Genomic DNA, 57,671 nt, shown 5'->3' with positions numbered 1-57,671 from the left:
CGACTGGTTCGCGCCGACCGCCTGCCTCGGCATGCTGCTCTCCGGCTCCGCGCTGCCCGAATGCGACGAGGCCGGGCGGCCGATCGGCGACGACGGCTTCCTGCTGCTGCTCAACGCGGGCCACGAACCGGTGGTGTTCACCCTGCCCGCGGCGGCGCCGGCCCCCGGCTGGGAGCCCCTGGTCGACACCGCCGCCGTACACCCCGACGAACCGTCCCCGGCCGGCACCGTCGTGCTGGGCGGGCGCTCGCTGCGGCTGCTGCGCGCGCCCGCCCCCGCCACGTAGCCGGGGCTCAGCTCCCGGCGTGCCCGAGCTCGACGTTCTCCAGCACGCCGATCGCGTCCGGCACCAGCACCGCCGCCGAGTAGTAGGTGCTCACCAGGTAGGAGGCGATCGCCTTCTCGTCGATGCCCATGAAGCGGACGTTCAGACCCGGCTCCACCTCGTCCGGGATGCCGATCTGGGTCAGGCCGACCACGCCCTGGTTGTCCTCGCCGACGCGCATCGCGATGAACGCGCTGGTCTGCTGGTCGGACACCGGGATCTTGTTGCACGGGAAGATCGGCACCCCGCGCCAGGTCGGCCGCTGCTTGCCGAGGACGTCGACGGTGGACGGGTAGACGCCGACCCGGTTGCACTCCCGCTCGAAGGCCGCGATCGCGCGCGGGTGGGCGAACAGGTAGTCGGTGTCGCGGCGCATGCTCAGCAGCTCGTCCAGGTCGTCCGGGGTGGGCGCCCCGGCGCGGGTCTGGATCCGCTGGTCGAAGTCGGTGTTGCCGAGCAGCCCGAACTCCGGGTTGTTGATGATCTCGTGCTCCTGCCGCTCCCGCAGGGCCTCGATGGTCAGCCGCAGCTGCTCCTCGGTCTGGTTCATCGGCTGGTTGTAGAGGTCCGCGACCCGGCTGTGCACCTTGAGCACGGTCTGCGCGACGCTCAGCTCGTACTCGCGCGGCCGCAGCTCGTAGTCCACGAAGGCGCCGGGCAGCTCGTACTCGCCCTGCCGGCCGGCCGCGAGGTCGATCTCCGCCTCGCCGTGCTCGTTCTGCGCCTGCGCGGCGTCGGCGGCGAAGCCCAGCAGCTGCTCGCGCAGCGACTCGGAACGGCCGATCAGCTCCTGGAGCACCGGCCAGGACAGCGCCATCGCGACCCCGGAGGTGCTCGCCTTCACGGTGTACGGCCAGCTGCCGCCGCCCTCGGTGATCGCCTCGTCGCCGACGTGGTCGCCGTCGGCGAGCGTGCCGAGCACCGTCACCTCGCCGTACTTGCCGGTGCCGATCCGGTCCACCTTGCCGTGCGCGATCAGGAACACCTCCTCGATCGGCGCCCCCTCCTGCACCAGCACCTCGCCCTGCGCGAAGTCCCGCTGCACGAACCGGCGGGCCAGCTCGGCCAGCACCTCCTCGTCCTCGAAGCCGCGCAGCGCCGGGACCTCGGCCAGCGAGGGGGCGACCACCGTCACCGCGGCGCCGGTCTTGGCGAAGCTCACCCGGCCGCGCCCGGGCGCGTAGCTCAGCCGCCGGTTGACCCGGTAGGTACCCGCGCTGACCTGCACCCACGGCAGCATCTTCAGCAGCCAGCGGGAGGTGATCTCCTGCATCTGCGGCTTCGACTTGGTCGTCGTCGCCAGGTTCCTCGCCGCGGTCGTGCTGAGGCTGAGCTGGGCCCGTACCTGCACGATTGCCGAGCCGGGGCCGGGGGTGGGCTCGGTTTCGACCGTCATCTGTGCACTCCTGTCACTCACGCACCACTGGACATCCGTACAGGACGTGTCATCGGCTCATCGGCAGGCGCCCGCAAGAGGCGCACGGCGCACTCCTACCTGCACGAATGGCGGCGCACGCCCCCTAATTCGCGCCCGCACCGCCCGTCCGAGTGGCCGGTTCTCGCCGGGCGCCACCGACAGGGGCGAAAAACCGGATGAGAAATGACGGCCCGTCTGCCTACCCTCACCGCGATGGCCGAGAACAGACAAGACCCCGAGAACCCGACCCCGGGAAGCCCCCAGAGCGACGGAACCGGCCCCGCCGGGCCCGGGCCGCGGCACTCCACGGTCCGCTCCCTGCTGCGCCTGTGGCCGTACGCGCGCGCCGTCCGCGGCCGGCTGGCCGTCTCGGTGACGGCCGCCACCCTCGGCATGCTCAGCACCCTCGCCGTCCCGGTGGTCCTCGGCCTGATCGTGGACGGCCCGCTCGCCGAGCACGACCTGGCCGGCCTCTGGCCGCTGGTCGGCCTGCTGCTGGTCCTCGGAATGGTCGAGTCCGCGCTGTTCTACACCCGCCGGGTGGTGCTGGCCCGCCCGCTGGCCGGGCTGGAGACGGCGATGCGCGGGGACCTCTTCGCCAAGCTCCAACGGCTGCCGGTCTCCTTCCACGACCGCTGGGGCTCCGGCCAGCTGCTCTCCCGGGCCACCGCCGACATGTACACCATGCGGCTGTTCCTGGCCTTCCCGCTGGTCTTCCTGATCGTCAACTCGGTGATGTTCCTGGCCGGCACCGTGGTGATGTTCACCCAGGACTGGCGGCTCGCGCTGATCGCCCTGGTGCCCGTCGTCCCGCTGTTCGTGCTCACCCGGCGGTTCGAGTCCGGCTTCTCCGGCGCCGCCCGGCTCGCCCAGGACCAGAACGGGGACATCGCCACCCTGGTCGAGGAGTCCGTCCTCGGCATCCGCATCCTCAAGGCCTTCGGCCGGCACCGGTCGATGACCGAGCGCTTCCGCGCCCAGGCCCAGGAGCTGCGGCGCACCGAACTGCGCAAGGCGCACCTGCTCGCCAACCTCTGGGCCGTCATCGTCGGCCTGCCGGAGATCGCGCTCGCCGGCGCCCTCGCCGTCGGCGCCTACCTGGTGGCCCACGACGACCTGAGCGCCGGCACCCTGGTCGCCTTCCTCTCCACCGCGCTCGCGCTGCGCTGGCCGGTCGAGTCGCTCGGCTGGCTGCTCGCCTACGCCAACGAGGCCGCCACCGCCACCGACCGCTTCTTCGAGGTGCTGGACGAACCGGACACCCCCGAGGCGGACGCCCCCGCCCCGGGCACCGCCGCCGCGCCCACCGCCCCGGACGGCATCCGCTTCACCGGCGTCCGCTTCCGCTACCCCGACGCCCCCGACGACAGCCCCGACCTGCTGGCCGGCGTCGACCTGCACATCCGCAGCGGCGAGACGATGGCCCTGGTCGGCGCCACCGGCAGCGGCAAGACCACCCTCACCGCCCTGCTCCCCCGGCTGTACGAGGCCACCGCCGGCACCATCACGCTGGACGGCCGGGACATCCGCGAACTGCCCCGGCCGCGGCTGCGCGAACTCGTCTCGGTCGCCTTCGAGGAGCCCACCCTGTTCTCCGCCACCGTCCGGGAGAACGTCCTGATGGGCGCCCCGGGCGCCGGCGACGAACAGCTGCGCACCGCCCTCGACACCGCCCAGGCCGGCTTCGTCGAGAAACTCCCGAACGGCCCGGACACCGAGGTCGGCGAGCAGGGCCTGAGCCTGTCCGGCGGCCAGCGCCAGCGCCTCGCGCTGGCCCGCGCGGTGGTCGGCGACCCGGCCTTCCTCGTCCTGGACGACCCGCTCTCCGCCCTGGACGTGCACACCGAGGCCCTCGTCGAGCGGGCCCTGCGCGAGGTCCTCGGCACCACCACCGCCCTGGTGGTCGCCCACCGCCCCAGCACCGTGCTGCTCGCCGACCGGGTCGCGGTGCTGGCGGACGGCCGGATCACGGCCGTCGGCACCCACCAGGAACTGCTGCGCGACTGCGCGCACTACCGGGAACTGATGTCGGGCGAGGCCGCCCTGATACCCGACGGCCCCCTCGCACCGGAAGGAGCGCGCGCATGACCACCACCGCCGAACCCGTACGGGCCGAACCCGTCGCGCCGGCCGAGGAGGAGCTCCCCCCGCCGCCCGCCGACGAGGAGGACATCCCCGTCCCACCCGGCGCGCCCCGGGCGCTGCTGCGCTCGCTGCTGCGCACCCACCGGGCCCGGATCACCGTCGCGATGGTGGTGATCCTGGTCCAGCAGGCCGCGCTCCAGTCCGGCCCGCTGCTGGTCGCGGTGGCGATGGACCGCGGCATCCCGGCGCTGCGCGAGCACGACTCCGGCCCGCTGATCGCCGTGGTCGCGGCCTACCTGTTCTGCGCGCTGCTCAGCCCGGTGCTGCAGTGGGTCTTCATCAAGATCAGCGCCCGGGTCAACCAGGACATCGTGCTGGAGCTGCGCGGCCGGATCTTCCGGCACGCCCAGCGGCTCAGCCTGGACTTCCACGAGCGCTACACCTCGGGCCGGATCATCTCCCGCGCCACCAGCGACATCGACGCGCTGCGCGAGCTGCTCTCCGAGGGCCTCCAGGAGCTGCTGACGGTCCTGCTGTCGGTCTGCTACATCTCGGTGCTGCTGGTGGTGCTGGACTGGCGGCTCGGCCTGGTCTCGCTGGCGTCCTTCCTGCCGCTGGCCCTGATCGCCCACTCCTTCCGCCGCCGCTCGCGCCGGGTCTACCGGCGCTCGCGCACCTCGGCCGCCTCGCTGATCGTCCGCTTCACCGAGACCATGAACGGCATCCGCCCGGTGCAGGCCTTCCGCCGGGAGAAGGCCAACGACGCCGCCTTCGCCGTGGTCAACCGGCAGTCCGCCACCGCCACCGCGGACGGCCTGCTGGAGATCGCCCGCTACGTCGGCCTCTCCCGCCTCACCGCCAACCTGTGGTTCGCCGGCGTGGTGCTGCTCGGCGCCTACCTGGTCGTCGACGACGCGCTGGAGCTGGGCGTGCTCACCGCCTTCGCGCTCTACCTGCGCCGGCTCTTCGACCCGGTCGACCAGCTGGCGATGTTCCTGAACAGCTACCAGTCGGCCGCCGCCGCCCTGGAGAAGATCGCCGGCCTGCTCGCCCACGAGCCGACCGTCGCCGAGCCGGCCGAACCCGCCGAGCTGCCGGAGGCCTCCGGCCAGGGCCGCGCGGTCGCCTTCGAGGGCACCCGCTTCGCCTACCGGACGGGCAAGGAGGTGCTGCCGGCCTTCGACCTGCTGATCCCCGCCGGGCAGACGGTCGCGGTGGTCGGCGCGACGGGCGCGGGCAAGTCCACGGTCGCCAAGCTGCTGGCCCGCTTCTACGACCCGACCGACGGCCGGATCCGGCTGGACGGCGTGGACCTGCGCGACCTGGCCACCCCCGAACTGCGGCGCGGCGTCGTGATGGTGACCCAGGAGTCCTTCCTGTTCTCCGGCACCGTCGCCGAGAACATCGCGGTCGGCCGCCCCGGCGCCACCCGGGAGGAGGTCGAGCAGGCCGCCCGGGACATCGGCGCGTACGAGTTCATCGCCGCCCTGCCGGACGGCTTCGACACCGACGTGCGCAAGCGCGGCGGCCGGATCTCGGCCGGCCAGCGCCAGCTGGTGGCCTTCGCCCGCGCACTGCTGGCCGACCCGGCGGTGCTGATCCTGGACGAGGCGACCAGCTCGCTGGACGTCCCCGGGGAGCAGGCCGTGCAGCGGGCCATGCGCACCGTGCTGGCCGGCCGGACGGCCGTGATCATCGCCCACCGGCTCTCCACCGTGGAGATCGCCGACCGTGTCCTGGTGATGGACCAGGGCCGGATCGTGGAGGATGGCTCCCCACAGGAGCTGATCGACGGCTCCGGCCGTTTCGCCGCCCTCCACCGGGCCTGGCGGGACAGCCTGGTCTAGGGCCCCGGCCCGGACCCCACGAATGTGCCCGTCCGGGTGCGCCGTCACGCACCCGGCCGGGCATTCCCCATTTCCCGCACGGAGGTACGCGGGCGGCCGCCCACCCGGTTCACCACCGGTGGACGGCCGCCCGCGGCCTCAGCGCAGCAGCCCCGCGTCCATCCCGGCCGACTCGGCCGGCAGCGCGACCAGCCCCAGCTCGGCCGGCGAGGCCAGCCGCGGGTGCGCGGGCAGCACCCGGACGGTGTAGCCGAACGGGCCGGTCCGGCAGAGCTCCAGCGAGCCCTCATAGCGGATCCGGCCGTCCAGATCGGGCCCGCCGACCGGCTTGAGGGCGAGCAGGCAGGCGTCCGAGATCCGGTCCCGCTCGTCCACCCGGCCGGAGACCGCCTGCACCTCGACGTCGCCCGGCCGCAGCGTCCCGAGCGCGACCTGCACCCGCAGCTCCAGCGAACTGCCCAGCTCCTGCGCCTCGGTCGGGCAGTCCGCCTCGACGTGCTCGACCCGGACGGCCGGCCAGGCCTCCCGGACCGTCGCCTTCCAGAGCGCCAGCTCGCGCGCGCCGTGGCCGTGCTGCCCGGCCAGCTCCCGCTGGGCCTGCGCCGCCGGGGCGTACAGCCGCTCGACGTACTCCCGGACCATCCGCCCGGCCAGCACCTTGGGCCCGAGGGTGACCAGGGTGTGCCGGACCATGGCGATCCACTGCTGCGGCAGCCCGTCCGCGTCCCGGTCGTAGAACCGGGCGGCGACCTGGTTCTCGATCAGGTCGTAGAGCGCGGCCGCCTCGATGTCGTCGCGCCGCTCGGCCTCGCCGCTGTCCGGGTCGAGCGCCCCGCCGCTCTCGTCGGCCGTGGGGATCGCCCAGCCGTTGCGGCCGTCGAACCACTCGTCCCACCAGCCGTCCAGGACGGACAGGTTGAGGCAGCCGTTGAGCGCCGCCTTCATCCCGGAGGTGCCGCAGGCCTCCAGCGGGCGCAGCGGGTTGTTCAGCCAGACGTCGCAGCCCGGGTAGAGGCGCTGGGCCATCGCCATGTCGTAGTCCGGCAGGAAGACGATCCGGTGCCGCACCGCCGGGTCGTCGGCGAAGGCGACCATCTGCTGGATCAGCCGCTTGCCGCCGTCGTCCGCCGGGTGGGCCTTGCCGGCGACCACGATCTGCACCGGCCTGGTGGGGTGCAGCAGCAGCGCGCGCAGCCGCTCCTGGTCGCGCAGCATCAGGGTGAGCCGCTTGTACGAGGGCACCCGGCGGGCGAAGCCGATGGTGAGCACGTCGGGGTCGAGCACCGAGGAGACCCAGCCGAGCTCGGCCTCGCCGGCCCCGCGCCGGCGCCAGGAGGCGTGCAGCCGGCGGCGGGCCTCCTCCACCAGCTGGGCCCGCAGGGCGCGCCGCAGTTGCCAGACCTCGGTGTTGCCGATCCGCTCCAGACCCGTCCAGCGCTTGCTCTCGCCGGTGGTCATCGCCTCCTCGGCGCGCTCGGCGCCGATCTCGGCGGCGCCGAGCCGGACCACCGCCGGGTCGATCCAGGTGGCGGCGTGCACGCCGTTGGTGACCGAGGTGATCGGCACCTCGGCCGGGTCGAAGCCGGGCCACAGGCCGTTGAACATCGAGCGGCTGACCTCGCCGTGCAGGGTGGAGACCCCGTTGGCGCGCTGGGCCAGCCGCAGGCCCATGGCGGCCATGTTGAAGAGCTTCGGGTCCCCGTCCTGCCAGCTCTCGGCGCCGAGCGCGAGCACCTGCTCGACCGGCACGCCGGGCAGCGCGGCGTCGCCGCCGAAGTGGCGGGCGACCAGCTCGCGGTCGAAGCGGTCGATGCCGGCCGGGACGGGCGTGTGGGTGGTGAAGAGGGTGCCGGCCCGGACGGCCTCCAGGGCGGCGGCGAAGTCGAGGCCGGTCCGGTCGTCGGCGACCAGTTCGCGGATGCGCTCCACGCCGAGGAAGCCGGCGTGGCCCTCGTTGGTGTGGAAGACGTCGGGGGCGGGGTGCCCGGTGAGCCGGCAGTAGGCGCGCACCGCCCGGACGCCGCCGATGCCGAGCAGCATCTCCTGGAGCAGCCGGTGCTCGCTGCCGCCGCCGTACAGCCGGTCGGTGACGTCCCGCTCGGCGGGCGAGTTGGCCTCGATGTCGGAGTCGAGCAGCAGCAGCGGGACCCGCCCGACCTGGGCCTTCCAGATGTGGGCGGCCAGGGTGCGGCCGCCGGGCAGGGCCAGGTCGACCCGGCCGGGGGTGCCGTCGGCCTCCCGCAGCAGGCTGACCGCGAGTTCGTCCGGGTCGAGCAGCGGATAGCGCTCCTGCTGCCAGCCGTCCCGGCTCAGGGACTGGCGGAAGTAGCCGTGCCGGTAGAACAGGCCGACGCCGACGACCGGCACGCCGAGGTCGCTGGCGGCCTTGAGGTGGTCGCCGGCCAGGATGCCGAGCCCACCGGAGTACTGGGGCAGCGCGGCGGCGATGCCGTACTCGGGCGAGAAGTAGGCGATCGCGGCGGGCAGCGGGGCGGCATCGGACTGCTGCCGGGTCTGGTACCAGCGGGGGCCGGTCAGGTACTCGCGCAGGTCGTCGGCGAGGTCGCCGAGTCTGCGCAGGAAGCGCCGGTCGGCGGCGAGCGCGGCCAGCCGGGCGGCCGGGACCTCCCCGAGCAGCCGCACCGGGTCCTCGCCGGTCGCGGCCCAGACCTCCGGGTCCACGGACCGGAAGAGGTCCCTGGTCTCGGGGTGCCAGGACCAGCGCAGGTTGAGGGCCAGCTCGTGCAGCGGCTGGAGTTGTTCGGGCAGGACGGTGCGGACGGTGAATCTGCGGATTGCCTTCACGGCGTGAAGCGTAGCCGTGGCGGTCGGCCGGACAGTGCGTCAAGTGGACTATTGGGCATCCGTTCGGGCTATTGATGAGATCGCATTCGGCGCATTGGACTGCACGGGGGGCGCGCGAGGCGCACATTTCGGGGGCCCGCGCTACCAATACGTGAACTCTTCGGTACGGCTTCATTTCCGATGGCGCATCCACCCGGGAGAAGGCCCGAAACTACTGTCGTACCGCTGCAAAAACCTTGTCGCCGGTGCGAGGATGACCGAAGGTCGTTGATGCAGTGGGGAGTACGACGACGGGTGGCGTCCCCCGCGAAGCAGCACGTCCGAATCCTTTTCGTGTTGTCCGTTCCCGTCCTTCTTAGCCCATTCGGCGCTCACCGCGCACGGACGCGTGTCCTCCCTACCGGCCCGCTCGTTCACGGGTGGACCGGGTCGGCCGGGGCGCGCCCGGCGGAGGCGTGCGCCGGGACGCACACGGGCTCCGGGGCGTCCCACCGCCGGCTCGGCGGGCGCCGGGCAGGTTGCCGGGAACAGCGGCGCGGGCAGGCTTCCGGTCGCACGTCCTCCCCACCCAGCAGTCCTCCGGTACTCCCCCGGCCCGTACCCAGGCCCGCGGGGAGCTGCCGCCGATCTCGGGCAGGAGCTTGGCATGCACGGCGACACGCGGGACCAGTCCACACCGGTGGCCGAAGGCCTCGACGCAGCGGTCGCGGAATCCGCCGGACGGATGGATTCTGACACTCGGACAGATCCGGCGATGCCGGCGCCGAGGGCCTCCGGGGCGGTCCGTGCCGGATCCTCCGAATCCGAAGCCCCCTCGACGGCCCGGCACCCCGCGGCCGAGGAGGACCGGGCGGCGGCACCCCGCAGGCGCACCACCACCACGCGCCGCACCACCGCCACCACCCCGAAGACCGCAGCTCCGAAGACCGCAGCTCCGAAGGCCGCCACCGCGGAGGCCGCCGGGTCCGCCTCCGCGAAGGCCCCGGCCACCGGGGCAGCCGCCCGGAAGGCCCCCGCTCGCAAGCCCTCCGCCCGCAAGACGACAGAGAGCGACACCGTGATCGGCCGCATCCCCGTCCTGGACGTCAGTCCCCTCGTCGACGCCGGCCGCCGCCCGGCCAAGGCCGTCGTCGGCGAGACCTTCCTGGTCACCGCGACCGTCTTCCGCGAGGGCCACGACGCCGTCAACGCCAACGTGGTGCTGCGCGACCCGCGCGGCCGCAGCGGCCCGTGGACGCCGATGCGCGAGCTGGCCGAGGGCACCGACCGCTGGGGCGCGCACGTCACCCCGACCGCGCCCGGCCGCTGGTCGTACCTGGTGGAGGCGTGGAGCGACCCGGTCGCCACCTGGCGCCGGACCGCCGCGGTGAAGCTGCCCGCCGGGATCGACACCGCGCTGGTCCTGGAGGAGGGCGCCCGGCTGCTGGAGCAGGCCGCGGCCGGGGTGCCCAAGAAGGAGGGCCGCGCCGACGTGCTGGCCGCCGCCGACGCGCTGCGCGACCAGACCCTGCCGCCGCTGTCCCGGCTGGCCGCCGCGCTCGCCCCCGAGGTGCTCGACGCGCTGGTCCGCCACCCGCTGCGCGAGCTGCTCAGCGCCTCCCGCCCGATGCCGCTCCAGGTCGACCGCGAGCGCGCGCTGTTCGGCTCCTGGTACGAGTTCTTCCCCCGGTCGGAGGGCGCCGTGGTGGACCCGGCCGGCGTCGAGCCGCCGCGCCCGGGCAACCTGCGCAGCGCCGCCGAACGCCTGCCGGCCGTCGCCGCGATGGGCTTCGACGTGGTCTACCTGCCGCCGGTCCACCCGATCGGCCGAGCCTTCCGCAAGGGCCCGGACAACACCCTGACGGCCGGCCCGCACGACGTCGGCTCGCCCTGGGCGATCGGCTCCCCCGAGGGCGGCCACGACGCCGTCCACCCGGACCTCGGCACCATCGAGGACTTCGACCACTTCGTCGCCGAGGCCAAGGCGCTGCACCTGGAGGTGGCGCTGGACTTCGCCCTCCAGTGCTCCCCCGACCACCCCTGGGTGAACAAGCATCCGGAATGGTTCAGCCACCGCACCGACGGCACCATCGCGTACGCCGAGAATCCGCCGAAGAAGTACCAGGACATCTATCCGGTCAACTTCGACCAGGACATGGACGGAATCGTCAAGGAAACCATCCGGATCCTCCGGTTCTGGATGTCGCACGGCGTCCGGATCTTCCGGGTCGACAACCCGCACACCAAACCGGTGGTGTTCTGGGAGAAGGTGCTCGCCGACGTCGCCCGGACCGACCCCGACGTGGTGTTCCTGGCGGAGGCCTTCACCCGCCCCGCGATGATGCACACCCTGGCGAAGATCGGTTTCCACCAGTCGTACACGTACTTCACCTGGCGCACCACCAAACCGGAACTCACCGACTACCTCACCGAACTCAGCGGTGACGCCGCCGCCTACATGCGGCCCAACTTCTTCGCCAACACGCCGGACATCCTGCACGAGTACCTCCAGCACGGCGGCCGGGCCGCCTTCGCGATCCGCGCGGTGCTCGCCGCCACCCTCTCCCCCAGCTACGGCGTCTACGCCGGCTTCGAGCTGTACGAGAACGAGCCGGCCCACCCGGGCTCCGAGGAGTACCTCCACTCGGAGAAGTACGAACTGCGCCCGCGCGACTGGAGCCGCACCGACACCCTGGCCCCGCTGCTGACCGTGCTGAACCGGCTGCGCCGCCGCCACCCCGCCCTCCAGCAGCTGCGCGACCTGCGCTTCCACCCCACCGACAACGACCAGGTGCTCGCCTACTCCAAGACCGCGACCACCCCCGAGGGGCTCACCGACCAGGTCGTCACCGTGGTGAACCTCGACCCGCACCACGTCCAGGAGGCCACCGTCACGCTCGACGGCGACGGCCCGTACGCGGTGCACGACGAGCTCACCGGCGCCGTCTACACCTGGGGCCGGCACAACTACGTCCGGCTCGATCCCTCAGCCGAGCCGGCTCACCTCCTCACGGTTCGGAGGAACCCAGCGTGACAGTGAACGAGCCCGTCCCCGACACCTTCCCCGAGACCTCGAAGAAGAAGCTCGACCCGCAGTGGTTCAAGCGTGCGGTCTTCTACGAGGTGCTGGTGCGGTCCTTCCAGGACAGCAACGGCGACGGTGTCGGGGACCTCAAGGGGCTCACGGCCAAGCTCGACTACCTCCAGTGGCTCGGGATCGACTGCCTCTGGCTCCCCCCGTTCTTCGCCTCGCCGCTGCGCGACGGCGGGTACGACGTCTCCGACTACACCTCGGTGCTGCCGGAGTTCGGCGACCTCGCCGACTTCATGGAGTTCGTCGACGCCGCCCACGCCCGCGGCATGCGCATCGTGATCGACTTCGTCATGAATCACACCAGCGACCAGCACCCGTGGTTCCAGGCCTCCCGCTCCGACCCGGACGGGCCCTACGGCGACTTCTACATGTGGGCCGACGACGACAAGCAGTACCCGGACGCCCGGATCATCTTCGTCGACACCGAGACCTCCAACTGGACCTACGACCCGGTCCGCAAGCAGTACTTCTGGCACCGCTTCTTCTCGCACCAGCCGGACCTCAACTACGACAACCCCCGGGTCCAGGACGAGATGATCGCCGGGCTGCGGTTCTGGCTCGACCTCGGCATCGACGGCTTCCGGCTGGACGCGGTGCCGTACCTGTTCGCCCGCGAGGGCACCAACTGCGAGAACCTCCCGGAGACCCACGAGTTCCTCCAGCGGGTCCGCAAGGAGATCGACGCCAACTACCCGGACACCGTGCTGCTCGCCGAGGCCAACCAGTGGCCGGAGGACGTCGTCGACTACTTCGGCGACTTCGCCTCCGGCGGCGACGAGTGCCACATGGCGTTCCACTTCCCGGTGATGCCCCGGATCTTCATGGCGGTGCGCCGGGAGTCCCGCTACCCGGTGTCCGAGATCCTCGCCAAGACCCCGCAGATCCCCGGCGGCTGCCAGTGGGGCATCTTCCTGCGCAACCACGACGAGCTGACCCTGGAGATGGTCACCGACGAGGAGCGCGACTACATGTACGCGGAGTACGCCAAGGACCCGCGGATGCGCGCCAACGTGGGCATCCGCCGCCGGCTCGCCCCGCTGCTGGAGAACGACCGCAACCAGATCGAGCTGTTCACCGCGCTGCTGCTCTCCCTGCCCGGCTCGCCGGTCCTCTACTACGGGGACGAGATCGGCATGGGCGACAACATCTGGCTCGGCGACCGGGACGGCGTGCGCACCCCGATGCAGTGGACCCCGGACCGCAACGCGGGTTTCTCCTCCGCCGACCCGGGCAGGCTCAGTCTGCCGCCCATCATGGACCCGGTGTACGGCTATCAGGTGACCAACGTCGAGGCGCAGCAGAGCAGTTCGAGCTCCCTGCTGCACTGGACGCGTCGCATGATCGAGATCCGCAAGCTCAATCCGGCGTTCGGCCTCGGCAGCTACGCCGAACTGCCCTCCAGCAACCCCGCCGTGCTGGCCTTCGTGCGCGAGTACGAGGGGGACCTGGTCATGTGCGTGAACAACTTCTCGCGGTTCGCGCAGCCGACCGAGCTGGACCTGCGGCAGTACGGCGGGCGGTACCCGGTCGAGCTGATCGGCGGGGTGCGCTTCCCGTCGATCGGCGAGTGGCCCTACCTGCTCACCCTGGCCGGGCACGGCTTCTACTGGTTCCAGCTCCGGCAGCCCCCGCGCCTGAGCGGGACCAGGCGATCGAAGTAACGATCCGCCGCACGTGGCACAGCAGCCGTGAACAGCACCACCAGACCCTCCGGGGGCGCGAGTTGAACCCCCGCGCCCCCGGAGTTCTCTGCACCACCGCGTACGGAGAACAGCCCAACGGCCACCCACACGAAGGCGTGACACCCGAGCCGTGCTCGCGTGCCGCGACCGCCGCGCCGCCGCAATCCGGAAGACTGACGGACCCGGCCACGACCCGTCGGGCAGTCCGCGTGCTTCCGGGGAAAGGGAGCCATGTCCGAAACCTCCCGTTCTCAAGCCCACCTCCAGGACGACGCCCCCACCGGTCCCGCCACCCCCGCGGGCACCCGGGGCGCCGGGGCCCGGAGAACCGCCCTGGGCGTCAGCGAACTCGTCCAGGCGGCCCTGCCACTGATCGCCTCCTGGCTGCCCACCCAGCGCTGGTACGCCGGCAAGGGAAGGCCCATCACCGGCCTCACCCCGGTCGTCGGCACCCCGCTGCAGGTCGGCGACCCGGCCCTGCTGCACCTCCTGCTGCGGGTCGAACACGCCACCACGGCCGGCGCCCCGCACGGCGACATCTACCAGCTGCTGCTCGGCATCCGCTCCGGCGGGCTCGGGGACATCGGGCCCGCCGCCGTGCTCGGCCGGCTCAGCCAGGGCCCGTACGACGGCGCGACCCTCTACGACGCGGTGCACGACCCCGAACTCACCGGACGGCTGCTCGAACACCTGGCCACCGGGGACCGCTTCGGCGCGCTCTCCTTCCGCCGCACCCCCGGCTCCGGACTGCCCGCCAACCTCCCCGGCCGCGCCTCCACCGCCGAGCAGTCCAACAGCTCGGTCATCTACGGCACCTCGTACATCCTCAAGCTGTTCCGCCGCATCCACCCCGGCACCAACCCCGACCTCGAACTGTCGCTCGCGCTCTCCCGGGCCGGCTCCACCCGCATCCCCCGGGTCGCCGCCTGGTTCGAGAGCCGGATGGAACGCGCCGAACCCGCCACCCTCGGACTCCTGCAGCGCTACCTGCCGGACGCCGAGGACGGCTGGGAACTCGCCCTCGACCAGGTCGGCCGGCTCAAGGGGGACCGCTCCCCCGGCAACTTCGCCATCGAGGCGCACCGGCTCGGCCGGGCCACCGCCGAGGTGCACCGGGTCCTCGCCCGCTCGATGCCCGTCGCCCGGCTCGACCGCGCCCAGACCGGACGGCTGGCCGGCGCCATGGCCGACCGGCTGGACAGCGCCGTCGCCGCCGTCCCCGGCCTGCTGCGCTTCCGGGCCGCCCTGCGCACCGCCTTCCAGCAGCTCGCCGACGCCCACCCGGACGGCCTGCCGGTCCAGCGCATCCACGGCGACCTCCACCTCGGACAGGCCATGCGCACCCCGCACGGCTGGGTGCTGCTGGACTTCGAGGGCGAGCCCGCCAAGTCCGTCAACGAGCGCCGCGAACCGCAGCCCGCCCTGCGCGACGTCGCCGCGATGCTGCGCTCCTTCGACTACGCGGCCGCCCACCTGCTGGCCGGCGGCCCCGTCGACCCGGAACTGGCCCACCTGGCCGCCGCCTGGGCCCAGCGCAACCGCACCGCCTACGGCGCCGGCTACACCGCCGGCGGCGGCGCCGACCCGGCCGCCTCGCCGGAGCTGATGCGGGCGCTGGAGATCGACAAGGCGGTCTACGAGGTGGTGTACGAGGCCCGGCACCGGCCGAGCTGGCTGCCGATCCCGCTGGCCGCGATCAACCGGCTCGCCCTGTCCGTCTGACCGGCCCTTCCCGTACCCACGCCTTTTCCGCACCGCCCGATTCCCGCACCGCCCGTCTCCGCACTACGCGTCTCCCGTCCCACCCGTTTCCTGTCCCGACCGTTTCCTGTCCCGCCCGCAGGAGTTCGCCCACCCCGCCGCAGGAGGACCCCGCCGTGACGCCGATCGACCCGACCGGCCGCCCCACCCGCCCCGTACCGGCCACCTTCCTGGCCGGACCGCTCCCCGCCGAAGGCCACACCGGCCACGAGCACGGGGCGCACCGGGCGGCCGAGGAGGAGGGGGGCGCCGGCACCGGCTCGGAGCCCCCGGACGCCCTCCCGTCCCCGGCCGACCCACTCGCGGCCCCGCAGCCCCGGGGGGCCGAGCGCCCGGCCCCCACCGGGGCGCTGCGGCTGCCCGAGGCACCGCTGCCGCCGGCCGAGGTCGACCGGCTGGTGGGCGGGCAGCACCACGACCCGCACGCGCTGCTCGGCGCGCACCCGGTGCACGGCGGCACGGCGATCCGGGTGCTGCGCCCGTTCGCCGAGCGGGTGGTCGTCGAGACCGCCCACGGCCCGGCCGAACTCACCCACCAGCAGAGCGGGTTGTTCACCGGCCTGGTGGCCGGCGGCGAACCGCCGGAGTACACCCTGCTGGTGACGTACCCCGACGGCGAGCCGCTGCGCCAGCACGACGGCTACCGCACCCCGCCCACCCTCGGCGAACTCGACCTGCACCTGATCTCCGAGGGCCGGCACGAGCAGCTGTGGCGGGCGCTCGGCTCGCACGTGCGCACCGTCGACGGGGTGGCCGGCACCGCCTTCGCGGTCTGGGCGCCGAACGCCGTCGGGGTCCGGCTGATCGGCGGCTTCAACCACTGGAACGGCACCGGGCACCCGATGCGCTCGCTCGGCTCGTCCGGGATCTGGGAGCTGTTCGTCCCCGGCCTGGCCGAGGGCGCCACCTACAAGTACGAGGTGCACACCCGGCAGGGCTGGGTGCTGGACAAGGCCGACCCGCTGGCCCGGGCCGCCCAGTGCCCGCCCGGCACCGCCTCGGTGGTCACCTCCTCCGACTACGCCTGGCAGGACGCCGAGTGGATGGCCCGCCGGGCCCGCGCCGCGCACCACCGGGCCCCGATGTCGGTGTACGAGCTGCACCTGCCCTCCTGGCGCCCGGACCTCACCACCTACCGCGCCATCGCCGAGGAACTGCCGCGCTACCTCCAGGAGTTGAACTTCACCCACGTGGAGCTCATGCCGGTGATGGAGCACCCCTTCGGCGGCTCCTGGGGCTACCAGGTGTCCGGCTACTACGCCCCCACCGCCCGGCTCGGCGGCCCCGACGACTTCCGGTACCTGGTGGACACCCTGCACCGGCACGGCATCGGCGTGATCGTCGACTGGGTGCCCGCGCACTTCCCCAAGGACGACTTCGCGCTCGCCCGCTTCGACGGCGAGCCGCTGTACGAGCCCGCCGACCCGCTGCGCGCCGAGCACCCCGACTGGGGGACGCTGGAGTTCGACTACGGCCGCAAGGAGGTGCGCAACTTCCTCGTCGCCAACGCGGTGTACTGGTGCGAGGAGTTCCACGTCGACGGCCTGCGGGTGGACGCCGTCGCCTCGATGCTCTACCTCGACTACTCCCGCGAGGGCGGCGACTGGACCCCCAACCGGTTCGGCGGCCGGGAGAACCTGGACGCCGCCTCCTTCCTCCAGGAGATGAACGCCACCGTCTACCGGCGCTGCCCGGGCGCGGTGACCATCGCCGAGGAGTCCACCGCCTGGGACGGGGTCACCCGCCCCACCGACGCCGGCGGCCTCGGCTTCGGGCTGAAGTGGAACATGGGCTGGATGCACGACTCGCTGGTCTACATGTCCAAGGAGCCGGTGCACCGCAAGTACCACCACAACGAGATCACCTTCTCGATGGTGTACGCCTACTCCGAGAACTACGTCCTGCCGATCTCGCACGACGAGGTGGTGCACGGCAAGCGGGCGCTGGTCTCCAAGATGCCCGGCGACTGGTGGCAGCAGCGCGCCAACCACCGCGCCTACCTCGGCTTCATGTGGTCCCACCCGGGCAAGCAGCTGCTGTTCATGGGGCAGGAGTTCGCCCAGGGCGCGGAGTGGGACCACGAGCAGGGCCCGCAGTGGTGGGTGCTCGACGAGCGGTGGCCGGCCCACGAGGAGCACCTCGGGGTGCGCCGACTGGTCCGCGACCTCAACCGGCGCTACCTCGACACCCCGGCGCTGTGGGAGCTGGACACCGTCCCGGAGGGCTTCCGCTGGCTCGACGGCGGCGCCGCCGAGGACAACCTGCTCTCCTTCGTCCGGTACGCGGCCGACGGCTCGCCGCTGGTCGCGGTCTGCAACTTCTCGCCGGTCGTCCGGCACGGCCACCGGGTCGGGCTGCCCCGGCTGGCGGGCCGCGACCAGCTGTGGGAGGAGGCGCTGAACACCGACGCCGAGGAGTACGGCGGCAGCGGCGTCGGCAACTCCCACCCGGTCAAGGCCGAGCCGGTGGAGTGGGACGGCCAGCCCCGGTCCGCCGAACTGGTCCTCCCCCCGCTCTCCACCGTCTGGCTCCGCCCCGCACGCTGAGCGCCGGGCGCCTCCGGTGCCCCGGACGCCCCGGGTGCCCGCCCCGTCGGCGGGCACCCGGGGCGGGACCTCCGCCCCTTGCCCGAACCCCGTCGCTCTGCTCGCGGACACCCGTTCGGGGTGCGAAGGTATGGTCGATATGACCACTTTCCGAGACGACGGGACGGAGACAACCACGTGGCGCGCAGCGTGTACGTGACCGGCATCGACCGGGGGGACGGCCGCCAGGCGGTCGAACTCGGGGTCATGGAACTGCTCACCCGCCAGGTGGACCGGGTCGGGGTGTTCCGCCCGCTGGTGCACGCCGCCCCCGGGCAGCCGGGCTCCGACCACGTGGTCGAGCTGCTGCGCGGCCGCTACCGGCTCGACCTGCCCAGCAGCGAGCTGTACGGCCTCGGCTACGAGGAGGCCGCCGCCCTCCAGGCCGCCCACGGGCAGGACGAACTGGTCTCCGCCCTGGTCGACCGCTTCCACGCGCTGGAGCGGCGCTGCCAGGCCGTCCTGGTGCTCGGCACCGACTTCGCCGACACCAGCATCCCGGACGAACTCGCCTTCAACGCCCGCCTGGCCAACGAGTTCGGCGCCGCCGTGCTGCCGGTGGTCGGCGGGCACGGCGAGGACCCCGAGACGGTGGTCGCCGAGCTGCTGGGCGCCCACCGCGCCTACACCGACCTCGGCTGCCAGACCCTGGCGATGATCGCCAACCGGGTCGCCCCCGGCGCCAAGCAGCGCATCCAGCGCACCCTCACCGAGAAGCTGCCCGTCCCCGCCTACGTCATCCCGGAGGAGCCGGCCCTGGCCGCGCCCACCGTCGCCCAGCTGGTCGAGGCGACCGGCGCCGAGGTGCTGCTCGGGGACGCCGCCGGCCTCGCCCGGGACGTGCGCGGCTACGTCTTCGGCGGCGCCATGCTGCCCACCTTCCTGGACGCGCTGACCGAGGGCGCCCTGGTGGTCACCCCCGGGGACCGCGCCGACCTGGTGATCGGCTCGCTGGCCGCGCACGCCGCCGGCGCCCCGCCGATCGCCGGCGTGCTGCTGACGCTCGGCCAGCACCCCGGCCCCAACGTGATGGCGCTGGCCGCCCGGCTCGCCCCCGGCACCCCGGTCGCGGTCGTCCCCGAGGGCAGCTGGCCCACCGCCGCCCACCTGACCCACCTGGAGGGCAAGCTCACCTCGGCCAGCCCCCGGAAGGCCGAGATCGCCCTCGGCCTGTTCGAACTGCACGTCGACACCGCCGAGTTGACCAACCTGATCGAGGTCGGCCGGTCCGAGCGGGTCACCCCGATGATGTTCGAGCACGAGCTGCTGGAGCGCGCCCGGGGCACCCGCCGGCACGTCGTCCTGCCGGAGGGCACCGAGGAGCGGGTGCTGCGCGCCGCCGAGATCCTGCTGCGCCGCAACATCTGCGACCTCACCCTGCTCGGCGAGGCGGACGCCGTCCGCCGCAAGGCGTCGAGCCTGAGCATCGACCTCCCGGCCGAGGACCCGGCCGCCGACCGCGCCCAGGTGCGGATCGTCGACCCGGCCACCAGCCCGCTGCGCCGCCAGTTCGCCGAGCTGTACGCGAAGCTGCGCGCCCACAAGGGGATGACCGTCGAACTGGCCCTGGACGTGGTCACCGACGTCTCGTACTTCGGCACCCTGATGGTCCAGGAGGGCATCGCGGACGGCATGGTCTCCGGCGCGGCGCACTCCACCGCCGCCACCATCCGGCCCGCCTTCGAGGTGATCAAGACCTCGCCGGGCGCCTCGATCGTCTCCTCGGTCTTCTTCATGTGCCTGGCCGACCGGGTGCTGGTGTACGGCGACTGCGCGGTCAACCCCGACCCGGACGCCCAGCAGCTGGCCGACATCGCCATCCAGTCGGCCGCCACCGCCGCCCAGTTCGGGGTGGAGCCGCGGGTCGCGATGCTCTCGTACTCGACCGGCACCTCCGGCTCCGGCGCGGACGTCGACAAGGTCCGCAAGGCCACCGAGCTGGTCCGCGAGCTGCGGCCGGACATCCTGGTCGAGGGCCCGATCCAGTACGACGCGGCGGTGGACGCCCGGGTCGCGGCCACCAAACTGCCGGGCTCCCCGGTGGCCGGGCGGGCCACCGTGCTGATCTTCCCGGACCTCAACACCGGCAACAACACCTACAAGGCGGTCCAGCGCTCGGCCGGGGCCGTCGCCGTCGGCCCGGTGCTCCAGGGGCTGCGCAAGCCCGTCAACGACCTCTCCCGCGGGGCGCTGGTGCAGGACATCGTCAACACCGTCGCGATCACCGCCATCCAGTCCCAGGACCACGCCTCCCAGGACCACGCCTCCCAGGACCGCACCTCCCAGGACCTCGCGTCGGACAGCAAGGAGCTCCCCGCATGAGCAAGGGCACCCGCGTCCTCGTCCTGAACGCCGGCTCCTCGTCGGTGAAGTACCAGCTGATCGACATGCTGGACGGGGCCAGGCTGGCCGCCGGACTGGTCGAGCGGATCGGCGAGGCCGGCGGGCGGCTGGTGCACACCCCGCGCACCGGCGGGCCGCGCGAGACCGTCCAGGCCTTCCCGGACCACGCCGCCGCGCTCAAGGCCGTCGCCGAGGAGCTGTCCGCCGACGGCGTCGGGCTGGACTCCCCCGAGCTGGCCGCGATCGGCCACCGGGTGGTGCACGGCGGCCTGCGGTTCACCGAGCCGACCGTGATCACCGACGACGTGCTCAAGGAGATCCGCCGGCTGATCCCGGTCGCCCCGCTGCACAACCCGGCCAACATCACCGGCATCGAGGTCGCCCGGGCCCTGCGCCCCGACCTCCCCCAGGTGGCCGTCTTCGACACCGCCTTCCACGCCTCGATGCCCGAGTACTCGGCCCGGTACGCGATCGACAAGGACGTCGCCGACCGGCACCGGGTGCGCCGCTACGGCTTCCACGGCACCTCGCACCAGTACGTCTCGCGGGCCACCGCCCGGCTGCTCGGCAAGGACCCGGCCGAGGTCAACGTGATCGTGCTGCACCTGGGCAACGGCGCCTCCGCCTCGGCGGTCGCCGGCGGCCGCTGCGTGGACACCTCGATGGGCCTGACCCCGCTGGAGGGCCTGGTCATGGGCACCCGGTCGGGTGACATCGACGCCGGCGTGGTGTTCCACCTGCACCGGGTCGGCGGGCTGTCCGTGGACGAGATCGACGACCTGCTCAACCGCCGCAGCGGCCTGCGCGGGCTGTGCGGCGAGAACGACATGCGCGAGATCATGCGCCGGGCCGACGAGGGGGACGCGGACGCGAAGCTCGCGTTCGACTCGTACGTCCACCGGCTGCGCAAGTACATCGGCGGCTACTACGCGGTGCTCGGCCGGGTGGACGCGATCGCGTTCACCGCCGGGGTCGGGGAGAACGCGGCGCCGGTGCGCGCGGCGGCCACCGCGGGACTGGAGGAACTGGGCATCGCCGTCGACCCGGAACTGAACTCGGTGCGGTCCGGCGAGGCCCGGATCGTCTCGCCCGAGTACGCCCGGGTGGCGGTCGCCGTGGTGCCCACCGACGAGGAGCTGGAGATCGCCCGACAGACCTTCGCGCTGGTGCACCGGGAACGCCGGGAGTCCGAGGACTGACACGGATCCGTCTCACTCCTCGGAAGCTTTCGTCGGCGATTCCTCCCGGTGCGTGCCGAATGCACCTATAACACGAACGGATAGACTGATCCATATGCGCCGAGCGAAAATTGTCTGCACCCTGGGTCCGGCGACGGACTCCTACGAACAGCTGAAGGCCATCGTCGAGGCGGGCATGAACGTCGCCCGACTGAACATGAGCCACGGCAACCACGCGGACCACGAGGAGCGGTACCGCAAGGTCCGCCAGGTCTCGGAGGACACCGGCAAGGCCATCGGCGTCCTGGCCGACCTCCAGGGTCCGAAGATCCGTCTGGCGACCTTCGCCAACGGCCCGGTGACCGTCGACAACGGCGACGAGTTCACCATCACCACCGAGGACGTCCCCGGTGACCAGCACATCTGCGGCACCACCTACAAGGGCCTGCCCGGCGACGTGAAGGCCGGCGACCCGATCCTGATCAACGACGGCGTCATCGCCCTGGAGGTCGTCAGCGTCGACGGCCCGCGGGTGAAGACCGTGGTGATCGAGGGCGGCGTGCTCTCGAACAACAAGGGCATCAACCTGCCCGGCGCGGCCGTGAACGTGCCCGCCCTGTCCGAGAAGGACAAGGACGACCTGCGCTTCGCGCTGCGCCTGGGCGTCGACATGATCGCCCTGTCCTTCGTCCGCAACGCGGACGACATCAAGGACGTCCACGAGGTCATGGACGAGGTCGGCATCCGCGTGCCGGTCATCGCCAAGATCGAGAAGCCGCAGGCCGTCGAGGCCATGGAGGAGATCGTCCTCGCCTTCGACGCCATCATGGTCGCCCGCGGCGACCTGGCCGTCGAGTACCCGCTGGAGCGGGTGCCGCTGGTCCAGAAGCAGCTGATCACCCTGGCCCGCCGCAACGCCAAGCCGGTCATCGTCGCCACCCAGATGATGGAGTCGATGATCCACGCCTCGCGCCCGACCCGCGCCGAGGTCTCCGACGTCGCCAACGCCATCCTGGACGGCGCCGACGCGGTCATGCTGTCCGCCGAGTCGAGCGTCGGCAAGTACCCCGTCGAGACCGTCCGCACCATGGCCCGGATCTGCGAGACGGCCGAGGGCGAGCTGCTCGCCCAGGGCCTCCAGCCGCTCAACCCGGGCCGCAAGCCGCGCACCCAGGGCGGCTCCGTCGCCCGCGCCGCGTGCGAGCTGGGCGACTTCCTGGACGGCAAGGCGCTGGTCGCCTTCACCAAGTCCGGCGACACCGCCCGTCGGCTGTCCCGCTACCGCTCGCCGATCCCGGTGATCGCCTTCACCCCGGACAGCGCCACCCGCAACCAGCTCTCGCTGAGCTGGGGCGTCGAGGCGTACGTCACGGAGCAGGTGGCCACCACCGACGCGATGGTCGCGCAGGTCGACCGGGAGCTGCTGAAGCTCGGCCGGCTCGGCGAGGGCGACACCGTCATCGTCACCGCCGGTGTCCCGGTCGGCGTCCCCGGCACCACCAACATGGTGCAGGTGCACCACCTGGGCACCCGGGGCGAGTGAGCACCCGTCAGGCCTGAACGCCCGTGGGGCGGTCCTCCTTCCGGAGGGCCGCCCCACGGTCCTTGTGGCGTCCGCTACTTGTCGCTGTAGGGGGCGTCGTCGTTGAACAGGCGCATCCCGGGGATGCGCAGGGTGCCGCCGAACTGGCCGGCCTGCTTGGCGGTGACGCCGGTCAGCTCCAGGTCCAGCGGGATCGGGATGGAGCCGATCAGGTCGTACAGCCAGCGCGGCAGGGTGTCCGGGGTGAGGGTGATCTCGCCCAGGTCGATCGGGATCGGCAGGCCGAGCACCTTGGAGAGGTGGCCGGACAGCCGCTCCACGTACATGGTGACCGGGCCCTTGCGCATCGTCGAGGTGGAACCCGGGGCGCCCTGGACGTGGAAGGTGACGCCGTTGCCCTCCAGGGTCGACATGTCGAGGTTGTCGATGTCCACGCTGTCGACCACGAACTTCAGGACGCGCTTGCTGCCGGTCACGGTCTTCACGTCGTAGACGCCGTGGAAGGCCGCGCCGTGCAGGGCGAGCCGGCTGGTCTTCAGGGTCCAGTTCTGCTCCGGGACGACGTGCCCGGGGGCGGGCGCGCCGGCGGTCAGGCCCCGGGCGTCCACATCGCAGTTGGGGTTCTCGGTCGGCGTGCCGGACGGGCTGCCGGAGGCGCCCGCGGAGGGCGTCGCCGAGGCGTCCGCGGACGGGGTCGCGGAGGGCTTCGGCTTGCCGCTCGCCCTGCCGCTCGGCGTGGCGGTGGGCGAGGGCTCGTCGGCGGCGGGCTGGGTCGCGGGCGGCGCGGCCTGCGGGGCGGCGGCCGGGGCCTGCACCGGGGCGTCCGGGTGCGGGGCCTCGGTGTGCGGGGCGGGGGCGGCCGGAGCGGCCGGGCCGGCGGGCGCCGCGGGGGTGGTGGTCGGGGCGCCGCCCGGGGTCGGGCTCGGCGAGCCGTTCGGGGTGAGCAGCCGGTTGACGCCGTCGACGAGGCCGTCGATCAGCCCCGCCCGGGCCGCCGGGCCGGTGGTGGTGGGCGTCGCGGCGGCCGACGGCTTGACCGGCGAGGTCGGCTGCTGGGCCGGGCCGGTGGTCGGTGCGGGGGTCGGCACCGAGCCCGGGTCCGTCGAGGGGCCGGCGGTGGGCGCGGTGCCCGGCGCGGTGCTCGGCGCGGTGCTCGGCGCCGTGGACGGGCCCGGCGGCGGCTCGGGCAGCTCGCTCTTGGGCACCGGCGTCTCGACCGGCGCGACGTCCGGCACGGCGGCCGGCGCGGTGCCGCAGGGCTTGCCCGCCGCCGACTCGGCGACCGCCGGGTTGGGCGTGTAGGCGGCGGCCATCAGCAGCGCGGTCGGCACCGCGGCCAGCGCCAGTGCCCGGCCCCTCAGCCGGACCCGTACGGGCGTGCGCGGGGCCGCGTGCCGGCCGGAGCGCTGCGCGGGAACGGTCGTACCGTCGGCTTGCTCGGCCGGCCCGGTCACCGCGCCTCCTCCTGGTCCACGGCGGCGGCCCGCTTCCGGTCCGCGGCGTCGGCCTGCTTCGGGACGGCGGCCGCGGGTTCGGCGGCCTGCGGCCCGCCCTGGGCGGGCAGTTCGGCGGTGGGCGCCTCGACGGCGCCGTCGGTGGCCGGCTCGGTGGCGACGCTCCGCGCCACGGCGTTCCCGGCCGCCGCGTCCCCGGCGCCGCCCTTGGCCCGGCCCCAGCGTCCGCGCCCGGCCGCCTTCGCGGCCTTGGGCTCCGGCAGCGGCGCCCAGGAGACCATCAGCCCGCCGCCGATCAGGCCCGGCAGCAGGGCCAGTCCGAAGCCCCCCAGGTTGGAGACCGGGAGGGAGACCAGCGTCAGCAGCGTGGTGGCGATGCCGGCGAAGACCCGTACGGCCGGCTGGAACCAGGCGGTCAGCCCGAGCACGATCAGCAGCACGCCGATGATCAGTGACCCGGCACCCGCCGTGGTGGCCATGGCCACCGTCATGCCGCCCAACGAGAGCTTGGCGTACGGGAAGTACATGATCGGGACGCCGGCGATCATGGCCAGCAGACCGCCGTAGTACGGCCGCGTCCGACGGAACGTACGGAACACCCGGCGCAGCCACTGGGCGGGGTTCTCGTGCTCGGCGGGCCGGTAGGAGGCAAGGGCGCTGGACACGGTGCAGCTCCTCGATGGTGTGAACGAGGGATGGAGGAGACACGGGATCCGGGGACGGCGCACGCACCGTCCCCGGTCCCGCGGGTGCCGTCGGGGCGGGCGGGCCGGGCCCGGCCCGCCGCCGTCAACGGCCTAGTAGCACTCGCCGGAACCGTCGGTGTGCAGCGCGAGCTTCAGGCCCGGGAGCTTGAAGGTGCCGGCCGAGGTGGCCCAGGCGGTCTGCTGCACGTTGTACAGGTCGGCCTTCTCGGCGGCCTGGGCGAAGCCGGTCTGCCCGGACGGCAGGCCGCCGAGCTTGGACTTCCAGCCCTGGGTGGCCTCGCCCTTGAGGGTCGACGCCTCCTGGCCGATGTTGATGTTGGAGAACTCGGCGTCGGCGTTCAGCTGGTCGAGGTCGATCAGCAGGTTCTTGGCGTAGACCTGCTTCTTGACGTCTTCGCTGTTGCCGGCCTCCAGACGCAGGATGATCTTGGGCAGCTTCCACGGCAGGCCGGGGATGACGTTGGGGTCGGTCACCACCGACTGGCAGAGGCCCTTGATGGTGGCCTCGTCGAAGGCCGAGACGGCGACCGGGTGCGGCGTGCCGTTCGACTCCGCGTCGATCGAGCCGAACTGGGCGAAGTTCCTGCCGTGCAGCTCCGGCGTGGTGACCTTGAAGCTCTGGCCGGAGACGCTGAACGAAGCCGCCAGCGCGTTGTTGGCGATCGAGACGCCCACCGCGGCGGTGGCCGCGATGCTCGGCACCATCACCAGAGCGAAGCGCTTCCAGCGGGTCTTGCCGTAGGTCTGGGACATGCGAGTCCTCCTTCTAGGACGTACATCTCCGGCTCCCCGGCGGCGCGTCCCGCACCGGTGGGGACCTGGGATGGGAGAGAGCTACGTCCTCGGTAGCGGAGAGCGCCTTGGGCGTCGTCGGACGCGGGAGCGGCCCGCGTGCAGCGGACCTCCCGTCCAAGCACCGGCCGTCCTTGCGGGGCGGCGGGCAGGACCGACGACATCGGCGATCACCCCCGAGCGACAACCAGCGACCGCGCAGGGCCGCGCGGCCGGTCGAAGGACAGGAACCGCCGTGGGACCGCGGATACCCCCCTGCCCTCCCTCCCGCCGGCCGGGGCCGACGGACCACCCGGTGGGGATCCCGCGCTCCGCGTGGCCGACCGGGGTCGGGGTGTGGAGCCCGGGACCGGGCGTGGCCGATCGTGCTTGAATCCCGGGCGAAGCACAAGAGGTTCCTTACTGACGGGTAATGCAACATCAGGTGGCGTTGATCATGGAATCGACCCGGGCCGCACCCTGCGTGACGTCTTGAAGGAAACGTGACGGCGAAATCTGCCGGAAACGCAAGCGAAACACCCGTGGGCGGTCACACAAGGTGACCACCCACGGGTGAAATCAAGATTTGGTAAACCTCTGTTCAGTTGACCGGATTGTCGCCAAATCACCAGCGACACCGCAGGTCATCCGCCGTGCCAGACAGCGGACCTGATCCGGGCTCAGAACCGGCTCGGGAGCCGGCCCGGAGCGGGCTCAGAACAGCACGCGCGCCAGCGCCGTACGGGCCGCGACGACCCGCGGGTCCTCCGGGCCGATCACCTCGAACAGCTCCAGCAGGCGCAGCCGGGCGGTGTCCCGGTCCTCGCCGGCCGTCCGCCCGACGGTGGCCACCAGGCGCCCGAAGGCGTCCTCGACGTGACCGCCGACCAGGTCCAGGTCGGCCGCCTTGAGCTGGATCCCGACGTCCTTCGGGTCGGCGGCGGCCGCCGACCGGACGGCCTGGAGGTCCAGACCCTCGATCCGCTTCAGCAGCTCGGCCTGGGCCAGGCCCAGCTTGGCCTCGGTGTTGCCCGGCTGCTCGGCCAGCACGTTCCGGTAGGCCTGGATGGCACCGCCCAGGTCGCCGGCGTCCAGCGCGTCGTGCGCGGCGGACAGCGCCGGGTCCTCGGGGCGCTGCGGGGCGGCGGCCGGGGCCTCGCCCGGGGCGGCCGCGCCACCGGCCAGGCCGGCCACGCCGAAGCGCTGCTCGGCGACCAGGATCAGCTGGTCCAGGATCTGACGGATGTTGGCCGCGCTCTCCGCGCCCTGGAACAGCGGCACCAGCTGGCCGGCCACCACGGCCATCACGGCCGGGATGCCCTGGATGCCGAACTGCTGGGAGAGCAGCGGGTTGGCGTCGACGTCGATCTTGGCGAGCACGAAGCGGCCGGCGTACTCCTCGGCCAGGCCCTCCAGGACCGGGCTCAGCTGCTTGCAGGGCCCGCACCACTCGGCCCAGAAGTCGATGACGACCGGCACCTCGGTGGAGCGCTGGACGACCTCGGTCTCGAAGGTGTCCTCGGTGACGTCGATGACGAGCTGGTGGGCGGTCTGGGCGGGGGCGGCTCCGTCCGCATCGGCGGCGGACGCCTGACGAGCCCGCTCGGCCCGGGCCTGCTCGGCCTTCTGGGCGGCTTCGCCGGCCGCCTTCACTGCGGCGAGGTCGACCGCACCGCGCAGGGCGGAGCTGTTGAGACGCGAATTCCGTGGCTGCATGGCACCATCCTCCCCCGTCCGCGCTGCTCGCGGGCACCAACCTCCGGAAAGTCGCCCCGCGCGGGCCGCGCGGTGCGGGTTCCCGGGCGCCGTGCCCCTCCCCCGGTAGCCTGGACCGTTCGGCGCGGATCCCCACCCGCGCCCGCGCCGCTCCCGTCCCACGGGACGCGGCGCCTGGTTGTCACTGCTTTCGCTACGAGTCGTAGCGTAACTGGAGCCGGTGGCCCGGCCGCAAGCCCCTCCGGTGGTTCGGGGACGTGACCTGCCCCACTTTCCCGGGGTGCCCCGCTGCCCGAACGGACGAACAGTCGCTACCGTTACCAGCCCCACCCAAGTTACTTACCAGTAGAGCGCAAGGAGGCCCGGTGCCGGCCGCCCAGCCCCCAGCGAGCCCGCAGGGCACGCACCAGGACTGCCCGGCGCCCGCGGGCACCGCCCGGGCCAAGGGCCGCCCGCGCAGCGCCGCCGCCGACCGCGCCATCCTCGACGCCACCCGCGAGACCCTGGCCGAACTCGGCTGGGGCGGACTGACCATGGGCCACGTGGCGAGCCGGGCCGGGGTCGCCAAGACCACCCTCTACCGCCGCTGGCCGTCCAAGAACGAGCTCGTGGTGGACGCCGTCGCCACCCTCTTCGACGAGCTGGTGATGCCCGACCTCGGCAGCCTGCGGGCCGACATCGAGGCCGTGGTGGCCCAGTTCGCCGACCTGCTGGCCCGCCCGGAGACCCAGGCCGCGCTGCTCGCGCTGTTCGCCGAGGGCACCCGCGACCGGCAGCTGCGGCGGCGGATCCGCGAGGCCATCGTGGACCCGCAGAAGCGGCTGGTCCGCCAGGGCCGGGCGGCCGCCCAGGCCCGCGGCGAGCTGGAGGCGGACACCGACGACACCTCGGCCCGCGAGGAGGTCGACATCATCTTCGACACCATCGCGGGCACCGTCGAGCACCGCGTCCTGGTCAGCGGCGAGCCGATCACCCCGGAGTGGACCCGCCGCTTCACCGACCTGCTGCTCGGACCGATGCTCGCGGGCTGAGAGCACCCCGGCCGGAGACACGGCAAAGCCGCCGTACGGGATCCCGTACGGCGGCTCCGCGTCGGCCGCGGCCTCAGAACATCGCGTTCTCCTGGTACGTGCCCCACTCCGCGCGCAGCGCGTTGCAGATCTCGCCCAGCGTCGCCTCGGCGCGCACCGCGTCCAGCATCGGCGGGATCATCGACTCGCCCGAGCGCGCCGCCGCCAGCATGGCGTCCAGCCCGGCCCGGACGGCCGCGTCGTCCCGGGCCGCCTTGCGCTCCCGCAGCACCCGGACCTGCTCGCGTTCGACCTCGTGGCTGACCCGCAGGATCTCCAGCTCAGGGGTGACGCTGCGCGGGTGGCAGTTGACGCCGACCACGCGCTTGTCGCCCTTCTCCACCGACTGCTGGTACTGGAAGGCCGCCTCGGCGATCTCCCCGGTGAACCAGCCCTCCTCGATGCCGCGCAGGATGCCGGAGGTGATCGGGCCGATCTCGTGGTCCTCCCGGCCCTTGTCCAGGATCCGCTGGAAGATCGCCTCGGCCTGCTGCTCGATCCGGTCGGTCAGCGCCTCGACGTACCAGGAACCGCCCAGCGGGTCGGCGACGTTGGCGACGCCGGTCTCCTCCATCAGCACCTGCTGGGTGCGCAGGGCGATCTCGGCGGCCTGCTCGGAGGGCAGCGCCAGGGTCTCGTCCAGGGCGTTGGTGTGCAGCGAGTTGGTGCCGCCGAGCACCGCGGCCAGCGCCTCGACGGCGGTGCGGACCACGTTGTTGTACGGCTGCTGCGCGGTCAGCGAGACGCCGGCGGTCTGGGTGTGGAAGCGCAGCCACTGCGCCTTGTCGGTCTTGGCGCCGAAGCGCTCGCGCATCCAGCGGGCCCAGATCCGGCGCGCGGCGCGGAACTTGGCGATCTCCTCGAAGAAGTCCAGGTGCGCGTCGAAGAAGAAGGACAGGCCGGGCGCGAAGACGTCCACGTCCAGGCCGCGGGAGAGGCCCAGCTCGACGTAGCCGAAGCCGTCCGCGAGGGTGTACGCCAGCTCCTGCGCGGCCGTGGCCCCGGCCTCGCGGATGTGGTAGCCGGAGACCGACAGCGGCTTGTAGGCGGGGATGCCCTCGGCGCAGTAGGCCATCAGGTCGCCGATCAGGCGCAGGTGCGGCTCGGGGGCGAAGAGCCACTCCTTCTGCGCGATGTACTCCTTGAAGATGTCCGTCTGGAGGGTGCCGTTGAGCACCGCCGGGTCCACGCCCTGGCGCTCGGCGGCCACCAGGTACATGCAGAAGACCGGCACGGCCGGGCCGCTGATCGTCATCGAGGTGGTGACCCCGCCGAGCGGGATGCCGTCGAACAGCACCTCCATGTCGGCGGCCGAGTCGATGGCCACACCGCAGTGGCCGACCTCGCCGAGCGACTTCGGGTCGTCCGAGTCGTAGCCCATCAGGGTCGGCATGTCGAAGGCGACCGAGAGGCCGCCGCCGCCCGCGTCCAGGATCATCCGGTAGCGCTCGTTGGTCTGCTGGGCGTTGCCGAAGCCGGCGAACTGGCGGATGGTCCAGGTGCGGCCCCGGTAGCCGGTCGGGTGCAGACCGCGGGTGTACGGGTACTCGCCCGGCCAGCCGATCCGCTCGAAGCCCTCGTAGGCCTGCCCGGCGGGCGGGCCGTAGACCGGCTCGACCTCGTCGCCGGAGAGGGTGGTGAAGTCCGCGTCGCGCTTGCGGGCCTTGTCGTACCGCTGCTGCCAGCGCTGCCGGCCCCGCTCGATCTCCTCGGCGTCCATGATCCCGAACTCCGCTCCGTACGGCCGCCGCGGCGACGGGGCGGCACAGCTAGTAGGACGTCCTAACAATTTACTCGGACGTCCTAGTACTTGTCGATGGACAACCCGCCCGCACGGCCCGCGATCCCCCGAAAGGGACCGGGATCCGGCCCGGGGGCCCCGGGAGCCGCCCGAACGGGGCCCGGGAACGCCGGAGCGCCCCTCCCCCGGTCGGGGAAGGGGCGCTCTCGCGAAACCTGGGAGTCGGAGCCCGGGAGTCGGAGCCCGGGGCTCAGACGCCGGCCGGCTGGCGGGCGCCGCCGCCCGCCGGGAGCTGCTCGGCGGCCTCGCGGGCCACCTTGCGCTCGAAGACGAAGGAGAGGAACGGGATGCAGCCCGCCGCCAGGGTGAGCACCAGCCGGCCCATCGGCCACTTCAGCTTCTGCCCGAGCATGAAGGTCACCACGAAGTACCCGATGTAGAGGTAGCCGTGCAGCATCGCGACGTACGTGGTCACGTCCTTGGCCGCGTCGAAGCCGTACTTCGCGACCATGAAGCCGCAGAACACCAGCAGCGCCGTACCGGTCGCAATGGCCAGGGCCCGGTACCAGCCCAGCAGGGGGGTCGCCTTCATGATCTTCCTCGCCTCGCTCGGCACGGTCCGCCGGTACGCCCGGATCCGCGCACCGCTCACACGAGGGTAGCCGCCTTCACGCCCGGCCCTTCGCAGCCCCCTCGGACGGCTCGGCGAAGTCGCCGGCCGCGATCCGCAGCGGCCTGAGCAGTTCGAACACCTGGTGGCACTGCTCGGCGTCGTACTCCTCCAGCCCGAACTCCATCGCCATCAGCTCCCGGGTCGCCTCCTCGACCACCTCGCGACCGCGCCCGGTGATCGCGGCCAGCACGCCGCGGCCGTCCAGCGGGTTGGGGCGGCGGGCGACCAGGCCGGCCCGCTCCAGGCGGTCGACGGTGTTGGTGACGCTGGTCGGGTGGACCATGAGCCGCTCGCCGATCTTGGAGAGCGAGAGCTCGCCGGTCCGGCTGAAGGTCAGCAGCACCAGGGCCTCGTAGCGGGCGAAGGTCAGCCCGTACGGCTTCAGCACCGCGTCCACCCGGGAGAGCAGGATCTGGTGGGCGCGCATGACCGAGGTGATCGCCGCCATCGAGGGGACCCCGCCCCAACGGCGGGTCCACAGCTCGTCGGCGCGGGCGATCGGGTCGAAGTCGAGAGCGAGGGGCTTGGCCACCTCCTTACCGTACCGGCGGACGGGACGTGTGCTACCAGGCGTCCTGATGGTGGACAAGCGCAACACGTGGCGGGAACCCGCCAATCGGACGGCCAGGTCCATACCAGGACATTGCGCCGGTGTGAACGCGCGGCAACGGGCCACCGGCGCACCGGGGTTGGCCCCGGAGCGGCCCGACGCCGCGCCACCAGGCTTCGGTTCGGACGGTAACCCGCTGCAAACCAGGACGATTTGCCCCTTTTGTCCATCCGTTCACATTCCTCCGCCGTGGCGGGACTTGGCCAATTCATGAGCAAGACCTGTCATTTGATTTGCTCGATTGTCATGCTTTCGATCAACCCCGTTCGGCAGCCACCACCCCCACCCACCGGTGGCGAAGCCGCTCAGTCCGCACGGGGCCCGCACGTCAGCGCCCGTTCCGCCCCTCAGGTGCCGTCCCCGGCCCCCGGAACGCCGCGCGACCGCGCCCGCTCGCGGTTTTCCGGAAGGACTCGTTCGTGAAGCGAAAGCTCGCCGCAGTCGCCGTACTCTCCGCCACCGCCCTGCTCACCGGTGTCGTCCAGGTGAGCACCGCAGCCGTCGCGGACCCCGCCCCGCAGTCCCAGGGCGCGAAGCAGCGCGCCGACCTGATCGCCCTGGCCAACGGCCAGGCCGGCAAGGTCGCGCACGCCCTGGCCCTGGGCGGCCAGGAGCAACTGGTGGCCAAGGACGCCGTGGTGGACGCCGACGGCACCCGCCACCTGCGCTACGAGCGCACCTTCGCCGGCCTCCCCGTCCTGGGCGGCGACCTGGTGGTGCACCAGAAGGCCGACGGCTCGACCACCTCGGTGGACAAGGCCACCGGCGCCACCATCGCCCTGCCGAGCCTCACCCCGCAGATCCCCGCCGACAAAGCCGCCGACCAGGCGACCGGCGCCGTGCAGTCCACCGTGGGCATCGCCGCCGACAAGGACGAGTCCCCGCTGACCGCCGTGCACCAGACCGGCAAGGCCGAGCTGGTCGTGTGGGCCACCGACGGCAGCCCGCGCCTGGCGTACCGCACCACGGTCGAGGGCGAGCGCGCCGACGGCACCCCGAGCCGCCAGCTGCTGGTCACCGACGCGGCGAGCGGCGAGGTGCTCTCCAGCCACGAGCAGGTGCGGACCGCCGCCGGCACCGGCAAGGGCGTCTTCGTCGGCTCCGTCCCGCTGACCACCACCCAGAGCGGTTCGAGCTACCAGCTCAAGGACGCGACCCGCGGCGGCCAGGCCACGTACACCCTGAAGGGCAAGACCTCCGGCTCGGGCACCCTGGTCGCCAACACGACCAACAGCTTCGGCAACGGCCTGTCCTCCAACAGCGAGTCCGCCGCCGTGGACGCCCAGTACGGTGCGGCGGTCACCTGGGACTTCTACAAGAACACCTTCGGCCGCAACGGCATCAAGAACAACGGCGTCGGCGCCACCAGCCGGGTCCACTACGGTTCCAACTACGTGAACGCGTTCTGGGACGACTCCTGCTTCTGCATGACGTACGGCGACGGCAGCGGCAACACCCACCCGCTCACCGAACTCGACGTGGCCGGCCACGAGATGAGCCACGGCGTCACCTCCGCCACCGCCAACCTCAACTACTCGGGCGAGTCCGGCGGCCTGAACGAGGCCACCTCGGACATCTTCGGCACGATGGTCGAGTTCTACGCCAACCTGCCCTCCGACAAGCCGGACTACCTGATCGGCGAGTTGATCAACATCAACGGGGACGGCACCCCGCTGCGCTACATGGACAAGCCGTCCAAGGACGGCGCGTCGGCCGACTACTGGTCCTCCACCGTCGGCAACAAGGACGTCCACTACTCCTCCGGCGTCGCCAACCACTTCTTCTACCTGCTCGCCGAGGGCAGCGGCGCCAAGACCATCAACGGCGTCAGCTACAACAGCCCGACCTCCAACGGCTCCACGCTCGCGGGCATCGGCCGGGACAAGGCCGCACAGATCTGGTACCGCGCGCTGACCACCTACTTCACCTCCACCACCAACTACGCGGGCGCCCGCACCGGCACCCTGAAGGCCGCCGCCGACCTGTACGGCGCCTCCAGCGCCGAGTACAGCGCCGTCGCCGCGACCTGGGCCGCCGTCAACGTCAACTGACGTACCGCGCAGGCGCGTCGGACGCCCGGGGCCTCCTGCCGGAGGGCCCGGGCGTCCACCTTCCGGGCGGCGCTGTCAAGGCCGTCCGGCTGGCGGAGTCCCGCCAGGGGGACGAACCGCCGAAACCGGGCAACGGGCGGCAACCGAACCATCCGTACCGGCACTGGCGGTTCTTGGCCAATCCCGGTAGGCGCCCTGTCCATCCCTGCCAACGATTGTCATGCTTCTGACCAAGTCCCGTCCGACCATCCGCCGCCCCACCCGTTTCCGGCGGATCGTCAGGTACCGCACGGGACCGGCACGTCCGCGCCCTACCGCCCCCAAGGTGCCAACCCCGGCGCCCCGGTACGCGGCGCACCCGCACGCACCCGCGGGTCTCGTGGAAGGAACCCCCGCACGTGAAGCGAAAGCTGACTGTCGGAGCCGTACTCTCCGCCACCGCACTGCTGGCCGGCGTCATCCAGATCGCCGCCGTCCCCGCCCAGGCCGCCGCCCCCTCGCCGGCCCAGCAGCAGTCCGCGCTGCTCGCGCTGGCCTCCGGGCAGAGCGCCCCGGTCGCCCAGGCCCTCGCCCTCGGCGGCCAGGAGAAGCTGGTGCCCAAGGACGTGGTGGTGGACAAGGACGGCACCCGCCACCTGCGGTACGACCGGACCTACGCGGGCCTGCCGGTGCTCGGCGGCGACCTGGTCGTCCACCAGAAGGCCGACGGCTCGGTGAAGTCCGTCGACCGGGCCTTCGCCGGACAGCTGTCCGTGCCCAGCCTGACCCCGGGCCTCGCCGCGCCCCAGGCCGCCGAGAAGGCCACCGCCGCCGTGCGGGCCACGGTCGGCGCCGCCGACCAGGAGGAGGCCGCGCTCAGCCGGGTCGACGGCGCCGGCGCGCCCGAGCTGGTCGTCTGGGCCGCCGACGGCACCCCGCGACTGGCCCACCGCACCACGGTCGAGGGCCAGCGCGCGGACGGCACCCCGAGCCGCCAGGTGGTCGTCACCGACGCCGCCACCGGCCAGGTGCTCTCCACCGACGAGCAGGTGAAGACCGCCACCGGCACCGGCAAGGGCGTCAACGTCGGCAGCGTCTCGCTCACCACCACCCAGAGCGGCAGCTCCTACCAGCTGAAGGACGCCTCCCGGGGCAACCAGTCCACCACCGACCTCAAGGGCGGCACCTCGGGCAGCGGCACGCTCGTCGCCAACACCACCAACAGCTTCGGCAACGGCCTGGCCTCCAACCGCGAATCCGCGGCCGTGGACGCCCAGTTCGGCGCGGCGGCCACCTGGGACTACTACAAGAACACCTTCGGCCGCAACGGCATCAAGAACAACGGCGTCGGCGCGGCGAGCCGGGTCCACTACAGCACCAACTACGTCAACGCGTTCTGGGACGACTCCTGCTTCTGCATGACGTACGGCGACGGCTCCGGCAACACCCACCCGCTGACCGCGATCGACGTCTCCGGCCACGAGATGAGCCACGGCGTCACCTCCGCCACCGCGAACCTCAACTACTCCGGTGAGTCCGGCGGCCTCAACGAGGCCACCTCGGACATCTTCGGCACCATGGTCGAGTGGTCCGCCAACCTCTCGGTCGACCCGGGCGACTACCTGATCGGCGAGAAGCTCAACATCAACGGCAACGGCACGCCGCTGCGCTACATGGACAAGCCCTCCAAGGACGGCGCCTCGGCCGACTACTGGTCCTCCACGGTCGGCAACAAGGACGTCCACTACTCCTCGGGCGTCGCCAACCACTTCTTCTACCTGCTCGCCGAGGGCAGCGGGGCGAAGGTCATCAACGGGGTCAGCTACAACAGCCCGACCTCCAACGGCTCGACGGTGACCGGCATCGGCCGGACCAAGGCGGCGGCGATCTGGTACCGCGCGCTGACCGTCTACATGACCTCCACCACCAACTACAAGGCCGCCCGCACCGCGACCCTGAAGGCCGCCACCGACCTGTACGGCGCCTCCAGCACCGAGTACAACGCGGTCGCGGCGGCCTGGAGCGGCGTCAACGTCAGCTGACCCGCACCACCTCCGGTAGGAACCGGTAGGAAATCGAGCCACCCCCGGTAAGAAACGGCGACAGGCTGCCGCGGCCCTTTGGGAGAGGAGGCCGTGGCAGCCTGTCGACCGTCCACGAGGAGGCCGGAGCCCGAGCGGGGGCCCGGGCGGCCGGCTCAGGCGGTGGCGGGCTTCAGCTCGCCCCGCTCCTCCTTGGCCAGCATCCGCTCGGCGAAGAAGCCGCCGGTGGGCAGCACCGCGAGCACGAACATCAGGACGCCGCGCTTGGCGTCCCACTTCTGCGCCTGCCAGGCCTGGATCCAGAAGACCACGTACAGGATGAACAGGACGCCGTGCACCATGCCCATCACCGGGACGGCGTCGAACGAGGTCGTCCGCTTCAGCACCGAGCAGATCAGCAGCAGGATGAAGGAGACCCCTTCGGGGCCGGAGACCAGGCGCAGGCGGTGGACGGCGCTGCTGTTCACGATGGATACCTCGATATGGGGGGTCGGCGGCGCGGGCTCGCTTGTGAAGCGACTCACAAGCATTCCGGCCCATTATCGCCGAGCCCACGGACGGGACCCCGGCCGGGGGTGGCCACCGTGCCCCATCTCACAGCGGCCGGCCCGGCGCCTACCCGGAGCCCGTCCGGCGCCCGCCCGCCCTGTCACAGCTCTGTGCCGGAACGCCACCGAGCGCGACCGCCCGTCACCCGGAACCCCTATCCTGCTGCCCGCGCGCCCACCGATCCGGGCGCCGAGGCATCGCACACGGGGGGTACTCACCACATGTTCAAGCGCGACTGGGACCGCAGGACCTGCGCCAAGCGCGGCCACACCACCTACGCGCCGACGGAGCCGGAGCTGGCCTCCCGGCTGCACGCGTCCACCGCCCTCGGCGACGCCTGGCGCTGCCTGCGCTGCGGCGACTTCGCGCTGGGCGCCCCGCACGGCTCCGGCCCGGCCGACGAAGCGCCGCTGGTGCCGCGCGGCAAGGCGCTGCGGGACCTGTTCATCCTGCGCTTCCTGGCCGTCGAGCGGGTGCTGCGCGGACTGCTGATCATCGTGGTCGCCTGGGCCGTGTGGAAGTTCTCCAACAGCCAGGACGCGGTGCACCGGGTCTTCGACGAGAACCTCACGGTGTTCAGGCCGGTCACCGACCACTTCCACTGGGACCTCGAACACGCCCCGATCGTCGAGACCATCCGCAAGACCTTCGACTTCAAGAAGAGCACCCTGCTGATCGTCGCGGGCGCGCTGATCGCCTACGCGGTGATCGAGATCGTCGAGGCGGTCGGCCTCTGGCTGAACAAGCGCTGGGCCGAGTACCTGACGGTGGTCGCCACCGCGGCCTTCCTGCCGTTGGAGGGCTACGAGCTGAGCCACCACGTCAGCGCGCTGAAGATCTGCACCCTGGTGCTGAACATCGCGGCGGTGCTCTGGATCATGCTCTCCAAGCGCCTGTTCGGGCTGCGCGGCGGCGTGGTGGCCTTCGAGGCGGAGCGCCACTCGGCCTCGCTGCTGGAGGTCGAGCAGGCGGCCGGCACCGTTCCGAGCCCCGGACAGGGGGCGCACGCCCGGGCCTGACCGGGGCGCGTGCGCCGGGCGTGACCGGCGCGTTTGTCCCAGACCGGTACCAGTCGGCCCACGCACCCTCCCCGCGCCACGGCCGCAGCGGCTAGATTGCGGCCGTGGCACAGTTCAGACTCCAGGGATCGCGCGTGCTCGCCGTCGACTTGGGCGGCGACGCCGTCAAGGCGCGACACGGCTCGATGGTCGCCTACACCGGGCAGATGGCCTTCAAGAAGTTGACCGGCGGCGGGGACGGCCTGCGCGGCATGGTCACCCGCCGGCTGACCGGCGAGAAGATGACGGTCATGGAAGTGAAGGGGCAGGGCACCTGCTACTTCGCCGACAAGGCCACCGAGATCAGCCTGGTGCGGCTGAACGGCGAGACGCTGTACGTCGAGTCGGACAACCTGCTCTGCACCGAGTCCGCCCTGCACACCGGCACCAGCTTCACCGGGCTGAACGGCATGTCCTCGGGCAACGGCCTGTTCACCACCAAGGTGGAGGGCCACGGCTGGGCGGCCGTCACCTCCAACGGCCCGGCCGTCATCCTGCGGGTCGACAAGAGCATGCCGCTGCGGGTGGACCCGGGCGCGTACGTGGCGCACACCGGCACCCTGCAGCGCAGCCTGAAGTCGGGCGCGGGCTGGACCACGATCATCGGCGAGGGCGGCGGCGAGGCCGTCCAGATCGAGTTCACCGGCGAGGGCCTGGTGTACGTCCAGCCCTCCGAGAAGGCCACCATCGGGGGCGACGTCTGATGGGCTTCACGAAGATCAACGGGAAGATGGTCGAAGCCCAGGTGGTGCCCGGGCAGCGGCTGTTCAGCCAGCGCGGCGCGATGCTCGCGTACAGCGGCGACGTCCGCTTCACGCCGAACATCACCGGCGGGCAGGGCGGCGTGATGTCGATGATCGGCCGCCGGGTGGCCAACGAGGACACCCCGCTGATGACCGTCGAGGGCCAGGGCCGGGTGATGTTCGGCCACGGCGGCCACCACGTCCACGTGATCGACCTGTTCGGCGACACCCTGTACGTCGAGGCGGACCGGCTGCTCGCCTTCGAGGGCACGCTGCGGCAGTCCACCATGTTCATGGGCTCGCAGGGCGGGGTGATGGGCATGGTCCGCGGCCAGGTCACCGGGCAGGGCCTGTTCACCACCAAGCTGGAGGGCCAGGGCTCGGTCGCGGTGATGGCCCACGGCGGCGTCTTCGAGCTGCCGATCACCCCCGGCCAGTCGGTCCACGTCGACCCGCAGGCGTACGTGGCGCACCGCGGCGACGTGCGCAACAAGCTCTCCACGGCGCTGGGTTGGCGCGACATGATCGGCCGCGGCTCGGGCGAGGCGTTCCAGCTGGAACTGTCCGGGCAGGGCGCGGTGTACGTCCAGGCGAGCGAGGAGAAGCTCTGATGTCCTACCCGCCGCAGCCCCCGTACGGTTCGCCGCACAACCAGCCGACCCAGCCCGGCTTCGCGACCCCGCCGCCCCCGCCGGGGTACGGCCCGCAGCCGGGCTACCCGCAGCCCGGCGGGTACCCGCCGCCCCCGCCGCAGGGCTACCCGCCGCCCCCGCCCGGCCACCAGCCCCAGCAGCAGTACCAGCAGCCGTACGGCCAGCAACAGCCGTACGCCCAGGAGCAGTTCGGCGGACCACTGGCCCCGCTGCCGACCGGCCACGGCGGCACCGGGCCGGTGGTGTGGGACGCCCACAGCCTGCCGGCCGGCGACAACGTCAACCCGTACGCCTTCTCGGTCGACCTGAACGGCTCCTACTTCCTCCAGAAGGGCAAGATGGTCGCCTACTACGGCGACATCACCTTCAAGGGCGTCGGCGCCGGGGCGGTCGACCGGGTGCTCGGCCAGCACTTCAACTCGCCGATGCACGCGGCGGACTGGGTGGTCGCCGAGGGCCGCGGCAAACTGCTGCTGGCCGACCGGGCGTTCGACCTCAACTCGTACGACCTGGACGAGGGCAACCTGACCGTCCGCTCCGGCAACCTGCTGGCCTTCGACCCGACGCTGCGGCTCAAGCAGTCGATCATCCCGGGCTTCCTGACCCTGATCGGCACCGGCCGCTTCGTCGCCGCCTCCAACGGCCCGGTGCACTTCGTCGAGCCGCCGATCCGGGTGGACCCGCAGGCGCTGGTCGGCTGGGCGGACTGCCCGGCGCCGTGCCACCACTACGACCACGACTACATGCACGGGCTGATCGGCGGCCTGCGCCGGCTGACCGGCATCGGCGGGGCCTCCGGCGAGGAGCACCAGTTCGAGTTCATCGGCGCCGGCCAGGTGCTGCTGCAGTCGAGCGAGAAGCTGATGGCGGAGCGGTCGGTCGGAGCGGTCGACGCCGAGGCGGGCGTCCCGGTGGGCGGCGTGCCGTCCCAGCCGGGCACGGCCGGGCACGGCGGCGGCAACCCCAACATCCCCGGGCTCGGTAACCTGGGCGACCTCGGACGACGTTTCGGCCTGTAAACTCGTACAAGATTGAACTAAATCGGCTATGCTAGAGGGCATGGATACGCACACGATCGAGACCGCGGACACCCCTCCGTCGCAGCCCGAGGAGGAGACTCCCTGGCTGACCGCCAGGGAGCAGCGGATGTGGCGCGCCCATCTGGAGGTCGCCAAGCTGCTGGACTACCAGCTCAGCCGCGAACTCCAGCCGCACAACCTCGCGATCAACGACTACGAGATCCTGGTCGTGCTCTCCGAGGCCCCGGACCGCCGGATGCGGATGACCGACCTCGCGACCGCCACCCTCCAGTCGAAGAGCCGCCTCTCCCACCAGATCACCCGGATGGAGAACGCCGGCCTGGTGCTGCGCCAGGAGTGCCCCGGCGACCGCCGCGGCCTCTACGCCCACCTCACCGAACACGGCTGGGAGACCATGCAGCGGGTCGCCCCCGACCACGTGCGCAGCGTCCGGGCCCACTTCATCGACCGCTTCACCCCGGAGCAGCTCGACGACATGTACCAGGCCCTCGCCCCCGTCGCCGAACACCTCCGCGGCCTGCGCGGCAAGCCGTAGCACCACACGCACCACTCCGCCCCGCCGCGATCCGATCGCGGCGGGGCGGAAACGGTTCGCGGGCCCGCGCGCCCGGCCCGGGTCAGCCGCGGGTCAGGCCGGCGACGAGTTCGTCGGCGGCGCCGTACGGGTCCAGGGCGCCCTCGGCGACGCGTTCGGCGAGGACGGCCAGGTGCCGGTCCCCGCGCAGGTCGCCGATCCGGGCGCGCAGCTCGGCCAGCGCGATCGCCTCGATCTCCTCGGCGGCCCGGCGGCGGCGCCGCGCGGCGAGCTCGCCGTGCTCCTCCAGCCAGGCGCGGTGCTTCTCCAGCGCCTCGACCACCTCGTCCACGCCCTCACCGCGGGCCGCGACGGTCTTGACGATCGGCGGACGCCAGTCCCCCGCCTCCCGCGCCTCGCCGAGGCCCAGCATGTGGTTGAGCTCCCGCGCGGTGGCGTCGGCGCCGTCCCGGTCGGCCTTGTTGACCACGAAGACGTCGCCGATCTCCAGGATCCCGGCCTTGGCGGCCTGGATGCCGTCGCCCATCCCGGGGGCCAGCAGCACCACGGTGGTGTCGGCCTGGGCGGCGACCTCGACCTCGGACTGGCCCACCCCGACGGTCTCCACCAGGATCACCTCGCAGCCGGCCGCGTCCAGCACCCGCAGCGCCTGCGGCGCCGCCCAGGAGAGCCCGCCGAGGTGGCCGCGGGTGGCCATCGAGCGGATGAACACCTCGGGGTCGGTCGCGTGGTCCTGCATCCGGACCCGGTCGCCCAGCAGCGCGCCGCCGGAGAACGGCGAGGACGGGTCGACGGCCAGCACCCCGACCCGCTTGCCGAGCCGCCGGTAGGCGGAGACCAGCGCCGAGGTGGAGGTCGACTTGCCGACCCCGGGCGAGCCGGTCAGGCCCACCGTGTACGCCCGCCCGGTGTACGGCGCGAGCGCGGCCATCGCCTCCCGCAGCTGCGGCGCGGCGTTCTCGACCAGCGTGATCAGCCGGGCGACCGCCCGCGGCCGGCCCGCCCGGGCCTGCTCGACCAGCGTGGCGACATCGATCATCAGGAGCTCCTTGCGCGGATGCCGAAGGGGCTGCGGACCGCCACCGGCGGTCCGCAGCCCTGGCGTGTCTGAGCCGGTCAGGCCTTCGGGACGCGCACGATCAGCGCGTCGCCCTGGCCGCCGCCGCCGCACAGCGCGGCCGCGCCCACCCCGCCGCCGCGGCGCTGCAGCTCCAGCGCCAGGGTCAGCACCACGCGGGCGCCGGACATCCCGATCGGGTGGCCGAGCGCGATGGCGCCGCCGTTGACGTTGACGATGTCGGAGGTGACGCCCAGGTCCTTCATCGACTGGTGGGCGACGGCCGCGAAGGCCTCGTTGATCTCGATCAGGTCGAGGTCGGCGACCTCCAGGCCCTCCTTGGCCAGCGCGTGCCTGATCGCGTTGGACGGCTGCGACTGGAGCGAGTTGTCCGGGCCGGCCACGTTGCCGTGCGCGCCGATCTCGGCGATCCAGGTCAGGCCCAGCTCCTCGGCCTTGGCCTTGCTCATCACGACCACGGCGGCGGCGCCGTCGGAGATCTGCGAGGAGGTGCCGGCGGTGATCGTGCCGTCCTTGGTGAAGGCCGGGCGCAGCTTGGCCAGGCCCTCGACGGTGGTGTCCGCGCGGATGCCCTCGTCCTGGCTGAACAGCACCGGCTCGCCCTTGCGCTGCGGGATGGCGACCGGGACGATCTCGGCGTCGAAGACCCCGTCGGCCTGCGCCTTGGCGGCCCGCTGGTGGGAGGCGGCGGCGATCTCGTCCTGCGCCTCGCGCGGGATGCCCAGGCGGGTGTTGTGCTTCTCGGTGGACTCGCCCATCGGGATGTTCTCGTAGGCGTCGGTGAGGCCGTCGTGGGCCATCGCGTCGAGCATCGCGATCGCGCCGTACTTGAAGCCCTCGCGGGACTTCGGCAGCAGGTGCGGGGCGTTGGTCATCGACTCCTGGCCGCCGGCCACCACGATGTCGAACTCGCCGGCCCGGATCAGCTGGTCGGCGAGCGCGATGGCGTCGAGGCCGGAGAGGCAGACCTTGTTGACGGTCAGCGCCGGGACGTTCATCGGGATGCCGGCCTTGACGGCGGCCTGGCGGGCCGGGATCTGGCCGGCGCCGGCCTGGAGCACCTGGCCCATGATCACGTACTGGACCTGCTCGCCGGTGATCCCGGCCCGCTCCAGGGCCGCCTTGATCGCGACGGCGCCGAGGTCGGCGCCGGAGAAGCCCTTGAGGGAACCCAGCAGGCGACCCATCGGGGTCCGCGCACCGGCAACGATCACAGAGGTGGTGTTGGTCATGGGACGGGCCCCTTCGCACGTCGTGGCCAGGTGAGGATGCGCTCAATGTACTGACCTGTTACCCGCCCGTCACCGGAGCGACGGTGTGATCGAGCGCACTGGCACCATCCAGTCAACACCGTGCCGACCCGCTCCGGGTGAACCGCCCGCGGGCCGCCCGCCGGGCGGCCCCCCGTGTGAGCAGGCTCGCACGCCCGGCACTGGCGCCCGTCGCGGGCCATGCGCTGCACTGGGTGCACCTTTAGCCCCACCACCTTCTCCCCACCTCCCGGAGGCCGTCGTGCTGACCCGCATCGACCACATCGGCATCGCCTGCCGAGACCTCGACAAGACGGTCGAGTTCTACCGCGCCACCTACGGTTTCGAGGTCTTCCACTCCGAGGTCAACGAGGAGCAGGGCGTCCGCGAGGCCATGCTCCGGATCAACGGCACCGACGACGGCGGCGCCTCGTACCTCCAGCTGCTGGAGCCCACCCGGCCCGACTCCACCGTGGCCAAGTGGCTGGAGAAGAACGGCGAGGGCGTGCACCACATCGCCTTCGGCACCGCCGACGTGGACGGCGACTCCGAGGCCATCCGGGACAAGGGCGTCCGGGTCCTCTACGACCAGCCGCGGATCGGCTCGATGGGTTCGCGGATCACCTTCCTGCACCCCAAGGACTGCGGCGGCGTGCTGACCGAGCTGGTCACCTCCGCGCAGCAGGGCCACGACGGACACTGACCCCCTCCCGGCCCGCCCCCGGGCGCGCGGCGTCCCGGGGGCAGCCGACGGTCCGTCGGTCATGACCCGTCAGTAACCTGGCGGGAAGAGCCGGAAAACACCCCTGCGGCCATTCCCCCGCAGTGCGCTCCCACTACAATGCCCAGGTGCGCGAAGGCTCCGGGGGACGGAGGCGACGGGCACGGCCGAAGACAGGCCTGTCCGCCCTCCGGCGGTCGGCCCGTCGCAAGGGGAGTCCATTACGCGGGCACGGCTGAACAGTCGCAAGACGGATCTGTCACCATTCTCCACAAGGCAAGAGTTCGCCCAGGAGTCCACTCGGACGGGGGAACGCGGCACCCCCGCGCTCCCGCGCCCCGGATTCCGACGACCGCGGCGGGCGGCCCCGGCATGGCGGGGGACCGTCCACCGGCTGCGGATGCAAGGACCAGTCGGACCGGCGCCCGGGATACCGGAGCCCGGAACCGGCCGGGTCGAGGACGCGACCAGGAGATGGATGGGACCGCGGAGTGCGGGGCAACGACCGCTACGAGGCTGACGATCACCTCTCCCAGTTCGAGGCCGAGATGGGTCGGACTCGGAAGGAGCGCGACAAGGCAGTCGAGCATGCCGAAGACCTCGCCTACCAGGTGGAGGTCCTGCGGGCGAAACTGCACGAGTCCCGCCGGATGCTGGCCCAGCCGCGCGCCTTCGACGCCGTCTCCGGCCAGGCCGAGCAGATGCTCCGCACCGCCGAGATGCAGGCCCAGCAGCTGCGCGCCGACGCCGAGCGCCAGCTGCGCGACTCCCAGGCCGCCACCCAGCGGATCATGGCCGAGGCCGCCGAGCGCACCGCCCGGCTGGAAGCCGACCTCGCCGCCCGCCGCCGCCAGCTGGAGGACGAGCTCGCCGAGCTGCGCCGCTCCGCCGAGCAGCACGTCAACGGCTGGGCCGAGCAGACCCGGGCCGGCTCCGAGCAGGAGGCCCAGCGGCTGCTCCAGGACGCCCGCGCCGAGGCCGAGCGGATGGTCGCCGCCGCCCGTGCGGAGGCCGTCGCCCTCTCCGACCACGCCCGCGCCCAGACCGCCGCCGACGTGGACGCCGCCCGCGGCGAGGCCCAGGCCGCCGCCGAGGCCGCCCTGCAGCGGGCCCAGAACGACGCCGAGCGCCTGCTGCGCGCCGCCTCCGAGCAGGCCCAGCAGGCCGGCGCCCAGGCCGCCGCCGACGTGGACGCCGCCCGCGGCGAGGCCCAGCAGCAGCTGGCCGCCGCGCACGCCGCCGCCGAGGGCCAGCTGGTCGCCGCCCAGGCCGAGATCGGCCGGCTCAAGGCTCAGGCCGCCAACGAGCAGGCCCGGGCCGAGCAGCAGCTCGCCGCCGCCAAGGCCGAGATAGAGCGGCTGCGCGCCGAGGCGATCGCCGAGGCGGAGCGCACCCGCCGCGAGGCCTCCGAACTGCGCGCCCAGGCCGAGCAGGCCGCCGAGCAGCTCCAGGCCGACGCCGAGGCCGCCGCCGAGCGCCGGGTCGCCGACGGCGAGGCCGCCAACGAGCAGCGCTCGCAGACCGCCCGGGCCGAGGTGGCCCGGATGGTCGCCCAGGCCACCAAGGAGGCCTCGGCGATCCGGGCCGAGGCCGAGAGCGTCCGCACCGAGGCCGCCACCAAGCAGGCCGAGGCCGACGCCGCCCGGGCCGCCGCCGCCGAGGAGAGCGAGCGGCTGCGGGCCACCGCCGAGTCGGTGGCCTCCGAACTGAAGGCCGAGGCCGAGGCGGCGATCGCCGAACTCCGCGCCCTGGCCGAGCGGGACGTCGCCGAGCTGCGCGCGCACGCCGAGGCCGACGCCCAGCGGCTGCGCGGCGAGGCCGAGGAGGCGGGCCGGGCGGCCGGCGCCAAGGACGCCACCGTCCACCTCGCCAAGGCCGCCAAGACCGCCGAGGAGGTCCTCGGCCGGGCCGACCAGGACGCCGAGACCGTGCGCGGCGAGGCCGCCGCCGAGGCCGAGCGGATCCGCGCCGAGGCCGCCGCCGAGGCGCAGCGCCTGCGCGAGCAGGCCCAGGCCGCCGTCGAGCAGGCCCAGAACGCCGCCCTGGACGACGCCGCCGCGATCCGCGAGCGGATCGAGCAGATGCAGGACGAGGCGGCCCGGCTGCGGGCCGAGGCCGAGGAGCTGCGCGCCCAGGCCGCCGCCGAGGCCGACCGGGTGCGCGGCGAGGCCCGCCGCCAGGCCGTGGTCCAGATCGAGGAGTCGGCGAAGAACGCCGAGGAGCTGCTCACCAAGGCCAAGGCCGACGCGGACGAGCTGCGCGCGGGTGCCGCCGGGGAGATCGAGCGGCTGCGCGAGCAGGCCCAGGAGCAGGCCGCCGAGACCCAGGGCCGGGCCGAGCAGACCCTGACCCGGGCCCGGGCCGAGGCCGGGAAGATCACCGAGGCCGCCGAGCAGCAGGGCCAGGACGCGCTCGCCGCCGCCAAGGCCGCGGCCGCCGAGAACCGGTCCGCCGCCGAGCGCGAGACCGCCGAACTCCGGCGCGACGCAACCGAGTTCGACCAGCGGGTGCGTGCCGAGGCGACCGCCGCGGCGGAGGCCCTGACCACCGAGGCACAGGCCGAGGCGAAGGCCGTCCGGGACGCCGCGGTGGCCGACGCCGAGCGGGTGCGCACCGAGGCCGACACCGAGGCCGCCCGGGCCCGGGCCGAGGCCGAGGCGGCCGCGAACGCGCTGCGCGAGGAGAGCCGGCGCGAACGCGAGGAGGCCGCCGACGGCCTGCGGCGCGAGCGCGAGGAGACCTCCGAGCACCTGGACGCGGCCGAGGCCGCCCGCGAGCAGGCCGAACAGGCCGCCGCGGAGACCAGGGCCGAGGCCGAGCAGGCCGCCGGGGAGCTGCGGGCGCTCGCCCAGCGCGAGACCAGCCGGCAGCGCGAGGCCGCCGAGGCCTACGCCGACCGGGTCCGCACCGAGGCCGAACAGCACGCCGGCGACCTCACCGAACGCACCGCGGCGGAGACCGCCGAGGTCCGCGAGGCGGCCGACCAGTACGGCGCCGAGGTCCGCGAGGCCGCCGACGCCTACGCCGACGAGCAGCGCACCGCGGCCGACACGTACGTCACCGAGCAGCACACCGCCGCCGACACGTACGTCACCGAGCAGCACACCGCCGCCGACGCCTACGCCGCGGAGACCAGGGCCGAGGCCGAGCAGGCCGCCGGGGAGCTGCGGGCCCTGGCCCAGCAGGAGACCACCCAGCAGCGCGAGGCCGCCGAGGCCCACGCCGACCGGGTCCGCACCGAGGCCGAACAGCACGCCACCGACCTCACCGAGCGCACCGCGGCGGAGACCGCCGAGGTCCGCGAGGCGGCCGACCGGTACGGCGCCGAGGTCCGGGAGGCCGCCGACCGGTACGGCGTCGAGGTCCGCGAAGCCGCCGAGAAGCACAGCGTCGAGGTCCGCGAGGCCGCCGACACGTACGCCGGCGAGCAGCAGACCGCCGCCGACGCCTACGCCACCGAGGTCCACGCGCAGGCCGACGCGTACGCCGCCGAGGTCCGCGAGCAGGCCGACGCCCACACCGCCGAGCAGCGCGCCGCCGCCGACGAGGCGCTGGAGCGCGCCGAGGCCACCGCCGAGCAGCGCCGCGCCGAGGCCGCCAAGGACGCCAAGGCCACCCGCGAGAAGGCCGCCGCCGAACTGGCCCTGGCCAACGAGCAGGCCTCGACCGTCCGGGCCGAGGCCGGCCGCGAGCTGTCCGAGGCCCGCGCCACCGCCGACGGCATCCGCGCCGAGGCCACCGCCGAGCTGGAGCAGGCCAGGGCCGACCGCGCCGAGCTGATCGCCGCCGCCAAGGCCGAGGGCGCCGAGCTGGTGGCCGCCGCCGAGGACGAGGCCGCCGAGGTCCGCCAGTCGGTGGCCGGCATGCACGAGGCCGCCGCCGAGCAGATCGCCGCGCTCAGGGCCGCCGCCGAGCAGGAGGTCACCGAACTCCGCGAGGCCGCCGAGCAGGACGCCACCGAGCTGCGCACCCTCGCCGAGTACGAGACCACCGAGCAGCGGGAGCTGGCCGAGCGGGAGAGCACCGAGCAGCGCGAGTCCGCCGACGCGTACGCCGCCGAGCTGCGCGGCCTGGTCGAGCGGGAGAGCGCCGAGCAGCGCGAGCTCGTCGACCGCGAGACCGCCGACCTGCGGGCCCGCACCGAGGCCGAGACCACCGCCCTGCGCGAGCAGACCGAGCTGGAGCTGGCCGCCGAGCGGGAGGCCGTCGAGGACGAGCTCGGCCGGCAGCGCGCCGAGGCCCGGGCCTACGACGGGCAGCTGCGCGCGGAGGCCGAGGCCGAGCTGCGGGCCGCCCAGGAGGCCGCCGAGCAGCTGCGCGCCGACGCGGAGGCGCAGGCCGCCCGTACGGTGGCCGAGGCCGAGGCCCAGGGCGCCCGGAGCATCGCCGACGCCGAGGAGCTGTCCGCGGCCCTGCGCGCCGAGGCCGACGAGTACGCCCTCGCCACCCGCACCCTGGCCGACGACTACGACTCCGCCACCCACTCCCGCGCCGACGCCTACGACGCGGAGACCCGGGAGGCCGCCGAGCAGTTCGACAAGGCCACCCGCGAGCACGCCAAGTCCGTCCTGGAGAAGGCCTTCGCGGACGCCGAGGCGCTCGGCGAGGACGCCCAGACCACCGCGCTGGCGACCACCGCCGCCGCCGAGGAGCAGGCGGACGCCATGGTCGCGGCCGCCCGCAAGGAGGCCGACCGGCTGGTCGCCGCCGGCGAGGCGGCCGGTCAGGCCGAGGTCGAGAAGGGCCGCTCCGACGCGGACACCCTGCTCGCCGAGGCCCGCCGGGACGCGACCGCGATCCGCGAGCGCGCCGAGGAGCTGCGCGAGCGCACCGACGCCGAGGTCGAGGCCCTGCACGAGCGCGCCCGCAAGGAGAACGCGGCGGCCATGAAGTCCGCCGGCGAGCGGGTGGACGCGCTGGTGACGGCCGCCCAGGAGCAGCTGACCGAGGCCGAGGAGCAGGCGGTGGCCACCGTCGCCGAGGCCGAGGACCGCGCGGCGGCCCTGGTCGCGGCGGCCGAGGACCGCGCGGCCGAGCTGACCTCGGAGGCCTCCGCGGAGGCCAGCAAGGTCCGGCTGTCCGCCGTCCGCAAGGCCGAGGGCCTGCTCAAGGAGGCGGAGACCAAGCTCGCCAACTCCACCGACCGCGCCGAGGCGCTCATCGAGAAGGCCGAGGCCAAGCTCCGGTCGTCCGAGGCGGAGGCCGAGGAGCGGCTGGACCGGGCCTCCACCGAGGCGGAGAAGCGGCTGCGGGACGCCGACGAGTCCGCGGACGAGCAGGTCGAGCTGGCGAAGGCGGAGGCCGAGCGGCTGCTCGCCGAGGCGAAGGCCGAGGCGAAGCGGGTCACCGACGAGGGCCGGCGCGAGCTGGACGAACTGGTGCGCCGCCGCAAGGACATCAACACCGAGATCTCCAGGGTCCAGGACGTGCTGTCCGCCCTGGAGGCGTTCGAGGCGCCGTCACCGGTCGCCCAGGCCAACGGGGGAAGCAGCACCAAGAAGGACGGGGGCGCCAAGGCCGGTGCCGGAGTTGGCTCCCCCCGGTCGGGTGGCAATCGCTCCAAGAGCTCACCACCCGATTGAGCGGACATTGGCGGTCATTGTCCGTGAGAGAACGGCGTAACGCCGTCGACACTCCGGTACCGTGTCAGGATTCCCTCAACCACCTCAGCGGTTTGACGACAGGAAGCCCAGAACCCCATGAGCGACAGTCACTCCCCTCACGGCTTCGACCTGGTGCGCCGTGGGTACGAGCGCGCCCAGGTCGACGAGCGGATCACCAAGCTGGTGGCCGACCGTGACAGTGCCCTGACCCGGATCAGCGCGCTGGAGAAGCGCATCGAGGAGCTTCACCTCGAGACCCAGTCCGCCCAGGCGGCGGTCACCGAGGCGGAGCCCTCCTACGCCGGTCTCGGCGCCCGGGTCGAGAAGATCCTGCGACTCGCCGAGGAGGAGGCCAAGGACCTGCGCGACGAGGCGCACCGCGCCGCCGAGCAGCACCGCGAGCTCGCCGAGGCCGCCGCCCAGCAGGTCCGCACCGAGGCCGAGAACTACGCCAAGGACCGCAAGGCCAAGGCGGAGGACGAGGGGCTGCGGATCGTCGACAAGTCCAAGAGCGACGCCGCCCAGCTGCGCGCCGAGGCCAACAAGGACGCCCAGAACAAGCGCGAGGAGGCGGACGCCCTCTTCGAGGACACCCGCACCAAGGCCGCCCAGGCCGCGCTGGAGTTCGAGACCAACCTGGCCAAGCGCCGCGAGCAGTCCGAGCGCGACCTGGCCGCCCGTCAGGCCAAGGCCGAGAAGCGCCTGGCCGAGATCGAGCACCGGGCCGAGCAGCTGCGCCTGGAGGCCGAGAAGCTGCGCACCGACGCCGAGCGCCGCGCCCGCCAGACCGTCGAGACGGCCCAGCGCCAGTCCGAGGACATCGTGGCCGACGCCAACGCCAAGGCCGACCGCATCCGCAGCGAATCCGAGCGCGAGCTGGCGGCGCTCACCAACCGCCGCGACAGCATCAACGCCCAGCTGACCAACGTCCGCGAGATGCTGGCGACGCTGACCGGCGCGGCCGTGGCCGCCGCCTCGCTGCCGACCGACGACACCCTGGGCGTGCCCGCCCAGCAGTCGCGCTGACGCACACCGGCCGAGCCGCACCGCAGGCCCTCACCCGCCCGGGTGAGGGCCTGTCGGCTTGTCGCGCCGTCATCGCCTCCGGCGCGGCTTGACGAAGGGTCCCTAGCGGGGGTAGGCGCCGTCCGGCCGCTGGTACCCGCTGCTGAGCTGGTTGCCCTCGTCGTCCGAGACGGTGCCGAACCAGGAGGTGCACCAGACCGACACCGAGTCCGGCCAGTACTGCACCTCGAAGGGGTGCCCGGGCCCGTAGTCGCCGTACGAGGTGACGATGAAGGTCTCCCCCGGGCGCATCCAGTAGTCCTCGCCGAGCGGTTCCAGGGTCAGCTCGACCAGCCCCTCGCCCCGGTTGGTCACCGGCATCCGGCCGCTCACCTCCAGCGCCGAGAAGTCCCAGGCCGCCGCGTCCTGGCTCTCCTGGCTCATCCGGCGGCCACCCTGGCGAGCAGGGCGCGCACGACGGCGTCGAAGGCCTCCGGCGCCTCCAGGGCGCTCAGGTGGCCCACCCGGGGCAGGACGGTCAGCTCGGCGTCCGGCCGGGCCCGCAGCATCGCCTCGGCCTCCTCCGGCGCCACCAGGGCGTCCTCGGCGCCCGCCACGACCGCGACCGGCACCGGCAGGCCGGCCAGCACGTCCAGGGAGTCCGGGCGGGCCGCCATGGCCCGCTGGGCCCAGGCGACGGAGGCCGGCGACGCGGCGGCGACCATCGCCTCCACCCGCTCCACCAGGTGCTGCGAGTCCGGCCCGAGCTGCCCGGCCGCGACCCGCTCGTCCAGCAGCAGCCGCACGCTGTCCCGCGCGGTGACGGCGGCGGCCATCCGCTCCCGGTTGGCCCGGACCGCGTCGGTGTCGGCGGTGGCCCGGGTGTTGGCGAGCAGCAGGCCGGCCAGCCGGTCGGGGTGGCGGCGGGCCAGGGCCAGCGCCGCGTAGCCGCCCATGGAGAGCCCGGCGACCACCGCGCGTTCGATTCCGGCGGCGTCCAGCAGCAGCGCGAGGTCGTCCGCGACCAGGTCCAGCGAGGGCTCGTCGTCGCCCAGCCCGGTGCCGCCGAACCCCCGCTGGTCGGGGGCGAGCACCCGCGCTTCGTCCCCGGTCAGGCCGGGCAGCGCGTCCAGCTGGGACGACCACATCGAGGCGTTCAGAGGAAAGGCGTGCAGCAGCAGGAGTGGTGTTCCGGTACCGCTCTCGCGGACCGACACTGCGGAGGGGAGCTGGGTCATGCTCCCAACCTATTCCGGCACGCCCGGCGGGCCCACTCAGCGGGCCGCGATACCCCCTTTGTCCTAGCCTGGCAAAGACCTGAGGGAGCGCGAATGATCGAGTTGCACGACCTGACAAAACGTTACGGCAAGACCCTCGCGGTGGACCGCCTCAGCTTCCAGGTCCCCCAGGGCGTGGTGACCGGCTTCCTCGGCCCCAACGGCGCCGGCAAGTCCACCACCATGCGCATGATCCTCGACCTCGACCGCCCGACCTCCGGCCGGGTCACCATCGACGGCAAGCGCTACGGCCAGCTCAGCGAGCCGCTCAAGTACATCGGCGCGCTGCTGGAGGCCAAGGCCGTCCACCCCGGCCGCACCGCCCGCGACCACCTGCTCTGGCTCGCCCAGAGCAACCGCATCCCCGAGCGCCGGGTCGACGAGGTGCTCGCCCTGGTCGGCCTCACCCCGGTGGCCCGCAAGCGGGCCCGCGGCTTCTCGCTCGGCATGGGCCAGCGCCTGGGCATCGCCTCCGCGCTGCTCGGCGACCCGGAGATCGTCATGTTCGACGAGCCGGTCAACGGCCTGGACCCGGAGGGCATCCTCTGGATCCGCAACCTGATGAAGCGCCTCGCCGGCGAGGGCCGGACGGTCTTCGTCTCCTCCCACCTGATGAGCGAGATGGCCGTCACCGCCGACCACCTGGTGGTCATCGGCCGGGGCCGGCTGCTCGCCGACCTGCCGATGCCGGAGTTCATCCGGCGCAACTCCCGCTCCGCCGTACGGCTGCGCGGCCCGGAGCCCGAGCGGCTGCTCGACGTGCTGGCCCGGGCCGGCCTGCGGCACGAACCCGGTCCGGACGGCTCCTACGAGGTGGTCGACGGGGACATCGCCCGGCTCGGCGAGCTGTTCGCCGGCCAGGGCGTGGTGCTGCACGAGCTCAGCCCGCAGCAGGCCTCGCTGGAGGAGGCCTTCATGCAGATGACGGCCGACTCGGTGGAGTACCACGCGGGCGACGGCCCGGGCCTGGACGCGGCCGGCGCGCCCACCGAGTGGGGCGCCGGCTGGAAGGCGGACGGCACCCCGCAGAACACCACGGCACGGCAGGAGGAGAACTGAGATGGCGTCCTTCCCGGCGGTCCTGCGCTCCGAGTGGACGAAGATCCGCAGCGTCCGCTCGACGGTCTGGACGCTCGCGCTGACCTTCGTCGTCACGGTCGGCATCGGCGCGCTGCTGTCCCTGCTCACCAACAACAACTTCACCGAGTTCCGCCGCGGCGACCAGTCCCCGTTCGACGCCACCGGGACGTCCTTCTCCGGCATCATGCTCGGCGAGCTGGCGATCATCGTCTTCGGGGTGCTGGCGATCGGCAACGAGTACAGCAGCGGCATGGTCCGGGTCACCCTGGCCGCCGTCCCGCAGCGCGGCACCCTGCTCACCGGCAAGGCCGTGGTGCTCGGCGCGCTGGCCCTCGCGGTCTCGCTGGTGACGGCCTTCGCCACCTTCTTCGCCGGCCAGGCGCTGCTCGGCGCGCACTCCACCACGATCGGCGAACCGAACGTGCTGCGGGCGGTGTTCGGGGCGGCGCTGTACCTGACGCTGCTCTGCCTGTTCTCGGCGGGCGTCACCACGATGCTGCACAACCAGACGCTCGCGCTCGGCGTGCTGGTGCCGTTCTTCTTCCTGCTCTCGCCGATCCTCTCGGCGGTGCCGAAGGTCAAGACCCTGGCCCACTACTTCCCCGACTACGCGGGCTCCCGGATGCTGCTGGTGTACGAGCAGCACGGCCAGCCGTACGGGCCGTGGACCGGCTTCCTGATCTGCCTCGCCTGGACGGCGGCCGCGCTGGTCGGCGGCGCGCTGGTGCTCAAGAAGCGCGACGCGTAGCCGTCCCGGCGGCCCGGCCGTCAGTACCGCGGAGCGCCGCGGCCCCGCAGCAGGTTGGAGGCCCGGCGCTCCCGCGCTCCCCAGCAGGCGCGGTGCCAGTGCCGCCGGTCGTCCACGCCCGCGCCGTGCATCGGCCAGGCCACCACGTGGCCCGTCCCCGGCGGGATCTCCTGGTCGCAGCCCGGGCAGCGGTAGAACCGTCCGGCCGTCCCGGCGACCGTCTGGACCACCCAGTCGTCGCCCTGGTAGCTCTCGGTGCGGCGCAGCGAACCGCCGAGCGGGGCGGCCGGTTCTGCGCTCTCGTGGGGGGCGGCGCTCTTGATCCGGTTGCGGCGCGGCGACACGGCGGACTCCCTCTCCTGCTGGCCTCTGGGTCGTTCCAGCCTACGGCCGCCCGGGGCCCCGTACGGCCACTACCACGGCTCCGTCCGGCACTTCGGCGTTTTTGCCGAGATCCACCCGATCATCGGGGAAATTCGGGGTTCGGCGTGCCATTGGCACATGACATCCGATACCCACAGGGGGAGAAGGCGGGGCCCGCAGACCCTGCGCGCACCCGAGGAGGCCCCACGATGAGCAAGACCAGCGCCCGAGCCGAGAGCGGCCGGCCCGTCGGGGTCCGGTCACCCGCCCCCGGCCCGACGCTGACCTCCGTCCCCCCGGTGACGGCCGTCGCGGGCGAGCCGCTGCCGGCCACCCAGTGGGCCGGCGCGCTGCCGCCGGCCACCGGTCCGGTGCGGGTCGGCCTGTTCCTACTGTCCGCGCAGTTCCCCGGGCAGAGCCACGGCGAGGCGCTGGAGCGCACCGTCCACTCCGCCGTCGAGGCCGAACGCGCGGGCCTGGACAGCGTCTGGCTGGCCGAGCACCACTTCGTCCCGTACGGGGTGTGCCCGGACGCCGCCACGCTGGCCGGGCTGCTGCTCGGCCGCACCCGCCGGATCGGCGTCGGCACGGCGGTCAGCGTGCTCTCCACCCGCCACCCGGTGGGGCTCGGCGAGCAGGCCGCGCTGCTGCACCTCACCTCCGGCGGACGGTTCACGCTCGGGGTGGGCCGCGGCGGCCCGTGGATCGACCTGGACGTGTTCGGCGGCGGCGTGGACGCCTTCGAGAACGGCTTCCCGGAGCGGCTGGACCTGCTGCTGCGCTGGCTGCGCGGCTCCCGGGTGGGCGCGGACGGCCCGCAGTTCGCCTTCCCCGAGGTCGCGGTGGTGCCGCGGGCCACCGAGCCGGTGCGGCGGCCCGGCCTGAGCAGCTGGCTCGGCCTGGGCCAGCGGTCCGGCCCGGTGCGCTTCCCGCGCCAGCGCCGGGACGACGGGGGCCTCGGCGAGGAGCTCACCGCCTCCGGGCGCCCGGTGTCAGGCCCGCCCGTGGTGGTCGCCTGCACCTCGCCGGGCGGGGTGCGGATGGCCGCCGAGCGCGGCCTGCCGATGCTGCTCGGCATGCACTCCGGGGACGAGGACAAGCTGCGGATGCTGGAGCTCTACCGGTCCGCCTGGCTGGCCGCCGGGCGGTCCGAGGAGCAGCTGCGCCGGATCGGCCGCCGGCACGTCGCGGCCGGGGTGGCCCAGGTCGACGACCGCGCCGCGGCGGCCCGGTCCACGCTGCTGAACGCGATGCCCGGCTGGTTCGAGTACGGGCTCGGCGCCCACCGCACCGTGGACGGCCGCGAGCGCAGGATGCGCGACCCGCGCCAGTACACCGAGCTGCTCTGCGACCTGCACGCGGTGGGCACCCCGCGGCAGTGCGCCGACCGGCTGCTGGCCACCGCCGAACGCACCGGCATCCGGCGCTTCGCCCTGCTCGCCGAGGGCAGCGGCGACGAGGAGGCGACCCTGCACAACATCGCCCGGCTCGGCTCCGAGGTGCTGCCGCAACTGGGCTGAGCCCCGTACGGGTCACGGGCCCGGGCCGCCGCCCCTCCCCCCGCACCGGGGAACGGGGCGGCCGGCGCCGCGGCACCGCGGGAAGGCGATCAGCAGTCCCGCAGCTCCTCGGACTGGTTGAGCAGCTGCTCCCGGACCGAGGTGAAGCGGTCGTACCGCGCCGCGTTGGCCTCCGACGGCAGGAACACCGCGACCCGGTGACAGTTCTGGAACGCCAGCCGGACCCCGAAGTGGCGCTGCAGGGCGCCCCGGATGGCGTCGCTGGCAAGGGCGCGCAGCAGCTGGCCACGGGCCTGCTCGCTGGGCGGTGGCACCTGGTTGTCGGCGAAGTCGGTGCCGTCGACCTTCGCCTGGGCGACCAGCGAGCTGATCAGGTCCCAGGCGTACGGCAGCGAGACGCGGACGCAGTCGACGAATTCCCGCTCGTCGACCTCGCCCCGCTCGGCCTTCTCCAGCAGGGCCGGTGAGACGTCGAGCGACATGGATTCTCCTCTCGCGGTCCACCCGCGCGGCGCCCGGGTGGTCGTGCGTAGGTCAAGCTCACAGTGAGGGTGGTGGTTTCGCATGGGACGTCCGGAACACCGAGGGACAGGGGTTTCCGGCGCCTTCGCGACGGCGGCGGCGCCACGGGACGTGACGTCCCGGACACCGAACGCGCTCACAACAGCGTGGCAGTCAACGGAGCGGCGGGCCCGTCATTCCTGTGGATTGCTTCGGAAACACAGTGCGGTGCACCAGATTGGCCGGATCCCGTCGGATCGTTCATCTGAAGTCTCCATCCCCGTTGACAGCGATCCCGCGAGCGTGTCGTCACACACCGTAGCGACCCGAGGGTGGGGGCGCCAGGCCTCGACGGGCGGTAGCCGGACCGCAGGACCTCAATGTTGGCCGGGTTCGCGCTTTCTTCACCCAGCCGTCGCGGAATCGCATCAACTGGCCCCGGTGGGCTAGCGTGGTCGACCGTGCGTCTCGTAATTGCCCGCTGCTCAGTCGACTATGCCGGTCGGCTCTCCGCCCATCTGCCCTCCGCCACCAGGCTGATCCTGGTCAAGGCCGACGGCAGCGTCAGCATCCACGCCGACGACCGCGCCTACAAGCCGCTCAACTGGATGTCCCCGCCGTGCGTCCTCAAGGAGGCCGACGGGGTCTGGACGGTGGAGAACAAGGCCGGCGAGAAGCTCATCATCACGCTGGAGGAGGTGCTGCACGACTCGTCCCACGAGCTCGGGGTCGACCCGGGCCTGATCAAGGACGGCGTGGAGGCACACCTCCAGGAGCTGCTCGCGGACCGGATGGAGGTGCTCGGTGCCGGCTGGTCGCTGATCCGCCGCGAGTACCCCACGGCGATCGGCCCGGTCGACATCCTCTGCCGCGACGCCGACGGCTCCACGGTGGCCGTCGAGATCAAGCGCCGCGGCGAGATCGACGGCGTCGAACAGCTCACCCGCTACCTCGAACTCCTCAACCGGGACCCGCTGCTGGCCCCGGTCAAGGGCGTCTTCGCCGCGCAGGAGATCAAGCCGCAGGCCCGCGTGCTGGCCACCGACCGCGGCATCGGCTGCGTGGTGCTGGACTACGACGAGCTGCGCGGCATCGACGACGACAAGCTCAAGCTGTTCTGACCGCTCACGGCGGGCTCGCGCTCGCCGTCCCGCTCGGGGCCGTCGGCGACCCTGACGTGGGCGGCGGCGAGCTCGCGGTGGACGCCGGGGCCGACGAGCTGTGGCCCGTCGTCGGCGGCTGCGAGGGCTGCCCCGTCTGCTGGGGCGGCGGCGACTGACCCGGCGGCTGGACCGGCGGCTGCGACTGGCCCGGTGCGGGCGGCTGCGACTGCTGCGGGGCCTGCGACTCGCCCGCCCCCGGCGAGGAGCTCGGCCTCCTGGTCGGCGAGGCGCTCGACGCGTGCGAGGCACTGCCGCTCGTGGACGGCTGCGGGCCGCTCCCCTGCCCCGCCGGGCTGCCCGGCCCGGCACCGGCCGTCCCCGCCCCGGTGCTGCCGGAGGGCTGCGGGAACGGCGCCTCCTGGGTGTCGCCGCCGCCGTCCATCCGGCCGCTGTACGGGTCCTTCCCCTTGACCTCGTCCGGCCCGCTGAAGCTCATCGCCACCGCCGTGCCGAGCACCCCCAGGGTCAGCACCGCCGTGGAGACCACGGCCGCCCGCCGCCGCCGGCTGGACTTCAGGCGGGCCGGCACCCGGGCCGCGATCTTGCGGATCACCGGGGCGCGGCCGGGCCCCGCCACGGCGGGCGCGGCGGCCGGCAGCTGCCGGCCCTCGGCGCGCAGCAGGTCGAGCATCCGGCCGACGGCGGCCACCCCGCGCTGGTCGCCCGCGGCGGCCCGCAGGGTGAGCGCGGTCTCCAGTTCGGCGATGGCCCGGGAGGGCTGCTGGAGGCAGATCGCGTGCACGCCCGCCTCGTGGTGGAACCAGGCCTGGTCGACCGCCGAACCGGTCTGGCGGGCCGCCTCCAGACCGAGCTGGAGCACCCGCTCCCAGGCGCCCCAGCGCAGCGACAGCGCCAGCGCGGGCGCCGCCGCACGGGCGAGCCGGACCACCGCGTCGTGCCGCCCGGCGGTGCGGTCGGCGAGCAGCACCCCGATCATCACCTCGGCCTCGGCGGCGATCTGCTCCAGCGTCACCGAGCTGTGCCCGACCCACCAGGCGAAGTGCTGGGCGGCGCCGTCGACGCAGCCGCGGGCCGGCCAGTGCGGGGCGAGCAGGTCCTGCGCGCCGGCCGTCAGCCGGTGGTGCCCGCCGATGGACACCGCCAGTCCGGCGTCGGCGAGTTCGGCGAGCGCGGCCTCGCCCTGCCCGACGTCGATCAGCGCCGGCAGGTGCGGCGCGGTGGGGCACTCGCCGCCGAGCGCGACGGCGAGCCGCAGCACGGCCTGCGCGGGCTCGCTCAGCCCCTCGGCGAGCCGGACCGCGGGCGAGGCGGTCTCCGCCACCGAGGGCAGCGGGACGGTGCGGCGCAGCGCGTCCTCCCGGATCG

Annotated in this window: 42 protein-coding genes (2 of these 42 cut by a window edge); 25 read left to right on the top strand and 17 right to left on the bottom strand. The window is 73.2% G+C overall.

From position 1 onward, the window contains the following. A protein-coding gene (gene glgX, locus ACWDD9_RS24085) for a glycogen debranching protein GlgX (protein ID WP_449812611.1) crosses the window boundary here: on the top strand, positions 1-286 show its final stretch. Its footprint begins 1,880 nt before the window's first position; 286 of the gene's 2,166 nt are visible here — the last part of the coding sequence; its start codon lies off the left edge, out of view; its stop codon occupies positions 284-286. 7 nt (positions 287-293) lie between these two features. Here the strand turns inward: glgX and ACWDD9_RS24080 are convergent, their stop codons facing one another. After that, entirely contained in the window at positions 294-1,721 is a 1,428-nt protein-coding gene (locus tag ACWDD9_RS24080) for a family 2B encapsulin nanocompartment shell protein (protein ID WP_449812610.1), read from the bottom strand. A 234-nt stretch (positions 1,722-1,955) separates the two neighbouring features. Here ACWDD9_RS24080 and ACWDD9_RS24075 point away from each other — a divergent pair, with 234 nt between their 5' ends. Continuing rightward, positions 1,956-3,830 (top strand): ABC transporter ATP-binding protein, encoded by a 1,875-nt coding sequence (locus ACWDD9_RS24075; protein WP_449812609.1) that lies wholly within the window; start codon positions 1,956-1,958, stop codon positions 3,828-3,830. Continuing rightward, positions 3,827-5,674, top strand: coding sequence for an ABC transporter ATP-binding protein (locus ACWDD9_RS24070; protein ID WP_117489576.1), 1,848 nt, complete (start codon positions 3,827-3,829; stop codon positions 5,672-5,674). Before ACWDD9_RS24075 ends, ACWDD9_RS24070 begins: the two co-directional genes overlap by 4 nt. A 138-nt stretch (positions 5,675-5,812) precedes the next feature. Here ACWDD9_RS24070 and glgP read toward each other — a convergent pair whose 3' ends face one another. Further along, on the bottom strand, positions 5,813-8,479 hold the full coding sequence (gene glgP, locus ACWDD9_RS24065) for an alpha-glucan family phosphorylase (protein WP_049651957.1): 2,667 nt from the start codon (positions 8,477-8,479) through the stop codon (positions 5,813-5,815). 1,057 nt (positions 8,480-9,536) lie between these two features. Here glgP and ACWDD9_RS24060 point away from each other — a divergent pair. The 7 genes from ACWDD9_RS24060 to pyk all read left to right on the top strand — a co-directional run bounded on the left by ACWDD9_RS24060 (position 9,537) and on the right by pyk (position 22,644). Continuing rightward, positions 9,537-11,492 (top strand): alpha-1,4-glucan--maltose-1-phosphate maltosyltransferase, encoded by a 1,956-nt coding sequence (locus ACWDD9_RS24060; protein WP_449812627.1) that lies wholly within the window; start codon positions 9,537-9,539, stop codon positions 11,490-11,492. Continuing rightward, the gene (gene treS, locus ACWDD9_RS24055; protein WP_074001467.1) at positions 11,489-13,213 is read left to right on the top strand and encodes a maltose alpha-D-glucosyltransferase; all 1,725 of its coding nucleotides are present in this window, start codon (positions 11,489-11,491) and stop codon (positions 13,211-13,213) included. Before ACWDD9_RS24060 ends, treS begins: the two co-directional genes overlap by 4 nt. A 252-nt stretch (positions 13,214-13,465) precedes the next feature. After that, positions 13,466-14,956, top strand: coding sequence for a maltokinase N-terminal cap-like domain-containing protein (locus ACWDD9_RS24050; protein WP_074001466.1), 1,491 nt, complete (start codon positions 13,466-13,468; stop codon positions 14,954-14,956). Between the two features lie 155 nt (positions 14,957-15,111). Continuing rightward, positions 15,112-17,541 carry a 1,4-alpha-glucan branching enzyme gene (gene glgB, locus ACWDD9_RS24045; RefSeq protein WP_449812608.1) on the top strand — a complete coding sequence of 810 codons (2,430 nt, stop codon included), beginning with the start codon at positions 15,112-15,114 and terminating at the stop codon, positions 17,539-17,541. Positions 17,542-17,718: 177 nt separating this feature from the next. Then, the gene (pta, locus tag ACWDD9_RS24040; protein ID WP_449812607.1) at positions 17,719-19,902 is read left to right on the top strand and encodes a phosphate acetyltransferase; all 2,184 of its coding nucleotides are present in this window, start codon (positions 17,719-17,721) and stop codon (positions 19,900-19,902) included. Next, entirely contained in the window at positions 19,899-21,122 is a 1,224-nt protein-coding gene (locus ACWDD9_RS24035) for an acetate kinase (protein WP_074001464.1), read from the top strand. The genes pta and ACWDD9_RS24035 overlap by 4 nt, the downstream gene beginning before the upstream one ends. Positions 21,123-21,216: 94 nt before the next feature. Continuing rightward, on the top strand, positions 21,217-22,644 hold the full coding sequence (gene pyk / locus ACWDD9_RS24030) for a pyruvate kinase (RefSeq protein WP_049656903.1): 1,428 nt from the start codon (positions 21,217-21,219) through the stop codon (positions 22,642-22,644). 74 nt (positions 22,645-22,718) lie between these two features. Here pyk and ACWDD9_RS24025 read toward each other — a convergent pair whose 3' ends face one another. The 4 genes from ACWDD9_RS24025 to ACWDD9_RS24010 all read right to left on the bottom strand — a co-directional run bounded on the left by ACWDD9_RS24025 (position 22,719) and on the right by ACWDD9_RS24010 (position 27,292). Continuing rightward, positions 22,719-24,098 (bottom strand): hypothetical protein, encoded by a 1,380-nt coding sequence (locus tag ACWDD9_RS24025; RefSeq protein WP_449812606.1) that lies wholly within the window; start codon positions 24,096-24,098, stop codon positions 22,719-22,721. Further along, positions 24,095-24,763 carry a DUF6114 domain-containing protein gene (locus ACWDD9_RS24020; protein ID WP_380740415.1) on the bottom strand — a complete coding sequence of 223 codons (669 nt, stop codon included), beginning with the start codon at positions 24,761-24,763 and terminating at the stop codon, positions 24,095-24,097. The genes ACWDD9_RS24025 and ACWDD9_RS24020 overlap by 4 nt, the downstream gene beginning before the upstream one ends. 132 nt (positions 24,764-24,895) lie before the next feature. After that, positions 24,896-25,558, bottom strand: coding sequence for a DUF6230 family protein (locus tag ACWDD9_RS24015; RefSeq protein WP_049651461.1), 663 nt, complete (start codon positions 25,556-25,558; stop codon positions 24,896-24,898). A 732-nt stretch (positions 25,559-26,290) separates the two neighbouring features. Next, the gene (locus tag ACWDD9_RS24010) at positions 26,291-27,292 is read right to left on the bottom strand and encodes a tetratricopeptide repeat protein (protein ID WP_049651460.1); all 1,002 of its coding nucleotides are present in this window, start codon (positions 27,290-27,292) and stop codon (positions 26,291-26,293) included. Between the two features lie 365 nt (positions 27,293-27,657). Here ACWDD9_RS24010 and ACWDD9_RS24005 point away from each other — a divergent pair, with 365 nt between their 5' ends. Next, entirely contained in the window at positions 27,658-28,323 is a 666-nt protein-coding gene (locus tag ACWDD9_RS24005; protein ID WP_079271888.1) for a TetR/AcrR family transcriptional regulator, read from the top strand. Between the two features lie 73 nt (positions 28,324-28,396). Here ACWDD9_RS24005 and ACWDD9_RS24000 read toward each other — a convergent pair whose 3' ends face one another. From ACWDD9_RS24000 to ACWDD9_RS23990, 3 genes are all read right to left on the bottom strand, one after another. Beyond that, a complete protein-coding gene (locus ACWDD9_RS24000; RefSeq protein ID WP_117489563.1) occupies positions 28,397-30,082 on the bottom strand; it encodes an acyl-CoA mutase large subunit family protein in 1,686 nt (561 codons plus the stop codon). Between the two features lie 271 nt (positions 30,083-30,353). Continuing rightward, positions 30,354-30,695 carry a DUF3817 domain-containing protein gene (locus ACWDD9_RS23995; protein ID WP_049651458.1) on the bottom strand — a complete coding sequence of 114 codons (342 nt, stop codon included), beginning with the start codon at positions 30,693-30,695 and terminating at the stop codon, positions 30,354-30,356. A gap of 76 nt (positions 30,696-30,771) precedes the next feature. After that, on the bottom strand, positions 30,772-31,308 hold the full coding sequence (locus ACWDD9_RS23990; RefSeq protein ID WP_049651457.1) for a MarR family winged helix-turn-helix transcriptional regulator: 537 nt from the start codon (positions 31,306-31,308) through the stop codon (positions 30,772-30,774). 497 nt (positions 31,309-31,805) lie between these two features. On the opposite strand from ACWDD9_RS23990, the gene ACWDD9_RS23985 reads away from it, so the two are divergent. Both ACWDD9_RS23985 and ACWDD9_RS23980 read left to right on the top strand, forming a co-directional pair. Then, a complete protein-coding gene (locus tag ACWDD9_RS23985) occupies positions 31,806-33,437 on the top strand; it encodes a M4 family metallopeptidase (protein WP_049651456.1) in 1,632 nt (543 codons plus the stop codon). A gap of 398 nt (positions 33,438-33,835) precedes the next feature. After that, positions 33,836-35,458: a M4 family metallopeptidase gene (locus ACWDD9_RS23980; protein WP_074001460.1), complete on the top strand. Its 1,623-nt coding sequence runs from the start codon at positions 33,836-33,838 to the stop codon at positions 35,456-35,458. Between the two features lie 155 nt (positions 35,459-35,613). Here the strand turns inward: ACWDD9_RS23980 and ACWDD9_RS23975 are convergent, their stop codons facing one another. Continuing rightward, complete coding sequence (locus ACWDD9_RS23975) at positions 35,614-35,988, bottom strand: DUF3817 domain-containing protein (protein WP_049651454.1); 375 nt, start codon at positions 35,986-35,988, stop codon at positions 35,614-35,616. Between the two features lie 240 nt (positions 35,989-36,228). Here ACWDD9_RS23975 and ACWDD9_RS23970 point away from each other — a divergent pair, with 240 nt between their 5' ends. From ACWDD9_RS23970 to ACWDD9_RS23950, 5 genes are all read left to right on the top strand, one after another. Continuing rightward, positions 36,229-37,026 carry a DUF2127 domain-containing protein gene (locus tag ACWDD9_RS23970; protein ID WP_049651453.1) on the top strand — a complete coding sequence of 266 codons (798 nt, stop codon included), beginning with the start codon at positions 36,229-36,231 and terminating at the stop codon, positions 37,024-37,026. A 104-nt stretch (positions 37,027-37,130) separates the two neighbouring features. Beyond that, positions 37,131-37,769 (top strand): AIM24 family protein, encoded by a 639-nt coding sequence (locus ACWDD9_RS23965; RefSeq protein ID WP_074001459.1) that lies wholly within the window; start codon positions 37,131-37,133, stop codon positions 37,767-37,769. Further along, positions 37,769-38,419, top strand: coding sequence for an AIM24 family protein (locus ACWDD9_RS23960; RefSeq protein WP_049651451.1), 651 nt, complete (start codon positions 37,769-37,771; stop codon positions 38,417-38,419). Before ACWDD9_RS23965 ends, ACWDD9_RS23960 begins: the two co-directional genes overlap by 1 nt. Positions 38,420-38,670: 251 nt before the next feature. After that, a complete protein-coding gene (locus ACWDD9_RS23955) occupies positions 38,671-39,480 on the top strand; it encodes an AIM24 family protein (protein ID WP_049651462.1) in 810 nt (269 codons plus the stop codon). A 40-nt stretch (positions 39,481-39,520) separates the two neighbouring features. Next, a complete protein-coding gene (locus tag ACWDD9_RS23950) occupies positions 39,521-40,036 on the top strand; it encodes a MarR family winged helix-turn-helix transcriptional regulator (RefSeq protein ID WP_049651450.1) in 516 nt (171 codons plus the stop codon). A gap of 82 nt (positions 40,037-40,118) precedes the next feature. Here the strand turns inward: ACWDD9_RS23950 and meaB are convergent, their stop codons facing one another. Both meaB and ACWDD9_RS23940 read right to left on the bottom strand, forming a co-directional pair. Continuing rightward, complete coding sequence (gene meaB, locus ACWDD9_RS23945; protein ID WP_380745328.1) at positions 40,119-41,075, bottom strand: methylmalonyl Co-A mutase-associated GTPase MeaB; 957 nt, start codon at positions 41,073-41,075, stop codon at positions 40,119-40,121. A 77-nt stretch (positions 41,076-41,152) separates the two neighbouring features. Further along, positions 41,153-42,346, bottom strand: a complete 1,194-nt coding sequence (locus ACWDD9_RS23940; RefSeq protein WP_074001457.1) for an acetyl-CoA C-acetyltransferase — start codon at positions 42,344-42,346, stop codon at positions 41,153-41,155. A gap of 280 nt (positions 42,347-42,626) precedes the next feature. On the opposite strand from ACWDD9_RS23940, the gene mce reads away from it, so the two are divergent. The 3 genes from mce to ACWDD9_RS23925 all read left to right on the top strand — a co-directional run bounded on the left by mce (position 42,627) and on the right by ACWDD9_RS23925 (position 49,714). After that, complete coding sequence (gene mce / locus ACWDD9_RS23935) at positions 42,627-43,067, top strand: methylmalonyl-CoA epimerase (protein ID WP_049651447.1); 441 nt, start codon at positions 42,627-42,629, stop codon at positions 43,065-43,067. Between the two features lie 509 nt (positions 43,068-43,576). Then, on the top strand, positions 43,577-48,667 hold the full coding sequence (locus ACWDD9_RS23930) for a hypothetical protein (protein WP_449812605.1): 5,091 nt from the start codon (positions 43,577-43,579) through the stop codon (positions 48,665-48,667). A gap of 117 nt (positions 48,668-48,784) precedes the next feature. Beyond that, positions 48,785-49,714 carry a coiled-coil domain-containing protein gene (locus ACWDD9_RS23925; RefSeq protein ID WP_049655735.1) on the top strand — a complete coding sequence of 310 codons (930 nt, stop codon included), beginning with the start codon at positions 48,785-48,787 and terminating at the stop codon, positions 49,712-49,714. Positions 49,715-49,816: 102 nt separating this feature from the next. Here the strand turns inward: ACWDD9_RS23925 and ACWDD9_RS23920 are convergent, their stop codons facing one another. Both ACWDD9_RS23920 and ACWDD9_RS23915 read right to left on the bottom strand, forming a co-directional pair. Next, positions 49,817-50,137 carry a hypothetical protein gene (locus ACWDD9_RS23920; protein WP_049655736.1) on the bottom strand — a complete coding sequence of 107 codons (321 nt, stop codon included), beginning with the start codon at positions 50,135-50,137 and terminating at the stop codon, positions 49,817-49,819. Beyond that, positions 50,134-50,931, bottom strand: coding sequence for an alpha/beta fold hydrolase (locus tag ACWDD9_RS23915; protein ID WP_117489550.1), 798 nt, complete (start codon positions 50,929-50,931; stop codon positions 50,134-50,136). Before ACWDD9_RS23915 ends, ACWDD9_RS23920 begins: the two co-directional genes overlap by 4 nt. Before the next feature lie 93 nt (positions 50,932-51,024). Here ACWDD9_RS23915 and ACWDD9_RS23910 point away from each other — a divergent pair, with 93 nt between their 5' ends. After that, complete coding sequence (locus ACWDD9_RS23910) at positions 51,025-52,029, top strand: ABC transporter ATP-binding protein (RefSeq protein WP_387822042.1); 1,005 nt, start codon at positions 51,025-51,027, stop codon at positions 52,027-52,029. Position 52,030: 1 nt separating this feature from the next. Next, positions 52,031-52,798: an ABC transporter permease subunit gene (locus ACWDD9_RS23905; RefSeq protein ID WP_049655741.1), complete on the top strand. Its 768-nt coding sequence runs from the start codon at positions 52,031-52,033 to the stop codon at positions 52,796-52,798. Between the two features lie 20 nt (positions 52,799-52,818). Here the strand turns inward: ACWDD9_RS23905 and ACWDD9_RS23900 are convergent, their stop codons facing one another. After that, positions 52,819-53,142, bottom strand: coding sequence for a hypothetical protein (locus tag ACWDD9_RS23900; RefSeq protein ID WP_049655743.1), 324 nt, complete (start codon positions 53,140-53,142; stop codon positions 52,819-52,821). Positions 53,143-53,532: 390 nt separating this feature from the next. Here ACWDD9_RS23900 and ACWDD9_RS23895 point away from each other — a divergent pair, with 390 nt between their 5' ends. Next, positions 53,533-54,681 carry an LLM class flavin-dependent oxidoreductase gene (locus ACWDD9_RS23895; RefSeq protein ID WP_449812626.1) on the top strand — a complete coding sequence of 383 codons (1,149 nt, stop codon included), beginning with the start codon at positions 53,533-53,535 and terminating at the stop codon, positions 54,679-54,681. Between the two features lie 89 nt (positions 54,682-54,770). On the opposite strand, the gene ACWDD9_RS23890 is transcribed toward ACWDD9_RS23895, so the two are convergent. Beyond that, positions 54,771-55,163, bottom strand: a complete 393-nt coding sequence (locus tag ACWDD9_RS23890) for an SCO5389 family protein (protein WP_030282024.1) — start codon at positions 55,161-55,163, stop codon at positions 54,771-54,773. A gap of 480 nt (positions 55,164-55,643) precedes the next feature. On the opposite strand from ACWDD9_RS23890, the gene nucS reads away from it, so the two are divergent. Further along, entirely contained in the window at positions 55,644-56,303 is a 660-nt protein-coding gene (gene nucS, locus ACWDD9_RS23885; RefSeq protein ID WP_049655746.1) for an endonuclease NucS, read from the top strand. 4 nt (positions 56,304-56,307) lie between these two features. Here the strand turns inward: nucS and ACWDD9_RS23880 are convergent, their stop codons facing one another. After that, positions 56,308-57,671 carry the 3' portion of an ATP-binding protein gene (locus ACWDD9_RS23880; protein WP_449812604.1) on the bottom strand. 913 nt of this gene lie beyond the right edge of the window, so only the last 1,364 of its 2,277 coding nucleotides appear in the window; the start codon falls outside the window, past its right edge — the gene reads right to left on this strand; the stop codon is at positions 56,308-56,310.

The sequence above is a fragment of the Kitasatospora sp. NPDC001119 genome, from assembly GCF_053598475.1.
This window is presented reverse-complemented; position numbering and strand designations above follow the sequence as displayed.

Coding starts and splice junctions, on each gene's coding strand:
- ACWDD9_RS23920 (WP_049655736.1), bottom strand. CDS start 50,137: ATGAGCCAGGAGAGCCAGGACGCGGCGGCCTGGGACTTCTCGGCGCTG.
- ACWDD9_RS24075 (WP_449812609.1), top strand. CDS start 1,956: ATGGCCGAGAACAGACAAGACCCCGAGAACCCGACCCCGGGAAGCCCC.
- ACWDD9_RS23995 (WP_049651458.1), bottom strand. CDS start 30,695: ATGAAGGCGACCCCCCTGCTGGGCTGGTACCGGGCCCTGGCCATTGCG.
- ACWDD9_RS23905 (WP_049655741.1), top strand. CDS start 52,031: ATGGCGTCCTTCCCGGCGGTCCTGCGCTCCGAGTGGACGAAGATCCGC.
- ACWDD9_RS24035 (WP_074001464.1), top strand. CDS start 19,899: ATGAGCAAGGGCACCCGCGTCCTCGTCCTGAACGCCGGCTCCTCGTCG.
- ACWDD9_RS24050 (WP_074001466.1), top strand. CDS start 13,466: ATGTCCGAAACCTCCCGTTCTCAAGCCCACCTCCAGGACGACGCCCCC.
- ACWDD9_RS24070 (WP_117489576.1), top strand. CDS start 3,827: ATGACCACCACCGCCGAACCCGTACGGGCCGAACCCGTCGCGCCGGCC.
- ACWDD9_RS24010 (WP_049651460.1), bottom strand. CDS start 27,292: ATGCAGCCACGGAATTCGCGTCTCAACAGCTCCGCCCTGCGCGGTGCG.
- ACWDD9_RS23890 (WP_030282024.1), bottom strand. CDS start 55,163: ATGTCGCTCGACGTCTCACCGGCCCTGCTGGAGAAGGCCGAGCGGGGC.
- ACWDD9_RS23915 (WP_117489550.1), bottom strand. CDS start 50,931: ATGACCCAGCTCCCCTCCGCAGTGTCGGTCCGCGAGAGCGGTACCGGA.
- ACWDD9_RS23975 (WP_049651454.1), bottom strand. CDS start 35,988: ATGCTTGTGAGTCGCTTCACAAGCGAGCCCGCGCCGCCGACCCCCCAT.
- ACWDD9_RS24080 (WP_449812610.1), bottom strand. CDS start 1,721: ATGACGGTCGAAACCGAGCCCACCCCCGGCCCCGGCTCGGCAATCGTG.
- ACWDD9_RS24000 (WP_117489563.1), bottom strand. CDS start 30,082: ATGGACGCCGAGGAGATCGAGCGGGGCCGGCAGCGCTGGCAGCAGCGG.
- ACWDD9_RS23925 (WP_049655735.1), top strand. CDS start 48,785: ATGAGCGACAGTCACTCCCCTCACGGCTTCGACCTGGTGCGCCGTGGG.
- pyk (WP_049656903.1), top strand. CDS start 21,217: ATGCGCCGAGCGAAAATTGTCTGCACCCTGGGTCCGGCGACGGACTCC.
- ACWDD9_RS23910 (WP_387822042.1), top strand. CDS start 51,025: ATGATCGAGTTGCACGACCTGACAAAACGTTACGGCAAGACCCTCGCG.
- ACWDD9_RS23950 (WP_049651450.1), top strand. CDS start 39,521: ATGGATACGCACACGATCGAGACCGCGGACACCCCTCCGTCGCAGCCC.
- ACWDD9_RS23960 (WP_049651451.1), top strand. CDS start 37,769: ATGGGCTTCACGAAGATCAACGGGAAGATGGTCGAAGCCCAGGTGGTG.
- ACWDD9_RS23970 (WP_049651453.1), top strand. CDS start 36,229: ATGTTCAAGCGCGACTGGGACCGCAGGACCTGCGCCAAGCGCGGCCAC.
- meaB (WP_380745328.1), bottom strand. CDS start 41,075: ATGATCGATGTCGCCACGCTGGTCGAGCAGGCCCGGGCGGGCCGGCCG.
- ACWDD9_RS23940 (WP_074001457.1), bottom strand. CDS start 42,346: ATGACCAACACCACCTCTGTGATCGTTGCCGGTGCGCGGACCCCGATG.
- ACWDD9_RS24015 (WP_049651461.1), bottom strand. CDS start 25,558: ATGTCCCAGACCTACGGCAAGACCCGCTGGAAGCGCTTCGCTCTGGTG.